At 75.6% G+C, this 56,628-nt stretch carries 53 protein-coding genes and 1 riboswitch (2 of these 54 only partly in view); of the genes, 19 read left to right on the forward strand and 34 right to left on the reverse strand.

Annotated features, from left to right (window positions below; all coding sequences use genetic code 11):
* The 3 genes from BM414_RS18925 to BM414_RS18935 all read left to right on the forward strand — a co-directional run.
* On the forward strand, positions 1-1,559 hold the 3' portion of the coding sequence (locus tag BM414_RS18925) for a SpoIIE family protein phosphatase (RefSeq protein WP_093581868.1). 3,502 nt of this gene lie to the left of the window's left edge; 1,559 of the gene's 5,061 nt are visible here — the last part of the coding sequence; its start codon lies off the left edge, out of view; the stop codon is at positions 1,557-1,559.
* A 101-nt stretch (positions 1,560-1,660) separates the two neighbouring features.
* On the forward strand, positions 1,661-2,701 hold the full coding sequence (locus tag BM414_RS29535) for a sensor histidine kinase (protein ID WP_175551687.1): 1,041 nt from the start codon (positions 1,661-1,663) through the stop codon (positions 2,699-2,701).
* A gap of 44 nt (positions 2,702-2,745) precedes the next feature.
* On the forward strand, positions 2,746-3,237 hold the full coding sequence (locus tag BM414_RS18935; protein WP_245784828.1) for a MarR family winged helix-turn-helix transcriptional regulator: 492 nt from the start codon (positions 2,746-2,748) through the stop codon (positions 3,235-3,237).
* Between the two features lie 17 nt (positions 3,238-3,254).
* Here the strand turns inward: BM414_RS18935 and BM414_RS18940 are convergent, their stop codons facing one another.
* Entirely contained in the window at positions 3,255-4,268 is a 1,014-nt protein-coding gene (locus tag BM414_RS18940; protein ID WP_093581981.1) for an ATP-dependent DNA ligase, read from the reverse strand.
* A 236-nt stretch (positions 4,269-4,504) separates the two neighbouring features.
* Here BM414_RS18940 and BM414_RS18945 point away from each other — a divergent pair, with 236 nt between their 5' ends.
* The gene (locus BM414_RS18945; RefSeq protein WP_093581874.1) at positions 4,505-5,077 is read left to right on the forward strand and encodes an NADPH-dependent FMN reductase; all 573 of its coding nucleotides are present in this window, start codon (positions 4,505-4,507) and stop codon (positions 5,075-5,077) included.
* 9 nt (positions 5,078-5,086) lie between these two features.
* On the opposite strand, the gene BM414_RS18950 is transcribed toward BM414_RS18945, so the two are convergent.
* The gene (locus BM414_RS18950) at positions 5,087-5,641 is read right to left on the reverse strand and encodes an NUDIX domain-containing protein (RefSeq protein WP_093581876.1); all 555 of its coding nucleotides are present in this window, start codon (positions 5,639-5,641) and stop codon (positions 5,087-5,089) included.
* A 47-nt stretch (positions 5,642-5,688) separates the two neighbouring features.
* Between BM414_RS18950 and BM414_RS18955 the strand changes: the two genes are divergently transcribed.
* Positions 5,689-6,189: a DnaJ family domain-containing protein gene (locus BM414_RS18955; protein ID WP_217644811.1), complete on the forward strand. Its 501-nt coding sequence runs from the start codon at positions 5,689-5,691 to the stop codon at positions 6,187-6,189.
* Here BM414_RS18955 and BM414_RS18960 read toward each other — a convergent pair.
* The 3 genes from BM414_RS18960 to BM414_RS18970 all read right to left on the reverse strand — a co-directional run bounded on the left by BM414_RS18960 (position 6,186) and on the right by BM414_RS18970 (position 7,458).
* Positions 6,186-6,545 (reverse strand): nuclear transport factor 2 family protein, encoded by a 360-nt coding sequence (locus tag BM414_RS18960; RefSeq protein ID WP_217644812.1) that lies wholly within the window; start codon positions 6,543-6,545, stop codon positions 6,186-6,188. The two genes, BM414_RS18955 and BM414_RS18960, sit on opposite strands and share 4 nt — an antisense overlap.
* 103 nt (positions 6,546-6,648) lie before the next feature.
* Complete coding sequence (locus BM414_RS18965; RefSeq protein ID WP_093581882.1) at positions 6,649-7,017, reverse strand: nuclear transport factor 2 family protein; 369 nt, start codon at positions 7,015-7,017, stop codon at positions 6,649-6,651.
* Between the two features lie 27 nt (positions 7,018-7,044).
* Positions 7,045-7,458, reverse strand: a complete 414-nt coding sequence (locus BM414_RS18970) for a hypothetical protein (protein WP_093581884.1) — start codon at positions 7,456-7,458, stop codon at positions 7,045-7,047.
* An 87-nt stretch (positions 7,459-7,545) separates the two neighbouring features.
* On the opposite strand from BM414_RS18970, the gene BM414_RS18975 reads away from it, so the two are divergent.
* Together BM414_RS18975 and BM414_RS29540 are read left to right on the forward strand one after the other, a co-directional pair.
* The gene (locus tag BM414_RS18975) at positions 7,546-8,397 is read left to right on the forward strand and encodes a helix-turn-helix domain-containing protein (RefSeq protein ID WP_093581886.1); all 852 of its coding nucleotides are present in this window, start codon (positions 7,546-7,548) and stop codon (positions 8,395-8,397) included.
* Positions 8,394-8,561 carry a hypothetical protein gene (locus tag BM414_RS29540; RefSeq protein WP_175551688.1) on the forward strand — a complete coding sequence of 56 codons (168 nt, stop codon included), beginning with the start codon at positions 8,394-8,396 and terminating at the stop codon, positions 8,559-8,561. The genes BM414_RS18975 and BM414_RS29540 overlap by 4 nt, the downstream gene beginning before the upstream one ends.
* 46 nt (positions 8,562-8,607) lie before the next feature.
* On the opposite strand, the gene BM414_RS18980 is transcribed toward BM414_RS29540, so the two are convergent.
* Positions 8,608-10,491, reverse strand: a complete 1,884-nt coding sequence (locus BM414_RS18980; protein WP_245784829.1) for a hydantoinase B/oxoprolinase family protein — start codon at positions 10,489-10,491, stop codon at positions 8,608-8,610.
* Positions 10,488-12,563, reverse strand: coding sequence for a hydantoinase/oxoprolinase family protein (locus BM414_RS18985; RefSeq protein ID WP_093581888.1), 2,076 nt, complete (start codon positions 12,561-12,563; stop codon positions 10,488-10,490). Before BM414_RS18985 ends, BM414_RS18980 begins: the two co-directional genes overlap by 4 nt.
* A 280-nt stretch (positions 12,564-12,843) precedes the next feature.
* Here BM414_RS18985 and BM414_RS18990 point away from each other — a divergent pair, with 280 nt between their 5' ends.
* Together BM414_RS18990 and BM414_RS18995 are read left to right on the forward strand one after the other, a co-directional pair.
* Positions 12,844-17,898, forward strand: a complete 5,055-nt coding sequence (locus BM414_RS18990) for a DUF11 domain-containing protein (RefSeq protein ID WP_093581890.1) — start codon at positions 12,844-12,846, stop codon at positions 17,896-17,898.
* A gap of 152 nt (positions 17,899-18,050) precedes the next feature.
* Positions 18,051-18,920 (forward strand): GGDEF domain-containing protein, encoded by an 870-nt coding sequence (locus BM414_RS18995; RefSeq protein ID WP_093581892.1) that lies wholly within the window; start codon positions 18,051-18,053, stop codon positions 18,918-18,920.
* On the opposite strand, the gene BM414_RS19000 is transcribed toward BM414_RS18995, so the two are convergent.
* Positions 18,917-19,345 (reverse strand): DUF1707 SHOCT-like domain-containing protein, encoded by a 429-nt coding sequence (locus BM414_RS19000; RefSeq protein WP_175551689.1) that lies wholly within the window; start codon positions 19,343-19,345, stop codon positions 18,917-18,919. The genes BM414_RS18995 and BM414_RS19000 overlap by 4 nt on opposite strands.
* A 56-nt stretch (positions 19,346-19,401) precedes the next feature.
* On the reverse strand, positions 19,402-19,818 hold the full coding sequence (locus tag BM414_RS19005) for a MarR family winged helix-turn-helix transcriptional regulator (protein ID WP_217644813.1): 417 nt from the start codon (positions 19,816-19,818) through the stop codon (positions 19,402-19,404).
* 64 nt (positions 19,819-19,882) lie between these two features.
* On the opposite strand from BM414_RS19005, the gene BM414_RS19010 reads away from it, so the two are divergent.
* The gene (locus BM414_RS19010) at positions 19,883-21,742 is read left to right on the forward strand and encodes an ABC transporter ATP-binding protein (RefSeq protein ID WP_281246761.1); all 1,860 of its coding nucleotides are present in this window, start codon (positions 19,883-19,885) and stop codon (positions 21,740-21,742) included.
* Between the two features lie 27 nt (positions 21,743-21,769).
* Here the strand turns inward: BM414_RS19010 and BM414_RS19015 are convergent, their stop codons facing one another.
* From BM414_RS19015 to BM414_RS19025, 3 genes are read right to left on the reverse strand one after another with little or no spacing between them, the layout of a single operon-like run.
* Positions 21,770-22,861: a winged helix DNA-binding domain-containing protein gene (locus tag BM414_RS19015; RefSeq protein ID WP_093581989.1), complete on the reverse strand. Its 1,092-nt coding sequence runs from the start codon at positions 22,859-22,861 to the stop codon at positions 21,770-21,772.
* A gap of 54 nt (positions 22,862-22,915) precedes the next feature.
* Positions 22,916-23,746: an SDR family oxidoreductase gene (locus BM414_RS19020; RefSeq protein ID WP_093581991.1), complete on the reverse strand. Its 831-nt coding sequence runs from the start codon at positions 23,744-23,746 to the stop codon at positions 22,916-22,918.
* 56 nt (positions 23,747-23,802) lie between these two features.
* Complete coding sequence (locus BM414_RS19025; RefSeq protein ID WP_245784830.1) at positions 23,803-24,693, reverse strand: sensor domain-containing diguanylate cyclase; 891 nt, start codon at positions 24,691-24,693, stop codon at positions 23,803-23,805.
* 201 nt (positions 24,694-24,894) lie between these two features.
* On the opposite strand from BM414_RS19025, the gene BM414_RS19030 reads away from it, so the two are divergent.
* Positions 24,895-25,449: a GNAT family N-acetyltransferase gene (locus tag BM414_RS19030; protein ID WP_093581898.1), complete on the forward strand. Its 555-nt coding sequence runs from the start codon at positions 24,895-24,897 to the stop codon at positions 25,447-25,449.
* Between the two features lie 3 nt (positions 25,450-25,452).
* On the opposite strand, the gene BM414_RS19035 is transcribed toward BM414_RS19030, so the two are convergent.
* Positions 25,453-26,658 carry an EAL domain-containing protein gene (locus tag BM414_RS19035; protein WP_093581900.1) on the reverse strand — a complete coding sequence of 402 codons (1,206 nt, stop codon included), beginning with the start codon at positions 26,656-26,658 and terminating at the stop codon, positions 25,453-25,455.
* Between the two features lie 165 nt (positions 26,659-26,823).
* Here BM414_RS19035 and BM414_RS19040 point away from each other — a divergent pair, with 165 nt between their 5' ends.
* Both BM414_RS19040 and BM414_RS19045 read left to right on the forward strand, forming a co-directional pair.
* Entirely contained in the window at positions 26,824-27,459 is a 636-nt protein-coding gene (locus tag BM414_RS19040) for a dihydrofolate reductase family protein (RefSeq protein WP_093581902.1), read from the forward strand.
* A 73-nt stretch (positions 27,460-27,532) separates the two neighbouring features.
* Positions 27,533-28,312: a thioesterase family protein gene (locus tag BM414_RS19045; RefSeq protein ID WP_175551690.1), complete on the forward strand. Its 780-nt coding sequence runs from the start codon at positions 27,533-27,535 to the stop codon at positions 28,310-28,312.
* Positions 28,313-28,321: 9 nt separating this feature from the next.
* Here BM414_RS19045 and BM414_RS19050 read toward each other — a convergent pair whose 3' ends face one another.
* Together BM414_RS19050 and BM414_RS19055 are read right to left on the reverse strand one after the other, a co-directional pair.
* Positions 28,322-29,002, reverse strand: a complete 681-nt coding sequence (locus BM414_RS19050; protein WP_093581906.1) for a response regulator transcription factor — start codon at positions 29,000-29,002, stop codon at positions 28,322-28,324.
* On the reverse strand, positions 28,999-30,144 hold the full coding sequence (locus BM414_RS19055; protein WP_093581908.1) for a sensor histidine kinase: 1,146 nt from the start codon (positions 30,142-30,144) through the stop codon (positions 28,999-29,001). Before BM414_RS19055 ends, BM414_RS19050 begins: the two co-directional genes overlap by 4 nt.
* Positions 30,145-30,340: 196 nt before the next feature.
* On the opposite strand from BM414_RS19055, the gene BM414_RS19060 reads away from it, so the two are divergent.
* Both BM414_RS19060 and BM414_RS19065 read left to right on the forward strand, forming a co-directional pair.
* A complete protein-coding gene (locus BM414_RS19060; protein WP_093581910.1) occupies positions 30,341-31,210 on the forward strand; it encodes an ABC transporter ATP-binding protein in 870 nt (289 codons plus the stop codon).
* Between the two features lie 44 nt (positions 31,211-31,254).
* Positions 31,255-32,025, forward strand: coding sequence for a hypothetical protein (locus BM414_RS19065; RefSeq protein WP_093581912.1), 771 nt, complete (start codon positions 31,255-31,257; stop codon positions 32,023-32,025).
* A 247-nt stretch (positions 32,026-32,272) separates the two neighbouring features.
* On the opposite strand, the gene BM414_RS19070 is transcribed toward BM414_RS19065, so the two are convergent.
* Both BM414_RS19070 and BM414_RS19075 read right to left on the reverse strand, forming a co-directional pair.
* The gene (locus BM414_RS19070; RefSeq protein ID WP_093581993.1) at positions 32,273-33,427 is read right to left on the reverse strand and encodes an acyl-CoA dehydrogenase family protein; all 1,155 of its coding nucleotides are present in this window, start codon (positions 33,425-33,427) and stop codon (positions 32,273-32,275) included.
* Positions 33,424-34,290, reverse strand: coding sequence for an HTD2 family dehydratase (locus BM414_RS19075; RefSeq protein ID WP_093581914.1), 867 nt, complete (start codon positions 34,288-34,290; stop codon positions 33,424-33,426). Before BM414_RS19075 ends, BM414_RS19070 begins: the two co-directional genes overlap by 4 nt.
* Before the next feature lie 86 nt (positions 34,291-34,376).
* On the opposite strand from BM414_RS19075, the gene BM414_RS19080 reads away from it, so the two are divergent.
* Positions 34,377-35,453: an alkene reductase gene (locus tag BM414_RS19080; protein ID WP_093581916.1), complete on the forward strand. Its 1,077-nt coding sequence runs from the start codon at positions 34,377-34,379 to the stop codon at positions 35,451-35,453.
* Between the two features lie 54 nt (positions 35,454-35,507).
* On the opposite strand, the gene BM414_RS28570 is transcribed toward BM414_RS19080, so the two are convergent.
* The 15 genes from BM414_RS28570 to BM414_RS19155 form a co-directional block, all read right to left on the reverse strand.
* Positions 35,508-36,155, reverse strand: coding sequence for an aggregation-promoting factor C-terminal-like domain-containing protein (locus BM414_RS28570; protein ID WP_139245952.1), 648 nt, complete (start codon positions 36,153-36,155; stop codon positions 35,508-35,510).
* A gap of 251 nt (positions 36,156-36,406) precedes the next feature.
* A riboswitch (cyclic di-AMP (ydaO/yuaA leader) is annotated at positions 36,407-36,563 on the reverse strand.
* Positions 36,564-36,796: 233 nt separating this feature from the next.
* Positions 36,797-37,228, reverse strand: coding sequence for a VOC family protein (locus BM414_RS19090; protein ID WP_217644814.1), 432 nt, complete (start codon positions 37,226-37,228; stop codon positions 36,797-36,799).
* Positions 37,219-38,091: a TcmI family type II polyketide cyclase gene (locus BM414_RS19095; protein WP_093581918.1), complete on the reverse strand. Its 873-nt coding sequence runs from the start codon at positions 38,089-38,091 to the stop codon at positions 37,219-37,221. Before BM414_RS19095 ends, BM414_RS19090 begins: the two co-directional genes overlap by 10 nt.
* Entirely contained in the window at positions 38,088-39,368 is a 1,281-nt protein-coding gene (locus tag BM414_RS19100; protein ID WP_093581920.1) for a cytochrome P450 family protein, read from the reverse strand. The genes BM414_RS19095 and BM414_RS19100 overlap by 4 nt, the downstream gene beginning before the upstream one ends.
* 43 nt (positions 39,369-39,411) lie before the next feature.
* Positions 39,412-42,234: an FAD-dependent monooxygenase gene (locus BM414_RS19105; RefSeq protein WP_093581922.1), complete on the reverse strand. Its 2,823-nt coding sequence runs from the start codon at positions 42,232-42,234 to the stop codon at positions 39,412-39,414.
* The gene (locus BM414_RS19110) at positions 42,231-42,566 is read right to left on the reverse strand and encodes an antibiotic biosynthesis monooxygenase family protein (RefSeq protein ID WP_245784831.1); all 336 of its coding nucleotides are present in this window, start codon (positions 42,564-42,566) and stop codon (positions 42,231-42,233) included. The genes BM414_RS19105 and BM414_RS19110 overlap by 4 nt, the downstream gene beginning before the upstream one ends.
* Entirely contained in the window at positions 42,563-43,810 is a 1,248-nt protein-coding gene (locus BM414_RS19115) for a beta-ketoacyl synthase N-terminal-like domain-containing protein (RefSeq protein WP_093582001.1), read from the reverse strand. Before BM414_RS19115 ends, BM414_RS19110 begins: the two co-directional genes overlap by 4 nt.
* Before the next feature lie 65 nt (positions 43,811-43,875).
* Positions 43,876-45,168 (reverse strand): beta-ketoacyl-[acyl-carrier-protein] synthase family protein, encoded by a 1,293-nt coding sequence (locus tag BM414_RS19120; protein WP_093581999.1) that lies wholly within the window; start codon positions 45,166-45,168, stop codon positions 43,876-43,878.
* Positions 45,168-45,593 (reverse strand): cupin domain-containing protein, encoded by a 426-nt coding sequence (locus tag BM414_RS19125; RefSeq protein WP_093581924.1) that lies wholly within the window; start codon positions 45,591-45,593, stop codon positions 45,168-45,170. Before BM414_RS19125 ends, BM414_RS19120 begins: the two co-directional genes overlap by 1 nt.
* Before the next feature lie 8 nt (positions 45,594-45,601).
* A complete protein-coding gene (locus BM414_RS19130) occupies positions 45,602-46,558 on the reverse strand; it encodes an ACP S-malonyltransferase (RefSeq protein ID WP_245784832.1) in 957 nt (318 codons plus the stop codon).
* On the reverse strand, positions 46,555-47,055 hold the full coding sequence (locus BM414_RS19135; protein WP_093581926.1) for an SRPBCC family protein: 501 nt from the start codon (positions 47,053-47,055) through the stop codon (positions 46,555-46,557). The genes BM414_RS19130 and BM414_RS19135 overlap by 4 nt, the downstream gene beginning before the upstream one ends.
* Positions 47,056-47,078: 23 nt before the next feature.
* A complete protein-coding gene (locus BM414_RS19140; protein WP_093581928.1) occupies positions 47,079-48,827 on the reverse strand; it encodes an acetyl-CoA carboxylase biotin carboxylase subunit in 1,749 nt (582 codons plus the stop codon).
* Positions 48,824-49,363 (reverse strand): acetyl-CoA carboxylase biotin carboxyl carrier protein, encoded by a 540-nt coding sequence (locus BM414_RS19145; RefSeq protein ID WP_093581930.1) that lies wholly within the window; start codon positions 49,361-49,363, stop codon positions 48,824-48,826. The genes BM414_RS19140 and BM414_RS19145 overlap by 4 nt, the downstream gene beginning before the upstream one ends.
* Positions 49,350-51,098 carry an acetyl-CoA carboxylase carboxyltransferase subunit alpha gene (locus BM414_RS19150; protein ID WP_093582005.1) on the reverse strand — a complete coding sequence of 583 codons (1,749 nt, stop codon included), beginning with the start codon at positions 51,096-51,098 and terminating at the stop codon, positions 49,350-49,352. Before BM414_RS19150 ends, BM414_RS19145 begins: the two co-directional genes overlap by 14 nt.
* On the reverse strand, positions 51,095-51,421 hold the full coding sequence (locus BM414_RS19155) for a TcmI family type II polyketide cyclase (RefSeq protein ID WP_093581932.1): 327 nt from the start codon (positions 51,419-51,421) through the stop codon (positions 51,095-51,097). The genes BM414_RS19150 and BM414_RS19155 overlap by 4 nt, the downstream gene beginning before the upstream one ends.
* Before the next feature lie 403 nt (positions 51,422-51,824).
* Here BM414_RS19155 and BM414_RS19160 point away from each other — a divergent pair, with 403 nt between their 5' ends.
* From BM414_RS19160 to BM414_RS19170, 3 genes are all read left to right on the forward strand, one after another.
* Positions 51,825-52,562, forward strand: a complete 738-nt coding sequence (locus tag BM414_RS19160; RefSeq protein WP_093581934.1) for a LuxR C-terminal-related transcriptional regulator — start codon at positions 51,825-51,827, stop codon at positions 52,560-52,562.
* A gap of 400 nt (positions 52,563-52,962) precedes the next feature.
* Positions 52,963-53,604, forward strand: a complete 642-nt coding sequence (locus BM414_RS19165) for a response regulator transcription factor (RefSeq protein WP_245784833.1) — start codon at positions 52,963-52,965, stop codon at positions 53,602-53,604.
* 561 nt (positions 53,605-54,165) lie between these two features.
* A complete protein-coding gene (locus tag BM414_RS19170) occupies positions 54,166-55,509 on the forward strand; it encodes a right-handed parallel beta-helix repeat-containing protein (RefSeq protein ID WP_093581937.1) in 1,344 nt (447 codons plus the stop codon).
* A gap of 119 nt (positions 55,510-55,628) precedes the next feature.
* Here the strand turns inward: BM414_RS19170 and BM414_RS19175 are convergent, their stop codons facing one another.
* Both BM414_RS19175 and cutA read right to left on the reverse strand, forming a co-directional pair.
* Positions 55,629-56,309, reverse strand: a complete 681-nt coding sequence (locus BM414_RS19175) for an SRPBCC family protein (protein WP_093581939.1) — start codon at positions 56,307-56,309, stop codon at positions 55,629-55,631.
* Positions 56,306-56,628, reverse strand: partial view of an aerobic carbon-monoxide dehydrogenase large subunit gene (gene cutA / locus BM414_RS19180; protein ID WP_093581941.1) — the 3' end only. Its footprint extends 2,104 nt past the window's final position; only the last 323 of its 2,427 coding nucleotides appear in the window; its start codon lies off the right edge, out of view; the stop codon is at positions 56,306-56,308. Before cutA ends, BM414_RS19175 begins: the two co-directional genes overlap by 4 nt.

Genomic DNA, 56,628 nt, shown 5'->3' on the forward strand with positions numbered 1-56,628 from the left:
CGGCGCTGGACCGGGCCCGCCTCTACCGCGCCGAGCAGGACATCGCCTCGACCCTGCAGCTGAGCCTGCTGCCCGCCGCGGTGCCCCGGCTGGAGCGGCTCGCGCTGGCCGCCGAGTACCTGCCCGGCGCCGCGGGCACCTCGGCCGGCGGCGACTGGTACGACGTCGTCGAGCTGGGCGGGAGCCGGGTGGCCATCGCCGTCGGCGACGTCGTCGGCCAGGGCCCGGCGGCCGCCGCCGTGATGGGCCAGCTGCGCAGCGCGCTGTCGGCGGCGCTGCTGCAGGGTGACTCCCCGGCGGAGGCCCTGGAGCTGCTCGACCGGTTCGCCGCCCGGCTGCCCGGCGCGCTGGCCTCGACCGCGGCCTGCCTGGTGCTCGACTGGGCGGCCGGCACCGTGCGGTGGGCCCGCGCCGGCCACCCCCCGCCGCTGCTGGTGACCGACGGCGCGGCGACCTTCCTCGAGGAGGGCGGAGGTGCGGTCCTCGGCGCGCCGGGCCGCCGGCCGTACGCCGAGGGCGGCACCACGGTCAAGCCGGGGACGACGCTGCTGCTCTACACCGACGGCCTGGTCGAGCGCCGCGGCGAGTCCCTCGACACCGGCCTGCGCCGCGTCGCCGAGGCCGCCGCACGGCTGGGCGGCGCCGAGCCGCGCCGGCTGACCCGCGCGCTGCTGGCCGAGGTGCTCGACGACTCGGCACTGCCCGACGACGTCGCGGTCATCGCCGCCCGCCTCACCCCCGAGCCGCTGCACGAGGTGCTGCGCGCCGAGCCGGCCCGGCTGCGCGGGGTGCGGCGCCGGGTGACCGCCTGGGCGCTGGCCGCCGGGCTCACCGGCGACTCCCTCGACGACCTGCAGCTGGCCCTCGGCGAGGCGCTGGCCAACGCCGTCGAGCACGCCTACGCCGCCACCGCCGGGGAGGGGCGCTGCGAGTACCGGCTCGAGCGGACCGCCGACGGCGGCGTCGACGTCTGCGTGCGCGACGAGGGCGTGTGGCGCCCGGCGCCGGCCGACAAGGGGTACCGCGGCCGCGGACTGGAGCTGATCTCCGCGCTGGCCACCGACGTCGAGGTCGGCCGCACTATCGACGAGGGCGGCGGCGAGGGGGCCGGCACCACGGTGCACTTCCGCTTCGTCCCGGCCGGACCGGGGCCGGACGAGCCGGTGGTCCGGGGCGACGGCGCGCGGCCCGACGCCGGGGCGGCCCGGTTGACGGTGGACCGCGGGCCCGGGAGCGTGCGGCTGGCGCTCTCCGGCGAGCTCGACCTGGTCGCCGCCCCGGGCCTGCGCGCCGAGGCCCTGCGCGCCCTCGACGAGATCCCCGGCGGCACGCGGGTGCTGGTCGACCTGGAGGCGGTCACCTACCTGGCCAGCGCCGGCGTGGGGTTGCTGCTCGAGCTGCTCCGGGTGGCGAGCGCGCGCTCGGTGGTCGTCCGGGTGCGCACCCGCGAGGGGTCCGCGCCGGCCCGCGTGCTCGCGCTGGCCGGGGTGGACCCCGGCGCCGGGCCGGGCCGGGCGGACGGCCCGCGGGGGAGCCGGTACACCCCCCGGGGGACCTGAGGAGCACCCGGGGGGCGCCGTCCCGGGGACGTGTTCCACAATCGAGGCGACCGGGCCGGGGCAGTCCCGGCCCACAGTCGGTCGAGGGGCCAGTGGATCCAGTGGCTGAGGCCTCCGCCTCGCAGGCGGAGCAAGGGAGCGGCGCGGCCGCGCGGGGCACCCGCGCGCCGTCGTCGGGCTCGGCCTTCGTGCACGGCGCCGCGCTCGTCCACTCCCCCGGCGAGGCGGTCGGGGTGGCCGCCGCCTACGTCGACGAGGGCCTGCGGGCCGGGGACCTGGCGGTCCTCGCCTGCGCGCCGGAGACCGCGGCGGCCGTCCGCCGGGCGCTGGGCATGCGGGCCCGCGAGGTCGAGGAGGACGCCCGCATCTGCCTCGTCGGCGCCCGCGCCCCCGACGCCATGGCCGTCATCCGGCAGCGGGTCGAGCAGGCCGCCACGAGGGGGTCCGGCCGGCTGCGGATCCTCGCCGAGCCCCTGTTCGGGTCCGACCCCCGGCGCTGGCGGGAGGTCCGGCGGTACGAGGCGGCGGCGAACGCGCTGGTGGACGGCGCGCCGGTGACGTGCCTGTGCGTCTACGACCGCGAGCACCTGCCGGCCGAGGTCCTCGGGACCGCGCGGCACACCCACCCGGAGCTGTGGATGGGCGGCGTGCGGGTCGCGAACTCCGAGTACCGGGACCAGACGGCCGTGCTGCGCGACCTGGGCGCGGCCCGCGAGCCGGTGGAGGCGGGGGAGCCGGTCCTCGTCCTCGACGGCGTGCCGGCGCTGGCCGTCCTGCGCGGGGAGCTGCGGCACACCTTCCACGCCGTCGTCCCCGACGCCGACCAGCGCGCCGACCTCCACCTGGGCGTGAGCGAGGTGGCGGCCAACGCCTTCCGGCACGGACGGCGGCCGATCTCCGCGCGCGTGTGGGCCGACGGCTCCACCGTCGTCTGCACGATCTCCGACTCCGGCACCACCTTCAGCGACCCCCTCGCGGGCTTCGTGCCGGCGCACGGCGACGACCTCGCCGCCGGCGGCATGGGCCTGTGGCTGGCCCGCAAGCTCTGGGACTCCGTCGACCTGGTGGCCGGTCCGCAGGGGCTCACCGTCCGGCTGGCCACCGGTCTGGTGCGCCCCGACGAGGGGCGCGGCGCGGCTTGACGCTCGCGTTCTCTCACTGCTGAGGTACCGGCGTGGAGGATGCCGTGGACCTCATCCTCGAGCAGTGGTCCCGGGAGCGCCCGGACCTCGACTGCTCGCCCATGGGGATCATCGGCCGGATCACGCAGCTGCAGCGGGAGGTCCACCTCGCCCAGCGTGCGACGTTCGCGCGGCACGGCCTCGACGCGCCGTCCTTCGACGTCCTCGCCGCCCTCCGCCGGGCCGGGCAGCCCTACCAGCTGACGCCCACCGCGCTCATGCGGACGGCGCTGGTCACCTCGGGGGCGATCACCCAGCGGCTGGACCGGTTGGAGGAGAAGGGGCTGATCACCCGGACGCGCAGCGAGGCCGACGGGCGGGCCGTCGTCGTCACCCTGACCGCGGCCGGCCGGGAGGCCCTCGACGCCGCGCTGCCCGACCACCTGGAGACCGAGCGCGGCCTGCTCGCCGGCCTGTCGGAGGACGAGCTGGCCCAGCTCGCCTGCCTGCTGCGGCGGTTCCTCGTGACGCTGGGCCGCGTTCCGCAACGTCCCTGAGCCGGCGCCCCGGAGCCTCAGCCGGCGGGCGGGACGTCCCCGGGCGCGAGGTCGGGGCGGACCCGGACGAAGCGCAGCGGGTGCCGGAACACCCCGGCGGTCAGGGCGGCGTCCGCGCTGACCTCGACGACGGCGGCCGGCTCCACCCGGGTGAGCGCCACCGACAGCCGCCCGCCGCCGAAGCGGCCGGTGCCGATCCGCTCGGGCCAGGGGTGGTCCGGACCTGCCGGGGTGAGGACGGCGGCCAGCTCGGCCGACTGGGCGGGCGACAGCGGGCTGGTGCGCCCGACGACGACCAGCTCGCCGTCGCGGTAGCGGCCGGCCACCAGCTGGCTCGGCCGGTCCAGGGTGCCGATGACGCCGCCGGCCAGGACCTCCGTCGTCTCCCAGGACTTGACCTTGAGCCACTCGCGGCGGCCGCCGGCGTACCGGGTGGACGCGCCCTTGGCGACCAGCCCCTCGATGCCGAGGGGGCGCAGGTCCTCGGCCCAGCCGCGGGCCTCCTCGGGATCGGCGGTGACCGGGGACAGCTGCATGGGGGGAGCCCACCGCCGGGCGAGGTCCTCGAGCGCGGACCGGCGGCTGCGCAACGGCCGGCGGCGCTGGTCCTCACCGCCGGCGGCGAGCAGGTCGAAGGCCACGTAGGACGCGGGGTGCGCGGCGGCCAGCGCGGCCACCCGGGAGGGCGCGGTGACCATGCGGCGCTGCAGCAGGCCGAAGTCGAGCCGCTCGCCGTTCCAGGCGACGACCTCGCCGTCGAGCACCGTGCCGGCCGGGACCTGGGCGAGCGCGGCCGCGGCGACGTCGGGGAAGCGGTCGGTGAGGTCGCGGCCCTGCTTGGACCACAGCCGGGTCCCGCTGCGGCCGCGGACGACGACCAGCCGGTAGCCGTCCCACTTGGGCTCGTAACGGCAGCCGCCGGGCAGTGCGGACGCCGTCGGCAGGTCGCGCACCGGCTTGGCCAGCTGCACCGCCACCGGACCGGCGAGGTCCGGCGGCAGGTCCGGCAACCCGGGGACGCTGAGCGGCACGCGGACAGCCTCGGGGCTCACGTCGCCGTGCGCAGGCTCCTGAGCTGCGGGATCACCCGTTCAGGGCAGGTCGCCACGCTCCGCGACGTCTCCGCCCGGCGGCACGTCCGGGGCGCCGCTGTCCAGGCACGATCGGGTCACGGCGCTGCGGCGGGGATCACCCGCGGTGCGGGAAGCGGCCGGGCGGAGGGACGTTGAGCACTCCACGAGTCGTCCCCGCGTCCTCGGAGGTCCCGGTGTCCCGTCCCGTCCTGCAGGTCGTCGCCGCCAGCACCCGTCCCGGCCGCCGCGGCCTCGCCGTCGCCCGCTGGGTCCAGCGCCTGGCCGGGGAGCACGCCGGCTTCGACGTCGAGCTCGTCGACCTCGCCGAGGTGGGCCTGCCGGTGTTCGACGAGCCGAACCACCCCCGGCTGCAGCAGTACACCCACCAGCACACGCGGGACTGGAGCGCGACGGTCTCCCGCGCCGACGCGTTCGTCTTCGTGACGCCGGAGTACAACCACTCCTTCCCGGCGTCGCTGAAGAACGCGCTGGACTACCTGTCGGCCGAGTGGGCGGACAAGGCGGCCGGGCTGGTCACCTACGGCGGCGTCTCGGCCGGGCTGCGCGCCTCGTCGGCGGTCAAGCCGGTGCTCGGCGCGCTGCGGGTGCACGTCGTCCCCGAGGCGGTGTCGGTCCCGTTCTTCGCGCAGTTCCTCGACGAGGAGGACGAGTTCGTGCCCAACGCCGAGCTCGAGGCCGGCGGCAAGGCGATGCTCGACGAGCTGGCCCGGGTCACCACCGCGCTGAGCACCCTCCGCGCCGCCTGAGGGGCGCCCCTAGCGCTGATGCCTCCCCCGGGACAGCAGGAGCAGGGCGTAGGCGGCCAGCGAGGGACCGTCGGTGAGGCGGCCGTCGCGGACCATCGCCCGCAGCTCGGCCTCGGTCACGAAGGCCGCCACCATGTCCGCCTCGGTGACCTCCCGGGCCGTCGGGCCGGGCGTGAGGCCGGTGGCCAGCCAGACGTCGAACTCCTGGGTGGACAGTCCGGGCGCGAGGTCGAGGTGGCCGAGGTGCTCGACCCGGGCCGCCCGCAGGCCGGTCTCCTCGGCGAGCTCGGCGCGGGCGAGCTCCTCGGGCGTCCCGCCGCTGCCGGCCGTCAGCACCTCGGCGGACCAGGTGCCCTGGGGGAACTCCCAGGCCCGGCGGGTCACCGGGTGGCGGAACTGCTCGACCAGCCAGAAGCCGTCCCGTTCGGCGGCGATCACCAGGGCGAAGTCGGGCTTCTCGACGACGGAGTAGACGCCGGTGGAGCCGTCGGCGCGCTCGACGGTGTCCTCCCGCAGCCGGATCCACGGGTTGCGGTAGACCTCCCGGCTGCCCGTCGTCCGCATGCGGCCGAGCCTCCCAGAGGCGGAGCATGGGAGCAGGAGGTGGTCGGGTGACCGAGCGCAAGCCGCCGGGGGTGTCGTTCGAGACCTGGGTCGAGCGGCAGATCGGCCAGGCCCAGGAGCGTGGCGACTTCACCGGCCTGCGGGGTGCGGGCAAGCCGCTGCCGGCCTGGGACCCCGACGAGACCGCCTACGACTGGGCGATCGCCAAGGCCCGCCGCGAGGGGATCAAGCCGGCGGAGATGCTGCCGCCGGGGCTGGCGCTGCGCCGGGAGCGCGACGAGCTGCCCGAGCGGGTGGCCGGGCTGCCGTCGGAGGGCGCCGTCCGCGCCGTCGCCGAGGACTACAACGCCCGGGTGGAGGCCTTCTGGCGCCAGCCGCAGCCGAGCCGGTGGTCGCCGGTGCCGGGCCTGGCCGACGTCGAGGCGCTGGTGGAGGGCTGGCGCCGCGACCGCCCGCCGCCGCCACCGCCGCCCGCCGCCGAGGCGGACGTGCCGGACACGCCGCCGCGCCGCCGCTGGTGGCAGCGGCGGCGCGGGCCGGGGCGCTAGCGCCCGGTCAGGTGCTCCCGCCCGGCCGGCGGCTCGTACGGCTCGGGCCAGTAGTCGACGACCTCGGCCACCCGGCCCCCGGCGAAGCGCAGCACGGTGACCCCGACCTGGGACTCCCCGACGCCGTAGTCGCCGTGCAGCACCCCGCCGCGCTCGTCCCCGTAGGCGTCCAGCACGGTCAGCTCCCAGGCCCCCGGGAACTCGCGGTTGTAGCGCAGGAAGGCCTCGCGTCCGCGGACGACCTCCCCGGTCTGCGGCAGCCGGTAGACGACGTCGTCGGCCAGCAACGTGGCGAACGCGTCCCAGTCCCGGGCGCCCAGCGCCGCCGCGTACCGCTGCACGAGCGCGCTGCCCACTGCGGACCCTCCCCTCGACGAACACGGACCTGCGGGAGCGACGCGCCGGCCGGGCCGGGGGTGTTGCTCCCGCAGGTCCATGATCGCGGGGAGTACGACGCTTTCACGCGGGCGAGGGCACCCGGTCGAGGAAGCCGAGCACGGTGCGGATGCGCCCGTCCGCGTCGGTCACCGCGACGTCGGAGCCGATCACCGGCGCCTCCGCGCCCTCGGGTCCGAGGTGCCACGTGAAACGCAGCTGGTCGTGGTGGGCGTCGGCCGGGCCGGCCAGCCGGAAGACGAAGCCCGGGAACATCTCGTGCACGGCGGCGATGGTGGCGTCCAGCGCGGCCCGGCCGGCGACGTCGGCCATCGGGTCGGTGTAGGTGACGTCCTCGGCGAACACCTCCTCGACCAGCGCCCGCCGCGCGGCGGGGTCGGTCTCGTTCCAGGCGGCGAGGTAGCGGTCGGCGAGCTGGGGCGTGGCGGTCATGGCGGGTCTCCTCTTCGGGTGGGTGGATCAGCGGTTGCGCAGGGCGGTGAGCTGGAGGACGGCGAAGCCGGCGACGACGGCGGCCTGCAGCAGCACCCAGGTGCTGCCGACGGCGGTGAGGTCGAACCGGCCGGTGACGACGGCGGCGACGCTGGCGGCCGCCCACAGCAGGTTGGCGCCGATGACGACCTCGGTGGCGCCGGCCGAGATCACGGGGCGGGCCGCGACCAGGGCGACGCCGGCCGCGTAGACCAGCAGGAAGGTGCCGAGGCCGCGCAGCACCCCGGACGGGACGCCGAGCAGCTCGGTCAGCAGCGGGGCGGCGGCCAGGTAGGCCGCGCCGTTGGCGCCGGTGACGACCGCGTCGAGGCGAAGGGCGGTGCGCAGCGGGTCGGAGCCGAGTCGACCGAGGGTGCGGGGGCGGGTGGCTGTCGTTGTCATGCCGCAGACCGTGGCGCCGCGAGGGAGGCGGGTCGATTACCTCGCAGGTAGGCGACGCCGGCCGCCGTCGTCACTAGCGTCGCCGTCGTGACCACCCTGACGCGCCCGCCGGTCGGGGAGCTGCTGCGCGTCTGGCGGCAGCGCCGCCGGCTGTCCCAGCTCGACCTCGCCAACGACGCCGAGGTGTCGGCGCGGCACCTGAGCTTCCTCGAGACCGGCCGGGCGCGGCCGAGCCGGGAGATGCTGCTGCGGCTGGCCGAGCGGCTGGAGGTGCCGCTGCGCGAGCGCAACGAGCTGCTGCTGGCCGCCGGCTTCGCCCCCGCCTACGGCCGCCGCGCCCTCGACTCGCCCGACATGGCCGCCGTCACCCGTGCCCTGGACCTGGTGCTCACCGCCTACGAGCCCTACCCGGCCGTCGTGGTCGACCGGTCGTGGGAGCTGGTGACGGCGAACGCGAGCGTGGCGCTGTTCCTCGACGGCGTGCCGGCGCACCTGCTCGAGCCGCCGGCCAACGTGCTGCGGCTGAGCCTGCACCCCGAGGGGCTCGCGCCGCGGATCGCCAACCTGCCCCAGTGGCGGGCGCACCTGCTGCACCGGCTCGGCCGCGAGGCGCACCTGACCGGCGACCCGGGGCTGGCCTCGCTGCACCGGGAGCTCGCCGCCCTGCCCGGCGGCACCGACCGCTCGACGCCGGACGGCATCGCCGTCCCGCTGCGGCTGCGCACCGATGGCGGCGTGCTGTCCTTCCTGAGCACGGTGACCACCTTCGGCACCGCCGTGGACCTCACCGCCGCGGAGCTCTCGGTCGAGGCGTTCCTGCCGGCCGACGAGGTCACCGCCGAGGTGCTGCGCGCCGCCCGTTCACCCGTGGCGAACCCGCGCCTGCCCGCTCGGGACCCGGGTAGGGGAGCGGTACCCGATCCCGAGGAGGACCGATGACCGAGGTACCCGGCACCGACCGCGACCAGGCACGGGAGAACGTGCTCGAGGAGACGCCGCTCCGCCCGGAGGACATCGAGGAGGACACGTCCACCGAGGGCGACGAGGGCCAGACCGGCGACGACGTCAAGCCGACGCCCGGGAGCACCGACCCCGTCACCTGAGCGGTCCGGGTGGCAGAGATGGCCATCTCTGCCACCCGGAGCGCTGCTAGAGGACGTCGAACTCGTTGGACGTCGCGCCGCCCGACAGGAGTGCGTAGCCCGGGCCGCGGTCGAAGAACGGCTCGTCGCCGGTCCGGGCCGCGCGCAGCTCGTCCCGTAGCGCCGACGTCGCGTCGAGATCCGCGGTGCCGTCGTCGAGCACGACCACGCCGTAGTCCTCGCGGGCGCCGGCCACGGACACCTTGCGCCAGGCGACGTCGCGCAGCACCTCCTCCACAGGCCGCTCGAGCGGGTCGCCCCACCCGCCACCGCCGGTGGTGCGGATCCGCACGACCGTGCCGGCCGGCAGCGGCTCGGCGTCGGCCAGGGCGTCGACCTCGCGCTCGCCGGGGCCACCGGGGTCGACGGTGACCTGGAACGGCCGCCCGGCCTTCCCGCCGTTGACGCCCCAGCAGGACAGGATCGAGCGGTCGGCGATCGACATGAAGTGCGCGTCGCGCAGGACCCGGATGTGCTTCTCGTAGCCGCAGCCGCCGCGGTACCGGCCGGGCCCGCCGGAGTCCAGCGCCAGGCCCAGGCGCTCGACGCGCAGCGGGAAGCGGGACTCGGTGAACTCCGTCGGCAGGTTCCGCGAGTCGGGGACGACGTGGATCGTGTCCTCGCCGTCGGCGTAGTAGCGCCCGCCCGAGCCGCCGCCGAGCACCTCGCGCATGAGGTAGGGCTGGCCTTCGAGGTCCGTGCCGTACACGCCGGTGTAGCGGATCGTCTCCTGGTCGGCGGGCATCCGGCCGCCGGTGGCCTTGGCGAGCACGCCCGCCAGCACGCCGAGCAGCCGCAGGATGACGAACGTGCGGGCGTTGGTCGGGGCCGGGAAGACCGGGGTGAGCAGCGTGCCCTTCTCCGGGAAGCGCATCTCGATCAGCGGGACGACGCCCTCGTTGACGTCGAGCTCGGCCATCCGCTCGGGCGTCTCGGCGAGGTTCCGCAGGATCGGCGCCAGCCACTTCTTGAGGAAGTTGCCGTCGGCGTAGTCGCCGCAGTGGTTGATCGGTCCCCTGGCCTGCGGGCCGGTGCCGGTGAAGTCGATGACCAGCGGGGTCTCCGCCGAGGAGTCCATGGTCAGCGTGATCCGCTGGCGGTGCAGCTTCGGCGCCTCGACGCCGTCGTGCTCGGCGTAGTCCTCCCACACGTAGGTGCCGTCGGGGATCTGCGACAGGATCTCCCGCCGGTAGACCTCGGTGGAGTTGGCCAGGATCGCGTCGAAGCAGGCCTCGACCGCGGCCACGCCGTAGCGGTCGAACAGCTCACCGAGCCGCCGGGCGCCGGCCAGGCAGGCCGAGCACTCGGCGTCGAGGTCCGCGGCCAGCGAGTCGGGCATCCGCGAGTTGCGCGTCATGATCTTCAGCGCGCTCTCGTTGGGCACGCCGCGGTCCCACAGCCTGATCGGGGGGACCATCAGGCCCTCCTCGTACACGCTGGTGGCCGCGCTCGGCATCGAGCCCGGCACCGCGCCGCCGATGTCGTCGTGGTGGCCGAAGGCCTGGATGAACGCGACCACCCGCTGCTGCCCCGAGTCCGGGTCGGTGGCGAACACCGGCACGGTCACGCACAGGTCGGGCAGGTGGCCGATCCCGCCCTCGGAGAGGTAGACGTCGTTGTGGAAGAAGACGTCACCCGGGTGCATCGTCCCGATCGGGTAGTCGCGCACCACGGGGTGCACGAGCGCCGAGTACGAGCGGCCGGTGAGCTTGCGCAGCAGCCGGTCGTGGATGCCGGCCCGGAAGTCGTGCGCGTCGCGGATCATCGGCGAGCGCGAGGTGCGGCCGATGGAGGTCTCGACCTCCTTCTCGATCGCGGCCAGCGTGCCGGCGACGATCTCGACGAGGACGGGGTCGGCCTCGGTCTTGCCGTTCTGCAGGCTGGCGGTCACTGGCCCGACTCCTTCGTGAGCAGCAGGTTCCCGTAGGCGTCGACCGTGGCGGCGAAGCCGGGGTGGATCGGGACGGTGGAGCCGAACTCCTCGATGACGGCGGGGCCGCGGACGACGTCGCCGGGCGCCAGGGCGGTCCGGTCGAGGGTGGGGGTGTCCGCCCAGTCGTCGAAGAACACCCGGCGCGAGCCCGTGACGGCCCGGTCCGTCCCGCCGTCGCGCGGCTCGATCTCGACCATGTCGGGACGGCGGATCGGCCCGATCCCGCTGACCCGCAGGTTCACCCACTCGACGGCCTGGCGCGGGTCGTCGGCGAAGTCGTAGCCGTAGAGCTGCCGGTGCGCGGCGTGGAAGGCCTGCGCGACCTCCTCGGTGGTGGCCGCGTCGAGTGCGCCGTCGGCGACGGGCACGCGGACCTCGAAGGCCTGGCCCACGTAGCGCAGGTCCGCCGTCCGCTGCATGCGCTGGGCGTCCCGGCCGAAGCCCTCGCCGTCGAGCGCCTTGCGCGCCTGGTCCTCCAGCGCGTCGAAGACCGACCGCACGCGGTCGAGGTCGAGGTCGGTGTGCCGCGACACCACCGTCTGCACGTAGTCGTTGCGGACGTCGACGGTGAGCAGGCCGAACGCGCTGACGTTGCCGGGGTTGGGCGGTACGAGCGTGCGGGGCAGGCCGAGGACGTCCATGAGCCGGCAGGCCAGGAGCGACCCGGAGCCGCCGAACGTCGTCAGCGTGAAGTCGCGGACGTCGAGGCCGCGGGCCACGGTGACCTGGCGCAGGGCGTTGGCCTGGTTCCACGCCGAGATCTCGAGGATGCCGAGCGCCGTGCGCTCCAGCGACAGCCCGAGCCGCCCGCCGAGCGCCTCGAGCCCGCCGCGGGCGGCCTCGACCGACAGCGGGATCTCCCCGCCGAGCAGGTGCGGGGGGATCCGGCCGAGGACGACGTGCGCGTCGGTGACGGTCGGCTGGTCCCCGCCCCGCGGGTAGCACATCGGGCCGGGGTCGGCGCCGGCCGACTTGGGGCCCACCTTGAGCGTGCCCTCGGGCGAGAGCCAGGCGATCGAGCCGCCGCCCGCGCCGACGGTGACGACGTCGATCATCGGGATCTTCGACGGGTAGTCGCCGACCGAGCCCTCGGTGGTCAGCGCGGGCTCGCCGTCGATGACCACGGTGACGTCGGTGGACGTGCCGCCGCCGTCGCAGGTGAGCACCCGGTCGAAGCCCGCCGTCCCGGCGATCAGCGCGGCGCCCAGCGCCCCGGCCGCCGGGCCCGACAGCATCGTGGTGATCGGCTGGTGGACCACCTCGGCCGCCGACAGCACGCCGCCGTTGCTCTTCATCACGTAGAACGGCACGCCGGGCGCGATCTCGTCGAGCCGCGTGCGGATGTTGGTGACGTAGGCGCCGACCTTGGGCTTCACCGCGGCGTCGACCAGCGTGGTCACCGACCGCTCGTACTCGCGGTACTCGCGCAGCACCTGTGAGCTGATCGACACGACGGCGCCGGGGTGCTCCTCGCGCAGCACCTCGAGCATCGCCCGCTCGTGGGTGTCGTCGGCGTAGGCGTGCAGGAAGCAGACGCCGACGGTGGTGATGCCGGCGTCGCGGAAGAAGCGGGCGGCGGCGACGGCGTCGTCGCGGTCGAACGGGCGTACCTCGGCGCCGGTGTGGTCGAGCCGGCCGCGCACGGTGCGCACCAGGTCGGCGGGGACGATCCGCGGTGGCTTGACCCAGAAGTAGCTGTTGCCGTAGCCGTCGGGCACCGACTGCCGGGCGATCTCCAGCACCGACTCGTAGCCCTCGGTGGTGATGAACCCGATCCGGTCGAGCTTGCCCTCGAGCAGCTGGTTGGTGGCCACCGTCGTGCCGTGGCTGACCGCGGTGACCGCGTCGCCGGACAGGCCGAGCTGGCCGAGGACCTTGCGGACGCCGTTGAGGAAGCCCTCGGCGGGGTCGGCGGGGGTCGACGGCGTCTTGGTCGTCGCCGTCGCCCCGGTGTCCTCGTCGACGGCGACCACGTCGGTGAACGTGCCCCCGGTGTCGATCCCTATACGCACCCGGCGCGCCGCTGCCATGCCCGGATACCTTAGTGGTGAGAGACCCGCGCGGGAAGAGCCGCCACACCGCGTCGCCGCCCGCGCCGACCCCTGACAGGCCCGTGACCTGCGCAGTCGCCATGTCGATGCCCGAGGGGCGGTGACCGGACTTTCTGCCCGCGACACGCTCCGGCGTCCCCGTGCGTGCGTTCCGCCGCTGACAGGTTGCGCACTCCCGAGTGACCGGTGGGGTCACGGGGGACGGGCGCACGGGAGAGGTCGACGTGGCGGAGCGAGGAGTGCGCGGACGCTCGCTGGTGTGGGGGCCCTGGCCCTCGCCGCCGGGCTGTGCGCCGGCGCGGTCGTCGCCGTCCTGCCCGCGGCCGCACCGGTCACCGAGGTGGTGACCGCCGCCCAGGACCCGGTGTCCTGCTCGTCGTCCGTGGCGCTGGCGAACGGCGGCTTCGAGCTGCCGGCCATCCCGGCCAACGACCTGGCCTTCCTCCACCAGAACCAGGTCCCGGGCTGGTACACGACGGCCACCGACCGGCAGATCGAGCTCTGGCGCAACTACCAGAACGTGCCGGCGGGGTCGGGCGCCCAGTTCGCCGAGCTCAACGCCAACCAGGTGTCCACCCTCTACCAGGACGTGCCGACCACGCCCGGCCAGACGCTGCGCTGGGAACTGAAGCACCGCGGGCGCCTGGGCGTGGACACCATGGCCGTCCACATCGCCGTCCCGGGTGTGCTGCTGACCGCCGCCACCCGGCAGGGGGGCAACCTCAGCGACGGCAGGACCGCCTGGGGCACGCACAGCGGCGTCTACACCGTCCCCCTCGGCCAGACGACCACCCGCTTCGCGTTCCAGTCGGTCAGCGCGTCCGGGGGCAACACCTCGGTCGGCAACTTCCTCGACAGCATCTCCTTCGGCACCGGGCCGTGCCTGGCCACGACCGAGACGGTGACGACCCAGCGCGGTGGCACCACCGCGCAGGTGGGCGACGTGCTCACGTACACGGTCACCACGCGCAACGAGGGCGGGAACCCGGCGCGGGCCACCGTCGTGACCGACGAGCTGCCGGCCGGCGTCGAGTTCGTGCCGGGGTCGATCCGCACCACCGCCGGCGCGACGACCGCGACCCGCACCGACGCCGCCGGGGACGACGTCGCCGAGTACGACGCCGCGACGCGGACCGTGCGGCTGCGGATCGGCGCCGGTGCCACCGCCTCGGCCGGCGGCGCTGTCGCACCGGGGGAGGCGCACAGCGTCAGCTGGCAGGCGCGGGTCCAGCCGGCGGCCTCGGCGACCACCGTCAGCGACGACGCGACGGTCGGGTTCACCGACCCGCTGACCGGCACGGCCCGCACGTCCCGGTCGACGACGGTGAGCACCCCGGTGGGGGCGGCGGCCGACCTCGCCGTCTCGCTGGCGCAGAGCCCCGCCGCCCTCGTCGCCGGATCCTCCACGACCTGGACGGCGACCGTCCGCGGCAACGGCCCGAGCACCGAGCCCGCCCCGGTCGTCTCCGTCCGCGTCCCGGCACAGCTGTCCGGCGTGACCGCGAGCAGCACCGGCGGCCCGTGCACGGGCAACGACGGCGCGACGGCGACCGTGGCGGTCACCCCGGCCGACCGCGAGCTGCGCGTGCAGACCCGGGCCGCCGTCCCGGCCGGGGCGGACCCCGCCGCCCTGCGCGCCGGGGACACCGTGGACCTCACCTACGAGGTGACCAACGACGGAAACGTCGTCGTGTCCGGGATCCGGCTCCAGGAGTCGCTGACCGGCGGCGGCGTCACGTGCCCGAGCGACCGGCTGGCGCCCGGGGAGACGATGACCTGCCGCGCCAACTCCACCCACCGCGTGACCCAGGGCGAGTTCGACCTCGGCGCGCCCGTCGCCAGCGTGGTGACGGCGTCCGGGCGGACGCCGGACCGCACCGCGGACCTGGACTTCGACCCGGTCCGTACCGAGCTGCCGCTGGCAGCCGGCGCGCCCGCGGTCGGGGTGACGCTCGTGCCCGACTGGGACGACGCCGACGGCGACGGCGCCCTTGACGCCGGCGAGACGGTCGTGTGGACCGCGGTCGTGGTGAACCGCGGCGACGTCACGCTGGCGGACCCGGTCGTCGACGCTCCGGGCGCCCCGGCGCTGACCTGTGACGCGGCCGTACTGGCGCCCGGACGGGGCACGACCTGCGTCGCGTCGCCGTACACGGTGACCGCCGGCGACGTCCTCGCCGGGCAGCGGACCGTCACCGCCGGGGTGACGGCGACCGCCCGGCGGACCGGCTCCCCGGTGCAGGCCGCGCCGTCCTCGGCGGCCCTGCCCGACGACCCCCGCGCGGAACTGGGCCTCACGCTCACCGGAGAGGTCGCCCCGCCGGGCCGTCCGGACGCCGCCGACCTGGGCGACGTCGTCACCTGGCGGTACGTGGTGACCAACCTGGGCACCGTCACGGTGCGGGACGTCGCCGTCGACGACGCCGGTGCCGGCGCCGTGACCTGCCACGAGACCGTGCTCGCGCCGGGCGCCACGACCGGCTGCGCCGCCGTGCGCGGCCACGTCGTCGACGAGGACGACCTGCTGGCCGGGCGGCTGACCGGCCGCGCCACCGCCGCCGGCGTCCCGGCCGCGCTCGGCGGCACCGTCCGCTCCGCGCCCGCCGAGGACGTGGTCGGGCTGGCCGGCCTCGTCCGCTCCCTCGAGGTGACGGTGCGGGCCTCCGACGGCGACCCGAGCCCGGTGCGCACCGGCACCGAGCTGCGCTGGGCGCACGGCGTCGCCAACACCGGCAACGTGACGATGCGGCTGGTCACCGTCTCCGACGACCTGCTGGGGCCGGTCGGCTGCGTCCAGGACGTCCTCGCCCCGGGCGAGGCCACCACCTGCACCGCCGGCGCCGGCCACCGGGTCACCCAGGCCGAGTTCGACGCCGGCCGGCCCGTGGGCGGCACCGCGTGGGTCTCGGGTGTCCCCGCGGGGTCGGACGCCGCCCTGCCGTTCGGGCCCGCCTCCGACCCGGTCGCCCTGGCCGCGGCCGCGCCGGCCCTGAGGCTGGTCTCCGTGCCCGACTGGGACGACCGGGGCGCCGCCGGCGTGCTCGAGGCGGGCGAGACGGTCCAGTGGTCGCTGCTGGTCACCAACACCGGCGACGTCACCCTGTCCGGCGTCAGCGCGAGCGGGTCGCTCGCCGGCCCCGCGACGTGCACGCCGGCCGTCCTCGCCCCCGGTGCCACCGCGCGCTGCGGCACGGGCGCGCACACCGTCACCGCCGCGGAGGAGTCCGCCGGGACCCTGCACGACGACGCCGTCGCGTGGGCCGCCGACCCGCGGGGCGGACCGGGCGCGAGCGCCCAGGCGACGAGCAGCGTGCCGGCGTCTTCTCGGCCGGAGGTGGTCACCGTCGTCGCCGCCGAGGTGGTGAGCGGGACCGCTCCGGCCGACCTCGGGGACCGCGTGCGCTGGCACTACACCGTGACCAACGTCGGCACCGTGCCGCTCGACGCGGTCGCCGTGCAGGACGCCCGCGGCGGGACGGTCACGTGCGACACCGTCTCCCTGCGTCCCGGCGGCGCGGCGCTGTGCACCGGCGACGCCCTCCGCACGGTCACCGAGGCCGACCTGCGGGCGGGTGAGGTGGGCACCGACGCGACGGCCACCGCCACCTGGACCGCCGGCGCGGTGACCGTGACGTCCCCGTCGGCCGCTGTGGCGATGCCGACCGCCGCGCCGGTCGGCCGCCTGCAGCTCGCCGGGACCGCGACGGGGACGGCGACCGCCGTCGGCGACCGGATCGCCTACCGGTGGGTCGTGTCCAACGCCGGCACGGCGACGATGACCGGCGTCGAGGTGGCCGACTCCGCGGGCGGTACGGCGACCTGCGCGGCGACGGTCCTGGCGCCGTCGGAGTCCACCGACTGCACGGGCGGCGAGGCGTACACCCTCGTCCAGGACGACGTCGACGCCGGCCGGCCGGTCGGGCTCACCGCGACGGCCCTCGGCACACCGGGGAGCGGGTCCGTGGTCCGGTCCGGCCCGGCGTCCGCGCCCGTGGCCGTCCCGGCCGCCCGGCCGGCGCTGACCGCCGTCACGACGGCCGACTGGGCCGATGACGGCGACCGGGCACTGGAGGCGGGCGAGACCGTGACCTGGACCGTGGCGGTCACCAACACCGGCGACGTCACGCTCGAGGACCTCCGGGTGAGCGACCCGCAGGTGTACGTCGGCTGCCCGGTCAGCCGGCTGCCGGTGGGCCGGACGGAGCGTTGCGTCTCCGACCCCTCCGTGCTGACCGAGGGTGACGCCACGGCCGGCGAGCGCGCCACCACGGCCGAGGCCTCGGCGGCCTCCGTGCGCGACGGTGCGGTCGTCCACAGCGGTCCGGCCGGCGCACGCGTGTCCACCGCCCCGGCGCCGTCCCTCGCGCTCACCTCGGTCGCGCTCGTCGGCCCGCCGGCACGGCAGGCCGCCGCCGACCTCGGGGACACCGTGACGTGGCACCTGGTGGTCACCAACACCGGCAACGTCCCGGTCACCGGCATCACCGTCACCGGTGCGGCGGGCGCCCTCGCGGGTTGCGCGACGGCGGTGCTCGCGCCGGGTGGGTCGGCGGAGTGCGCCACCGACGGGCACGTCGTCACCGAGGCCGACCTCCTCGCCGGGCAGGTCGGGGCCGACGCCGTCGCCGTCGGCACGGCCGCGCTGACCGGGGCCGAGGTGCGCTCGCCGTCGGCGACGGGCGCCGTCCCGACCGCCGCCCCGCGTGCGGCCGTGGACCTCGCCCTGGAGCACCAGCGGGTGTCCGGCGACGGGACGGCGACCCTCCGGCCCGGCGCCCTCGTGCGGACCCGCTACCAGGTGAGCAACACCGGCACCCTCACGCTGACCGGCGTCGCCGTGACCGACACCGTGGCCGGGCCGGTCACCTGCGGGCAGACCGTGCTGGCGCCGGCGCAGTCGACCACGTGTGCCGCCGACCGGCCGCGCGAGGTGACGGCCGACGACGTGGCCGCCGGGCACCTCACGAGCTGGGCGACGGTGGCCGCGGTCTCCGGCCTGGGGACCGTCGCGGACGACGCCATGACGACCGAGGCCGTGCCGCCGGGGCCGCAGACGCCGGGGCCGGGGCCGGGGCCGGGGACGGCCGGCGGGCCGGCTGACGTCCCCACGACCACGACCACGACCACGACCACGGCGCCGGCCGGGCACCCCGCTGCCCCGGGCACCGCCGCCCCGGGGACCGGCGCCCCGCACACCGCCGCGCTGGCGAGGACCGGTGTCGAGGTCGCGGCGCACGTGGGGACGGCCGGGGCCCTGGTCCTCGCCGGCGCCGTCCTGCTGCTGGCGACCCGCCGCCGGCGGGGGGACACATGAGACCGGTCGGGATCCGGCACCGCGCTGCACCGCATCGACGCTGTCATGTGCGCGTGGTCTCATGCCAGCGGTGCGCCGTGGGACGGCGCCGGTCCGAGGAGGGCGGCATGGCCGAGGGGTGCGGCAGCGACGACGACGGCGTGCTGGGCTAGGTGGACGGCCGGCTGGCGGTCGAGTTCGTCGAGGGCACCGACGCCCTCGTCTGCGTCGTCGACGGGGACGGCCGCATCCTGCTGGCCAACCCGGCACTGCAGCGGTTCACCGGCCGCACGCACGACCAGCTCCGCGAGCACTTGTTCGTCGACGTCTACGTCGTCCCCGAGCACCGGGAGCTGGCGCTGGACGCCGTCTCGCGGGCCGTCACGACCGGGCGGGCCCATCCGCAGGAGGGGGACTGGCTGACCGCGGACGGCAGCCGGCGCCTGATCTCGATGCAGAACAACGTGCTGACCGATCCCGGCGGGCGGCCCTACGCGGTCGCCTGCGTGGGCATCGACGTCACCGACCAGCGGCGGCACGAGGCGCAGCTGTCGGAGCGGGCGCGCACCGACCGGCTCACCGGGATCCCCAACCGGGGCACGTTCTTCGAGGAGCTGGCGCGCCACCTCGACCCCGCGGCCGACCGGGTCTGCGGGGTGCTCTTCTGCGACCTCGACGGGTTCAAGGTCGTCAACGACGTGCACGGGCACGCCGTCGGTGACGCGGTCCTGGTCGAGGTCGCGACCCGGCTGCGGGCGATGGCCGGACCGGGTCACGTGGTCGCCCGCCTCGGCGGCGACGAGTTCGTCGTGCTCTGCCCCGGCTGCGACGAGCCCGTCCTCGCCGCGCTCGCCGCCGCGGCGCGCGAGCGGGTCGGCGCGCCGGTGCCGACCGCGGCCGGGCCGGTGGCCGTCGGCGTGAGCATCGGCAGCGCCGTCGGCCGGCCCGGCGAGTCGCCGGACGAGGTGATCACCCGGGCCGACCGCGCGATGTACGGGGTCAAGACCCGCCAGCACCGCACCTCGGAGCGACCGCCGGACTAACGGTGGGGGCGGCCGATCCCGGTGGCGTAGAGCACGGCGAGGACCGCACCCGACGGCGCGAACCAGATGAACCACGGGTAGGCCGGGTCGCCGCTGCCCAGCGAGACCAGCAGCCAGACGACGACGTTCACCGCCACGGCGGCGGCCCACACCGTGGCGAGCACCCGCATCGCCGTGCCGCCGCCGGTGTCGGAGAAGACGCGGTGCCGCGGCGCGGGCGGCGGCGGGGGTGGCGGCTCGGGCAGGTCGCGGGTGACGCGGTCGAGCTCGCCGCGGGTGCGCGCGGCCCAGATGGCCTGCACGCGCTCGTCGAACTCGTGCAGGTCGAGCTGGCCGGCGCCGACCGCGCGGTGCAGGCGGTCCTGGACGACCTTCCGCTCGACGTCGGAGACACGGAGCTCCTCGGTGCGCACCGGCTCGTTCATGCGCAGCATCGTGGCACCGCGACCCACCCCGTGGGGTCCGTCGTCCGGTGGACTCCTCAGTCCAGGAGCGCCTGCAGCAGTCGGGCGAGCTCGGCGCGGTCGGTGGCCGGCAGCCGGGCGAACAGGTCGCGGGTGTCGGCGCGGCGCGCGGCGTCGACCTCGGCCTGCACCCGCCGCCCCTCGTCGGTGGCCCGCAGCAGCACCGCCCGGCGGTCGGTCGGGTCGGGGCTGCGCTCCACCAGCCCCCGCTCCTGCAGCGCGTCGGCCACCTCGGTCGCCGAGCGCGGCGCGATGTGCAGCGCCTCGGCGAGGTCGGACAGGCGCGCGCCCTCCCGGGCGACGACGACCCGCAGCGCGCGGGCCTGGTGCGGCGACAGCGCCCACGGCGCGAGGACGTCCCCCCACCGCCGGCGCTGGGTCCGGGCGACGCGCATGACCAGCTCGGCGATCTCCGCGCCGTCGTCGTCCGCCACGGGGGAATGGTAGCGAGGACACTGTGGTTGCCACACCGTGAGGTGACCTCAGCAACGTCAGGAGGTGGTCGCCATCAGCGAGATGGCCCACGGCCGCGGGAGCGGCTCCCCCCGGGGCGGGTCCGGGCGGACCGTCGACCCCGCCGACCGGGCGCAGCTGGAGCGCGCCCCGGTCTCCCTGCGCCGGGTCACGGCGCTGTTCCGCCCGTACCGCTGGCAGGTCGCGACCGTGGTGGCGCTCATCGTCGCCTCCTCGACCGTCGCGCTGGCGACGCCGTTCCTCGTCCGGCTGGTCATCGACGAGGCGCTGCCCCGCCAGGACGTGCGGCTGCTGGTCTGGGCGGTCGCGGCGATGGTCGCCGTCACCGGTGTGACCGCCGTCCTCGGCGTGCTGCAGACGTGGCTGTCCACCACGGTCGGCCAGCGGGTGATGCACGGCCTGCGGACGGCGGTGTTCACGCACCTGCAGCGCCAGTCGCTGGGCTTCTTCACCCGCACCCGCGGCGGCGAGGTCCAGTCGCGGCTCACCCACGACATCGGCGGCATGCAGTCGGTGGTCACCTCGACGGCGACGTCGCTGGCGTCCAACGCCACCACCGTCGTCGGCACGGTGGCCGCGATGGTGGCGCTGTCCTGGCGGCTGTCCCTGCTCTCGCTCATCGTGCTGCCGCCGGCGATCGCGCTGACCCGCAAGGTCGCGCGGATGCGCCGCGCGGTCACCGCCCAGCGGCAGCGGCACCTCGCCGACCTGCACGGCCAGGTCGAGGAGGGGCTCTCGGTCAGCGGCGTGCTGCTCGGCAAGACCCTCGGCGCCGGCCCGGCGACGTCCCGGCGGTTCGCCGCGACGTCGGAGGACCTGGTGGGCCTGGAGGTCCGCTCGCAGCTGGCCGGCCGCTGGCGGATGGCCTCGATGAGCGTCGTCTTCGCCGGAATCCCCGCGCTGATCTACCTGTTCGCCGGGCTGCCGGCGACCTCCGGCGGCATGACGATCGGCACGCTGGTCGCGTTCACCACGCTGCAGGCCACGCTGTTCCGCCCGCTCATGGGCCTGCTCGACGTCGGCGTCTCGGTGACCAGCTCGATGGCGCTGTTCAGCCGGGTGTTCGAGTACCTCGACCTGCCGGTGGAGGTCGACGACCCGGCCGAGCCGGTGGAGCTCGACCCGGCGTCGGTGCGCGGCGAGGTCCGCTGGGAGCACGTCGACTTCTCCTATCCCGACGGCGCCCGCCCGGCGCTGACCGGCGTCGACGTGACCGTCCCCGCCGGCACGACGCTGGCGCTGGTGGGGCAGACCGGGTCGGGCAAGTCGACGATGGCCTCGCTGGTCGCCCGCCTGGCCGACCCCACCGCCGGCCGGGTGACGATCGACGGCGTCGACCTGCGCGACCTGCGGCTGGCCACGCTGGCGCAGGTGGTGGGCGTCGTCTCCCAGGAGACCTACCTGCTGCACGCCACCGTGCGCGAGAACCTGCGGCACGCCCGCCCGGACGCCACCGACGCCGAGATCGAGGCCGCGGCGCGCCGGGCGCAGGTGCACGACGTGATCGCCGCGCTGCCCGACGGCTACGACACCGTCGTCGGCGCCCGCGGGCACCGGTTCTCCGGCGGGGAGAAGCAGCGGCTGGCCATCGCCCGCACGCTGCTGCGCGACCCGCGGGTGCTGGTGCTCGACGAGGCCACCAGCGCGCTGGACACCGCCACCGAGCGGGCCGTGCAGACGGCGCTGGACGAGGCCCGCCGCGGACGGACGACGATCACCATCGCCCACCGGCTGTCCACCGTCCGGCACGCCGACCGGATCGCCGTCCTCGACGCCGGCCGGCTGGTCGAGTCCGGCACGCACGCCGAACTCGTCGCCCGCGGCGGCCGCTACGCCGAGCTGGTCGCCGCCGGCGACGCCGCCGAGGACCTCCTCGCGGCCTGAGGGGCCGACAGCGCCACGAGGGCTCCCTCAGGCGAAGTCGACGGCCTTGAGCCGGACGCCGCGGAAGGCGGCCAGCCGCTGGGCCTGCTCCTCGACGGCGGCGCGGACGGCGGGGGAGAACGGCTGCCACGGCTCGACGGCGACCGTCAGCGACGACCCCGCCTTGCGCGGCCGCCACACCCCGGCGACCGCGCCGTCGGCGAGGACGGCGCCGGGCCGCCCGAGCACCGGCCACAGTTCCGTGCGGCGCGCGGGGTCGGCGATCGTCTCGCGGTCGCGGCCCTGCAGGAACAGGTCGAACGGGCCGAGCAGCCGGGTCACCGCTGCGGGCGCCGCACCCAGCCGGTCGGCGTCCTCGGCCAGCAGCCAGCGCCGCTGCCCGTCCACGGTCACCTCGACGGCGTCCTCGGGCCAGTGCGCCTTCACGTCCTTCACCGGTGCGTCGAGGTAGCCGGCGACGTGCTGGTGCGTGGCCGGGCCGAGCAGGTGCAGGTACGCGCGGACGACGTCGAGCCGGTCGGGGACGGTGCCGGCCGGCGCGAACCCCGGCACCGGCTGCAGGACCGGCGGCGAGGTGCCCGGCTGCAGCTCCAGGCCGGCGCGCAGCGCGGCCAGCCGGAAGGTCTGCTCGTGGGAGTGGACGGCGTCGCAGGGCCGGCAGTACCGGTTGTAGGGCTCCTCCACGGCCTGGGACAGCCGTCGCGACATCTCGCCCTTGACCATCGGCGCGGTGACGATCCCGCGCATGGTCGCCGCCAGCGTGTCCAGTGCGGTCAGCACCGGGATGCCCGCGGCCTTCAGCGGCTTGGCCGCGTCGAAGACCCGCTTGGCGGCGTCGGCCTCGGAGAAGGGGGCGGTGGCGGTGGCGACGGCGGGCAGGTCGGCGCGGCGGTAGAGGTGCGGGGCGCCGCGCAGCGTCCAGACCGTGGCCAGCTCGCCCGGGTCGAGCGCCGTGACGTCGACCCCGCGGACCGCCAGCGCCCAGAGCCCGCCGTCGGGGCCCGTGTCCTGCACGCCGAGGTCGAGGACGGCGGTGTCGTCGACCGTCCCGGCGTCGCGGTCCAGCTGCTGGGCGGTGATCCGGGCGGCCAGGACGTCGCGGGCGGACGCGGTGAGCACGCCCGGCACCCTAGGCCCGGCCGGGGACGGGCGGGCCGTCCCCGGCCGGGGGCGTCAGTCGCGCCGGCCGTGCGCGGCCACCGACAGCGGCTCCCACTCCCGCCAGGTGGCCAGCCGGGACTCGTAGTCGCGGGTGGCGATGGCCAGCGGTCCGTCGCCGAGGAAGACGCGCAGCGGCGGCTCCTCGGCGTCGACGAGCTGCAGCAGGGCGTCGCGGGTGGCCGTCGGGTCGCCGGGGCTGGCCATCCGCCGGGCCCGCTGCTCGGCGGCCCGGACGCGGAAGTCGTCGTAGGCCGGGTGCTCCGCCGCGTGCTTGGCCGAGGCGCCGCCCCAGTCGGTGGAGTAGCCGGCCGGCTCGACGATGGTGACCCGGATGCTGAAGCCGGCGACCTCCTGCGCGAGCGCCTGGCTCATGCCCTCCAGCGCCCACTTGGAGGCGTTGTAGATCCCGATGTTCGGGAAGGCGCTGATGCCGCCGATCGAGGAGATCTGCAGGACGTGGCCCGAGCCCTGCGCCCGCATGACCGGCAGCGCGGCCTGGGTGATCCACAGCGCGCCGAAGAGGTTGGTCTCGAACTGCGCGCGGGCCTCGTCCTCGGAGATCTCCTCGATCATCCCGAACTGGCCGTAGCCGGCGTTGTTGACGACGACGTCGAGCCGGCCGAACCGCTCGGCGGCCCGCTGGACCGCGGCGACGTCGGCCGCGCGGTCGGTGACGTCGAGCTGCAGCGGCAGGACGGCGTCCCCGAAGCGCTGCACGAGGTCGTCGAGGGTGGCGGTGTCACGGGCGGTGGCGGCGACGGAGTCCCCGCGCTCGAGGGCGGCGATCGCCCACTCGCGGCCGAAGCCGCGAGAGGCGCCGGTGATGAACCAGGTCTTCGGCATGTCCGCGGACAGCACCGTCGCGGGCCGGGCTGTTCCCGGACCGGTCAGGACGGCGCTCAGGACGGCGGCGTTACTCCCCGGCTGACGCGGCGGAGGCTCTTCACGCCGTACATGGCCATGTCGGCCCGGGTCATCACGGTGTCGGGGTCCTCCCCGGGGCCACCGGTGGCCGTCCCGGTGCTCGCGCCGATCCGCACCTCGTCGCCGGCGCCGGCGACGTCGAACGGTGCGGCCATGACCGCCTCGAGCCGCCGTGCCCGTGCGACGAGGGCGTCGTGGTCGGTCCCGCGCGCGACGAGCACGAACTCGTCACCGCCGAGGCGGGCCACGACGTCGTCCGGTGCGGCGATCTCCCGCAGCCGTCCGGCGACGGCCACGAGCAGCCGGTCGCCGGCGGCGTGCCCGTAGCGGTCGTTGACCTCCTTGAACCCGTCGAGGTCGCAGAACAGCAGCCCGCAGCCGTCGCCGGTCTCCACGTGCAGGCGGGCGGCGAGGACGGCGAAGAGGGCGCTGCGGTTGGCCAGGCCGGTGAGCGGGTCGGTGACCGCCTGCCGGCGCACCCGGGCCTCCCGCTCGCGGTGCGCGGTGACGTCGATGCCGATGAAGGCGACCGCGTAGGGGCGGCCGTCGTCGTGGGTCAGGACGCTGGTCTGCAGCTCGATCCGCCGCCGGTCGCCGTCGCCGGTGAGCCAGTCGACCTCCCCGGGGATGGCCGGGCGGCCGGACAGGACCATCGCCACCGCGGCCCGGGCGAGCTCGACCTCCTCGGGGATGGTCACGATCTCCCAGAAGGAGGCGCCGACCAGCTCCTCGCGGGTGCGGCCGGTGAACCGCTGCAGCGCGGGGTTGGCCAGCAGGACCCGCCCGCCGCCGTCGCAGACGAGCACGAGGGCGGCCGTCGCCTCGACGGTGGCCCGGGACAGGGCGTCGAGCGCGGGGGCCGTCACGGACACGGTGGCCCGGCGCTGGGGGAGTCCGGACGGGGACGTCCGTCGTGATGCGTGCACCGCTGTCTCCTCGGGAGGACTGCTGTCCCTCTCCCATCGGCACCGGACGGTCCCGTCCCGAGGGTCCCACCCTCCGACGGGGGAGTCCCGGGTGGGCGGGATCGGCCGCCCCCGGCGTACGGGGAGGGCTAGCGTGGCCGGGTGCTCGAGGGGCCGGTCACCTTCCGCCCGTTGACCCGCGCGGACCTGCCGCTCCTCGGCCGCTGGCTCGAGGAGCCGCTGGTCGCGCGCTGGTGGGCGCACGAGACCACGCCCGGGGCGCTGGAGGCCGACTTCGGCCCCGCCGTCGACGGTACCGATCCCGCCGAGGTCCTGCTGGCGCTGGCCGGGGACCGGCCGTTCGGGCTGGTGCAGCGCTACCGGATCGCCGACTTCCCCGAGTACGTCGAGGAGCTCGCGCCGGTGGTCGACGTCCCGCCGCGGGCGCTGTCGATCGACTACCTGATCGGCGAGCCCGACGTCCGCGGCGGCGGGGCGGGCACGGCGATGCTGGCCGCGTTCGTGGCGGAGAGCTGGGCGGCGTACCCGGAGGCCGACGCCGTCCTGGTGCCGGTGGCGACCGGCAACGTCGCGTCCTGGCGGGCGCTGGAGAAGGCCGGGTTCACGCGGGTCGCGGAGGGCCCGCTGACGCCGGACAACCCGGTCGACCCGCCCGACCACGTCCTCTACGTGCTCGGGCGGCCGGCCGGGGTGTGACGGTCAGGCCGGCTGGCGCTCCGGGGCCCGGACCGGCAGGACGGGGGTGAGCGCCTCCGGCGGTCCGGGACGGCCGAAGTACCAGCCCTGGCCGAGGTCGACGCCGAGGTCGCGCAGGTGGGCCGCCTCGTCGGCGGTCTCGATGCCCTCGGCGACGACCGTCACGCCGCAGCCGTGGCCGAAGACCACCAGCGACTCCACGAGCTTGGACAGCACCGGGTCCACGTGCAGGCCGCTGACGATGCTGCGGTCCATCTTGATGACGTCGGGGTCGGTCACCACGATGTGCCGCAGCGAGGAGAAGCCGGCACCGACGTCGTCGATGGCCAGCCGCATCCCCGCCGCACGGAACGGCAGGAGCGTGGTGGTGAGCGCGTCGTAGTCCTCGACCGGGTCGTGCTCGGAGAGCTCGAGCAGGACGCGGTCCAGCGGCAGGTCGGCGAGCAGGGCGGAGAAGGCCGGCGTGAGGAGGGTCTGCGGGGAGACGTTCATCGCGACGTAGCCGCCGACCCGGTCCAGGAGCGCGGCCGCGCCGCGGAGGGCCAGCAGTTCCATCTCGTCCCCGCGGCCGACGCTGTGCGCCTCCTCGAAGACGACGTCGGGGCCCTTGCCCCACTCGAGCGGGAAGCGGCTGAGCGCCTCGGCTCCCACGCGGACGCCGGTGGCCAGGTCGACGATCGGCTGCAGGACGACGCTCGGGCCGCCGGAGGCCACCAGCGGGTCGAGGCGGCCGTCGATGTCGTCGCGGCGCTGCTGCTCGCGGACCTCGGGCTCGATGATCACCGAGGCGGCCGAGGCGAGGACCTTCATCAGCGCCTCGTCGCGGCCGGTCAGCTCCTTGTCGGAGGTGAACCCGAACGCGCACAAGGTGCCGTAGAGGCTGCCGTCGGAGAGCGTGACCGGCGTCGAGACGTAGCTGCGGATGCGCGGGATGCGGGCCGAGGGCAGGGACATCGCCACCGGGTAGCGCGTCACGTCGTCGATGACCGCGGGCAGCCGCCCGTCGAGGACCGCCTGGCAGAACGAGGTCTCCTGGACCTGCCTCTTCTTCTCCTGGACCAGCAGCGGCACCCGGGTGTCGACCACCTCGAGGTGCTGCGTGGTGCCGTCCATCCGGCTGAGGAACGCCACGCTCATGTGCAGCGACTTCCGGGCCGTCCGCAGCAGCTCGGCGATCTGCTGCTCGGCTTCCGTGCGCTGTCGGGCCATCGGTGCTCCTCGTCCGTGAGGGGTGTCGGTCCTCCATCGACACCGGACGTGCGGGACTGGAGCGGGCCCACCGGCGGCTCACCCGGACCGATGAGTCGGGGCCCCGTCCGCCGTCTGCACCCCGACAGCCGCACCCCGACAGCCGCACCCCGACAGGAGAGACCGATGCGCCCGCTCACCGTCACCACGTTCCTGACCCTCGACGGCGTCGCCCAGGCCCCGGGCGGTCCGCAGGAGGACCCCTCCGGGGGCTTCCCGTACGGCGGCTGGCTGGTGCCCTTCGCCGACGAGGCGTTCGGGCAGCAGATGGACGCCTGGTTCGGCGGCGCCGAGGACTTCCTGCTCGGCCGTACGACCTACGAGATCTTCGCCGCGCACTGGCCGCACGTGGACGCCACCGGCGACCCGGTCGCGCAGGCGCTGCAGACGAAGACCAAGCACGTGGCCTCGCGGACGCTGTCCTCCCTGGAGTGGAGCTCCGCCCGCCTGCTCGGCGGGGAGGTGCCGGCGGCCGTCCGCGAGCTCAAGGCCGCCGACGGCGGCGAGCTGCAGGTGCACGGCTCGATCGGGCTGGCGCAGACCCTGCTCGCCGAGGACCTCGTCGACGAGCTGCGCACCATCGTCTCCCCCGTCGTGCTCGGCCGGGGCAAGCGGCTGTTCGAGGGCGGCGCCGCACCGCGGACCTGGGAACTGGTCTCCTCGGTCCAGACCTCGACGGGTGCGGTGATGACCGCGCACCGGCGGGCCGGTGAGGTGCAGACCGGCTCCTACGCCCTGGAGGACGCCGACTCGACGGTTTGAGTTCCGTACCGACGTCGGTGTACGGTCCTCCCGGCCCAGTTGGACAGTCCAACCGAGCCGGGAGGAGGACCTCGTGGACGTCGCCACTACCACCGCCCCGGTCACCGGGGCCGGCGCCGCCGCCGCGACCGCGGTGGTCATCGACCCGAGCTGGCGGTCCTTCACGCACGTGCAGGGCGGGCTGGTGGTCGGGCACCTGATGGCCGCCGCCGCGGACCTGGCCGGCGCCGCCCCGCGCTCGGTCACCGCGCACCTGCTCGCCGGCGTCGAGCCGGGGGTGGAGACGGCGGTCGACGCCGTCGCCGACCGCACCGGGACCACCGGCAGCGTCCGCGCGACGATGGCCCAGGGCGGCCGGGTGCTCGCCGTCGCCCAGGTGCTCACGCTGGCCCGCCCGGCGTCCCCGGTCACCGAGGCGGTGCCCCCGCCGCCCGGGCCGAGGGTGCGCGACGGCGTGCCGTTCGAGCTCCCGCGGGAGCTGGTGCCCATCGCCGACCACACTCAGATCCGCGCGCTGGGCCCCTCGCGCCCGCTGGCCGGAGGCCCCGAGCCGCGGCTGTCGGCGTGGGTGCGCATCGACGGCGACCTCGCGCCGCTCGTGCAGCTCGGCGTCCTGCTCGACGCCCTGCCGCCCTCCCTGTTCGCCGTCCGCACCACGCCGGCGGCGATGCCGACCGTCGAGCTGACCGCGCACCTGGCCGGCCCGCCGCCGGAGACCGGGGCCTGGGTGCGGATCGACCAGGTGACCACCTGGGCCGACGGCGACGTCGCGGTCGACGACGCCGAGCTGCGCGCCGTCGACGGCTCGCTGGTCGCCCGCGTCCGCCAGACCCGCCGGCTGCTCTCCCGCTGACGCCCGTGCTCAGCCGTCGAGCAGACCGGCCTCGTGGGCGAGGATCGCCGCCTGGGTGCGGTTGGCGAGGTCGAGCTTGGTGAGCAGCCGGGAGACGTAGGTCTTCACCGTGGCCTCGCTGACGAACAGCCGGCCGGCGAGCTCGGCGTTGGACCCGCCGCTGCCGAGCAGCGTGAGCACCTCGCGCTCGCGCTCGGAGAGCGTGGCCACCCGCTGCAGCGCCTCGGCCCGGCGCGGGGTCGCGCGGCTGTCGACGTAGGAGGCGATCAGCCCGGCGGTGACGGCGGGGGAGAGGGTCGCGGTCCCGTCGGCCACGGCGCGCACGGCGGCGGCGATCTGCCGGGGCGGGGTGTCCTTGAGCAGGAAGCCGGCGGCTCCGGCGGCCAGCGCCGCGTAGACGTACTCGTCGACGTGGAAGGTGGTGAGGACGGCGACCTGCGGCGGGTCGGGCAGCGCGAGGATCTCGCGGGTGGCGGTCAGGCCGTCCGTGCCGGGCATGCGGATGTCGGTGAGGACGACGTCGGGCCGCAGCTCCCGCGCCGCGGCCACCCCTGCGGCGCCGTCGCCGGCCTCCCCGACGACGTCCATGTCGCCGGCCGCCTCGAGCACGGTGCGCAGGCCGAAGCGGACCAGTTCCTCGTCGTCGACGAGCAGCACCCGGATCCGCCGCGTGCCGTCCTGCCCGCTCATGCCGGCAGCACCGCCTCGACGCCGAAGCCGCCGTCGAGCCGCGGTCCGGCCGTGAGCCGCCCGCCGAGGGTGCGCACCCGCTCGCCCAGCCCCACGAGGCCGAAGCCGCCGCCGGGGACGGCGGTGGGTGTGCGCGCCGGCGGCCCGTTCACCACCCGCACGCACAGCTCGCCGGGCCGCCGCTCGACGCACACGCGGACCGGCGCGTCGGGAGCGTGCCGGCCGGCGTTGGTCAGCGCCTCCTGCACGATGCGGTACGCCGCCCGGCCGACGACGGGGTCGACCGGCGCGGTCCCCTCCGCGGGCCCGGTCCAGGCGACGGCCATCCCGGCCTCGCGCGCGGACCCGACCAGCCGGGGCAGGTCGGCCAGCCCCGGCTGGGGGCCCAGCGGCGCGGCCTCGTCGACCTCCTCCGCGCGCAGCACGCCGACCATCTGCCGCAGCTCCTCGAGCGCCTGCCGCCCCGCCGTCTGCACCTGGCCGGCCAACTGCTCCACCCGCTCCGGGTCGCCGGCGGCCACCTCGATGGCGCCGGCCTGCAGCACCATGAGGCTCACCCGGTGCCCGACGGCGTCGTGCATCTCGCGGGCGATCCGGGTGCGCTCGGAGACGACGGCCTCGCGCGCCAGCAGCTCCCGCTCGGTCTCCGCGCGCACGGCCCGGTCGCGCAGCGCCTCGAGCAGCAGCGCGCGGGTCCGCTGCCAGATCCCGACCGCCGCGGGCAGGACGAGGGCGATGGCCACCCCGCCGAGGGCGCCCACCGCCTCGTTCGCGGTGCCGATGGTCCAGGGCTGGACGAGCGCGACCGTCCCGAGCACGCCCGCGACGATGCGCACCGGCCACCGGCGCTCGTAGCGGCCGACCGCGTAGGCGGTGAGCAGCAGGCCGACGGTGAGCGCCGGGACCAGCGCCCCGAGGGCGGCACTGACGACGAACGGCACCATCGGCGCCGACCGCCGGAAGAGGAGCAGGGTCAGGACCAGCAGGAGGCCACCGACGACGAGGACGGCGTCCGGCGCCAGGCGGGCCTCCGGGGTCACGACACCGACGACGACGGTCGCGGTGCTCAGCAACGCGATCAGGGCCTCGAACCCGACGCTGCGCGCGCGGAGGCCGGGCCAGACGCGCTCCCGGAGCCCCATGGCCCGGCAGCGTAGGACGGGCGCGGGCCGCCGCGGGTCGCCCGTCGGTCGCGGTCCGACGTCCTCTTCCGGATGACACGGGATCGCCCGCCCGTCGCCGCAGGTCGAGCCCCGCGGCCGACGCGGGCGCGGTGCCGGTGCGGCCACGCTCGTCGCCGTGACCGGATCGGCCGGTCGAGACCCGCAGGAGGTCCCCGTGATCGAGGTCAGCGGACTGACCAAGCAGTACGGCTCCCGGACCGTCGTCGACGACGTGTCCTTCGTCCTCGAGCCCGGCACCGTGACCGGTTTCCTCGGGCCCAACGGCGCCGGCAAGAGCACCACGCTGCGGATGATGACCGGGCTCGTCCCGGCCACCGCGGGCAGCACCCGCATCGACGGGCGGCCCTACGACGCGCTGGCCAACCCGGCCGCCGTCGTCGGCACCCTGCTCGACGCCTCCGCCGTCCACCCGGGCCGGACCGGTCGGACCCACCTGCGGCTGATGGCCGCGACGGTCGGGGTGCCCGCCACGCGGGCCGACGAGGTGCTCGAGCTGGTCGGGCTCACCGACGCCGCCGGCCGCCGGATCGGCGGTTACTCCCTCGGCATGCGGCAGCGGCTCGGCATCGCCGGCGCGCTGCTGGCCGACCCGCCGGTGCTGGTGTTCGACGAGCCGGCCAACGGCCTGGACCCCGAGGGCATCCGCTGGATGCGCGACCTGCTGCGCGGTCACGCGGCCCGCGGCGGCACCGTGCTGCTGTCCTCGCACCTGCTGGGCGAGGTCGAGTCGACCGTCGACCGGCTGCTGGTCATCGGCGCCGGCCGCATCGTGGCCGACGGGCCGGTCAGCGACCTGCTCGGCAGCGAGGGCACCGCCGTGCACGCCGCCGACCCGGCCGCCCTGACCCGGGCGCTGGAGACGGCGGGGTTCCACGTGCAACACGGAGCCGACGGCGCGCTGGTCGTGCCCGGCGCCGAGCCCGGCGAGGTCGGCGCGGTCGCCGCGGCCGGCGCTCACGTGCTCACCGACCTGCGCCCGGTCCGCCGCGGCATCGAGGACCTCTTCTTCCAGCTCACCGCCTGACCTCCCTCCCCGCCTGATCCCTCCTCCCCGCCTGGAGAACCGTCATGACCACCACCACCACCACACCCGCTGCCGTCCCCGCCGTCGTCCGTCCTCCGGTGCGCGCCGGCGGGCCGTCGCCGGTCGCTCTCGTGGGCATCGAGGTGCGCAAGTCCCTGTCCACCCGCTCGGGCCGCTCGCTGGCGGCCGCCTCGGCGCTGCTGGCGCCCGCGGTCACCGCATTCGTGGCGGCCGCGAGCGACGAGACCCTCGACTCGGTCACCGGGCCGCTCGGCTTCATGGGCATGCTCACCGGCCTGGTGCTGCTGTCGCTGGGCGTCCTGGCCACTGCGGGCGAGTGGAGCCACGGCACGGTGCAGACGACCTACCTGCTCGTCCCCCGCCGCGGCCGGGTGCTGGCCGCCAAGGCCGTGGCCGTCGCGCTGCTCGGGGCCACGGCCGCCGCCGTCGCCCTGGCGCTGAGCGCGGCCGTCCTGGCCGGCATGGTCGACGGCGCCTCCTGGGACGGTGCCGGGCGCGCCGCCGCGGTCCTGGTGGCCGCCGGAGCGGCGCTCGCGCTGACCGGTGCCGGCGTCGGGGCCGCACTGGCCAACACGCCGGCCGCCATGACCACGCTGTACATGGTGATCCTCGGCGTCCTGCCGTTGGCCCGGACCTTCAAGCCCGAGGTCGGCTCGAAGCTGGACCCGGCCGAGGCGGTGCTCAACCTCTCGCAGGGGCACGCGGAGACACAGTCGGTCCTGGTCCTGACCGGGTGGGTCGTCGTCAGCCTGGTCGCCGGGGCCGTCGTCACCCGCCGCCGCGCGGTGGCCTGACCCCGCACGACCCCGTCGAGATCCCGCCCAGGGCGGTCCCGGCTCCGGCCGGGACCGCCTTCGGCGGGTGCTAGTCGCGGGGGCGGCCGGTCGGTCGCCGACCGGGACGACGTCGCCGCGGCCCTCGCCGCGCCGCTGGTCGACCTCGTCGTGACGCCCACCGCGCACGACGTCCACCTCGAGCGTCCCGACCTGCTGGTCTCGCTGGTCGACCGGTACCTGCGCGGTCCCGCGTCAGCGCCCGGCCTCAGTCCAGGCCGCCCCGGGCGACCAGCTGGCGGGCGATGACGTCGCGCTGGATCTCGTTGGTGCCCTCGCCGACGATCATCAGCGGGGCGTCGCGGAAGTAGCGCTCGACGTCGAACTCGGTGGAGTAGCCGTGCCCGCCGTGCACCCGGATGGCGTCGAGGGCCACCTTCATCGCCGTCTCCGAGGCGAACAGCTTCGCCATCCCGGCCTCCATGTCGCACCGCTGGCCGGTCTCGTACCGCTCGGCGGCGTACAGGACGAGCTGCCGTGCGGCGGTGAGCGAGGTGGCCATGTCGGCGAGCAGGTTGCCGACCGCCTGGTGCTGCCAGATCGGCCTGCCGAAGCTCTCGCGGTCCTGGGCGTAGCGCAGCGCGTCGTCGAAGGCGGCCTGCCCGACCCCGAGCGCGCGGGCGGCCACCTGGATCCGGCCGGTCTCCAGCCCGGTCATCATCTGCGCGAACCCGCGGCCCTCGATCCCGCCGAGGACGGCGTCGGCCGGCGCCCGGTACCCGTCGAAGGCCAGCTCGCAGCTCTCCACGCCCTTGTAGCCGAGCTTGGGCAGGTCACGGGAGACGGTGAGCCCCGGCCCGTGCTCCACCAGCAGCACCGACACCCCGCGGTGCCGCGGCTGCGCCTCCGGGTCGGTCTTGCACAGCAGCGCGATCAGCTGCGACCGGCGCGCGTTGGTGATCCACGTCTTCGCGCCGTCGACGACGTACCCCTCGCCGTCCCGCCGGGCCACCGTCCGCATGGCCTGCAGGTCCGACCCGCCGCCGGGCTCGGTCAGCGCCATCGTCGCCCGCACCTCACCGGTCGCCATCCGCGGCAGCCAGCGGTCCTGCTGCTCGCGGGTGCCGAACGCCACCAGCAGCTTGGTGACGACGGTGTGCCCGCCCATCGCCCCGGCCAGCGACATCCAGCCGCGCGCGAGCTCCGCGGTGACCATCGCGTAGCAGGGCATCGACACCGGCGCCTCCCCCCACGGTTCCGGCACTGCCAGGCCGAAGACGCCGAGCTCCTTCATCCGCCCGATCAGCGCCTCGGGATAGGTGTCGGCGTGCTCCAGCTCGCGCACCACCGGCCGCACCTCACGCCCGACGAAGGTGCGCACCGTGCCGACGACGTCGCGCTCCTCGGCGCTCAGCGCGGTCATCGGGCGGCCCCCAGCACTGCCGTGCCGGTGACGGACGCCGGCTGTCCGGCCACGGCGGCGGCCAGGTCGACGCGGTCGCCGTCGAACCGGCCGGTCGCGCGCACCGGCGTGCCCGCGTAGGCCGGCCGGGTCAGCCGGTGGGTGAACGAGGTGACGGACCGGTCCGGTGCGCGCCGGCGCGGCACCTCGAGCAGCAGCAGCGCGAGCAGCGGCCCGTGCACCACCAGCCCGGGATGGCCCTCGACCCCCGTCGCGTACGGCTGGTCGTAGTGGATGCGGTGCGCGTTGTAGGTCAGCGCGCTGAAGCGGAACAGCAGCGCCGGGTCGGGGAGCACCTCCACCGCCGGGCCCCCGTCCGGGGAGGCCGCCGGTGCCCCCGCCCCGGCGGGCGCCGGCGAGGACCCGGCCTCCTGGGAGCGGTAGACGACGTCCTGCTCCTCGATGACCAGCAGCGCGCCGTCCGCCCGGTACGCGCTTCGCACCGTCACCAGCAGCATCCCGCCGCTGCGGCCGACCTTGAGTTGGCAGCGGGCCAGCGACGACGTCCGCTCGACGAGCGCCCCGACCCGCAGCGGCGCGGTGACCTCCAGCCGCCCGCCGGCGATCATCCGGCGCCGGTGCCGCAGCGGCGGGAGGAAGTGCCCGTCGCGCGGGTGGCCGTCCTCGCCGAGGTCCGCGGTGGCGGGGGAGTCGAGGAAGGCGAAGACGTGCCAGCCCGGCGGCAGCGGGTCGCCGTCGGCGAGGGGCGGCGCGGGCCGGTCGAGGAGCGCGGCGAACGCGGCCGCGGGCCCGGGCAGGACGATCGCCGCGTCGGTCACCGGGCCGGGGGACCAGCCCTCCACGGCGGCGCTCAGGGAGGTCACCGGGCCATGGTGCAGGGTCGCGGTGCCGCCTGTGACGCCGCCCGCACCGCGGAATGCACCGGGCTCCCGCGGTGTCGCAACCAGGCGTGGACCTGTTCTCCCCCGTGACCCTCGGCGACCTCGAGCTCGCCAACCGCGTGGCCATGGCGCCACTGACCCGCATGCGCTCCGGCGACTCCGGTGTCCCCGGTGACATCGTCGTCGAGCACTACGCGCAGCGCGCCTCGATCGGCCTGATCGTCACCGAGGGCACCTACCCCAACGCCGAGTCGCAGGCCTTCGTCGGCCAGCCCGGCATCGTCACCGACGAGCAGGTGGCCGGCTGGCGCCGCGTCGCCGAGGCGGTGCACGCCCGGGGCGGCCGGATCGTCGTGCAGGTCATGCACGGCGGGCGGGTCACCCACCCCGACACCAACGGCGGCCGCCGCGTCGTCGCCCCCAGCGCGATCGCCATCGACGGCGTGGCGCGCACGTCGACGGGCAAGCACCCCTACCCGGTGCCGCACGCGCTGACCGCCGGGGAGGTCCGCGACGTCGTCGCCGACTTCCGCCGGGCCGCCGAGCGCGCCGTCGAGGCGGGGCTGGACGGCGTGGAGATCCACGGCGCCAACGGCTACCTGCTGCACGAGTTCCTCGCGCCGTCGTCCAACGTCCGCGACGACGAGTACGGCGGCTCGCCGGAGAACCGCGCGCGGCTCGCCGCCGAGGTCGTCACCGCCGTCGCCGACGCGATCGGCGCCGGCCGCGTGGGCCTGCGCATCTCGCCCGAGCACGGCATCCAGGACGCCCTCGAGCCCGACCGCGACGACGTGCTGGCCACCTACGGCGCGCTGCTCGACCGGCTGCGCCCGCTGGGGCTGGCCTACCTGTCCGTGCTGCACCGCGAGCCGGCCGGTGACCTCGTGCAGGAGCTGCGCCGCCGCTCCGGCACGCACCTCATGGCCAACAGCGGCTTCTCCACGGTGACCACGCGGGACGAGGCGGTGGCGCTCATCGAGGCCGCGCACGCCGACGTCGTCGCCGTCGGCCGGCCGGTGATCGCCAACCCCGACCTGGTCGAGCGCTGGGCCGGTGAGCACCCGGAGAACGAGCCCCGGACGTCCCTGTTCTACGCGCCCGGCGCCGAGGGCTACACCGACTACCCGGCGCTGCGCGCCGGCTGACCGCCGCCCTCGGGAGCCCCTCCGGCTGCTGGAGGGGCTCCCGAGGTCAGGGGATCAGTACCAGTTGTTGGCCTGGAAGTGGGCCCAGGCCGCGCAGGCACTGCCGTAGCGGTTCTCGATGTAGATCAGCCCGGCGTCGATCTGCCGGTACGGGTCCGACGTCTTGGCGATGCCGGTACTCGCCCAGGTGGAGTCGAGGAACTGGGCGATGCCGTACGCGGTGCTGGTCGGGTTCTGCGCGTTGGGGTTCCACGAGCTCTCCCGCTCCCAGAGCTGCTCCAGGCAGCCGAACTGGGTGGTGTCGCCGCCGAGCGCGGCCAGGGCGTAGTCCTTGTACGCCTGCTCGCCCGTGGCGGCGGGAGCCGGGGCGGGCGCCGGAGCAGGAGCCGGGGCGGGAGCAGGAGCCGGGGCGGGAGCAGGAGCCGGGGCGGGAGCAGGAGCCGGGGCGGGAGCAGGAGCCGGGGCCGGGGCGGGTGCCGCCTCGGGCGCCGGCTGGGCGTCGCCGCGGTTCCCGTCCCAGCCGCCGCCCCACTGCCCGGTGGAGCCGCGGTCGCCGGGGTTCCACTCGTCGGCCTGGGCGACTGCCTGCCCGCCGAAGGCGAGCGCGAGGGTCATGGCCCCCGTGGCGGTCAGCAGGTGCAGGGCGCGGCGGCGCGGGCGCGCGTCGCCGGGGGTGTGCTCGATGTCGGTGCGTGCGTGCATGGGAGTCGTCCTCCTGGAGGGCACGGTCGCCGGGAGCCGTCAGCGGACGGCGCCACGGTGCTCGGAGATGGGCTGCGGCACGGGGCCTGGGTGGGCAGGGATCAGCAGCCGGGCGCGCGGCACCGGCCGGACCAGCGATCCGGCTGCAGGCGCGTGCGACGGCTGGGTGTGCAGGTGGGTGGGCAGGTGGGAGCGCGACGGTCCCGGACCTGGGCGCGCGGGGGCACTCGGGCCCCAGGCGCGGCTGTTCTCCGTTCTCCCCGGGCCGCCTACCAGGTGAGCTGACGGGTTCGGGCTGGGAGTGCCCTACCCGCTCCCGGAGGGCCGGGAGCGGGACTCACCCCGGTGGTGCAGGTGGGTCCCCGGCTCGCACCCACGGTGTGGAGTGCGACTCGGCGGCATCCGGCACGGGTCCCCGGGACGGGGACGAGACGACCGGCCGGATGCCGAAACCGTAAGGACGGAACCGGTCCGTGACAATCTCGTGACCTGATACAGGTCGCCGCTCGCCGCGACAGGCCGACGCCACGCCGGGAGCCGCGCTCGGAGGGTCACTCGCCGCTACCGCCGACGTCCCCGGCGCACGGCGACGACCGCCGGGACCCGGGTCCCGGCGGTCGCCGCGTGTCACTCCCCGGACGTCATCCGGTCCGGGAGGGTGGGCCGCCCCGGAAGTCGGCGTCCGGGTGTGTGGTGGAGATGAGGCCGACGACGTTGCCGAACGGGTCGACGACGGCCACGCTGACCACCGGCCCGTGGGGCGTGGGCGGGATCCACTCCTTGGCCCCCATGGACGTCAGCTTCGCCAGGACGGCGTCGAGGTCGTCGACGGTCCAGTGACCGACCGCTCCGCCCGGCTCCGTCGCCGCGCCGGGCGGGGCGGTGGCGCTGGTGGCGATCGCCAGCCGGGTCCCCTCGTCGATGGCGAACGCGGCGTAGCCCAGCCGCCCACCGGGACCGGGCCGGGTGAAGACCGGCCCGGTGCCCAGGACCTCCGTGTACCAGTCCGCGGCCGCGGCCACGTCGTCGGCCCAGTAGGTGATCGACGCGATGCCGCGCAGGGTCACGTCCACGACGAGGGCTCCTCCTCCGCCAGCACCGGCTCGGGGTCCCCCGGCTTCCAGTCCGGAGCCGTCCAGCGGTGGAACACCCGGGCCACCGAGTCGCGCGGGCTCTGCCACGTCTCCGGGTTGTACGGGCTGACGTAGGGGGCGAGGGCCGCCATGACCTTGCCGAAGGCCGGCCGCATCGACTCGTGGTTCTCCCGGACCGCCGCGGCCTTGACCCGGTCCTGCTCCAGGAGGTGGACGAAGACGTCCTCCATCGAGTACAGCCAGCGGCCGGTGACCCCGGTCTCCCTCGGCAGGTCGCCGGCATCGGACTCGGCGAACACCCGGGCGATGTCGGCCTCGCTGCCCGGCTTCATCCGCTGGACGATCACGGTCATCTCCCGGTCGGGGGAGACCTCGCCCTCGGGCACCCAGGAGTAGAACTGCTTGGCCACGGAGTGCGACGGGTTCTGCCAGTAGCTCGGGTAGGGCGTCACGTACGGGGCGATGGCCTCCGCGATCGCCTGGAACGCCGGCAGGCCGCGGCGCTGCCCCGAGACCTCCGGGTCCTCCTTGCGCTCGATGACGTGCAGGTACAGGCCCTCGTACGACAGCAGGATGCGTCCGACGACGCCGAGGTCCTGCGGCCGGGTGGTCCGGTCGTAGTAGGCGAAGACCGGTCCCACCTCGTCCTCGCTGCCGGGGACCATCCGGCAGACGATGACGTTGCGGAACGGGCGCCACGTGCTCGCGGACCAGCTCGCGGGCGACGAGGACGTGTTCGTGAACTCGACCGTGTCGTTCGCCCAGGGCGCTTCCGTGGGCGTGGTCGAGGCGTCGGCCGCGGGGTCGGCCGAGGGGGTGGCCGAAGGCGTGGTCTGGGTCATCGGGTACCTCCTGGGATGGGAGTGGGGGTGAAGCGGAGCGGGAGTTCGAGCAGCCCGCGGAAGGCCGAGGCCGCCGGCAGCCACTGCAGCTCCTCGACGGGGACGTCGAGCTGCAGGTCGGGCAGGCGGACGAGGATCCGCCGCAGCGCCGTCGTCGCCTCGAGCCGCGCCAGGGCGGTGCCGAGGCAGTAGTGGATGCCGTGCCCGAAGGCCATGTGCGCGGTGTCCCCGCGCCGGAGCCGGAGGTCGTCGGGGTCCGCGGTGAGCTCCGGGTCGTGGTTGGCCGAGCTGAGCACGACCGTGACGATGGAGCCCGCCGGGACCGGGACGCCGCCGATCTCGAGGTCCTCGGTGGCGAACCGGAAGCTCGACACCGGGACCGAGCCGTCGAAGCGCAGCAGCTCCTCGACGGCGTCGGGCAGCAGGTCGGGGTCGGCGCGCAGCTCGGCCAGCTGCTCGGGATGGGTCAGCAGCGCCACCACGGCGTTGCCGAGGAAGTCGGAGGTCGTCTGGTAGCCGGCGAACAGCAGGAGGAAGCAGGTGGAGACCAGCTCGGCCTCCGACAGGCGGCCGTCCCCGTCGCGCGCGGTGATCAGCGCACTCACCAGGTCCTCACCGGGCTCGCGGCGCTTGGCCGCGACCAGGCCGGTGAAGTAGGCGTGCAGGCGCTCCTGGGCCTGGCCGATCGCGGCCCGGTCCTCCTGGGGACTGCGCCCGCCGGTGCCGACCGTCCTGATGACCTGGGTGCCGGCCAGGATCTCCTCGTGGTCCTCGTCGGGGATCCCGAGGAGGCTCCCGATCACCGAGAGGGGCAGCCGCAGCGCGAACTCGTCGACGAACTCGGTCCGGCCGTGCGGCGCCATCCGGTCCAGCAGCCGTTCGACGATCTCCTCGACCCGGGGGCGCATCGCCTCGATCCGCCGGGGGGTGAAGGCCTGCGTCACCAGCCGGCGCAGCCGGGTGTGCTCCGGGGGATCGGAGTTCAGCATGTTGGTGTTGATCTGGCGGGCCTTCTCCCCGAACACCTGCAGGTAGGTGTCGCCGGCCCGGTACAGGTCCTTGGACAGCCGCGGGTCGGACAGGGCCTGCCGGGCGTCCGCGTACCGGGTGACGAGGTAGGAGTCGAAGCGCGGCGTCCGCACCCGCACGACCGGCCGCTCGGCACGGAGCATCGCGTAGACCGGATAGGGGTCGGCACGGAACTCCGGCGTGTAGATCTCGGCGCCCGGGACGATGTCCTCACTCGTCCCGGAGCCTGCTGGTGCGGTCTGCGTCATGTCGTCTCCCGGTGGTGGGGCGGTCGGAGGTGTGCCGTCGGCGTCACTGCGCGAAGACCCCGGCCAGGTGGTCGAGGAGCGCGTCCTCGGTGACCGGGCGGGCGCGGAAGCCGACGTGGCCGTCGGGACGGACCAGGTAGGCCGCCGTCCCGGCGCCGGCGACGCCGTAGGCGGCCGCGAAGGTGCGGTCGGCGTCACGGACGACCGGCAGGTCGACCAGCAGGGGGACCCGGACGTCCGGGGCGGCGACGAGGTAGGCGTCCACCTCGCCGCGGCTCTGCTGACGTACGGCCACGGCCAACTTCTCCAGGTCGAGCAACTGCTCCTCGGAGGCGCCGGCGCCGGCGGAGAGCAGCAGCGTCGAGCGCGGGCCGCGGGTGAGGTCGAACAGGCGCAGCGGGTGGGCGACGCCGAAGCGCCGCAGACCGTGCACGTCCGGCGCCCGGTACCCGGGCTCCGGGCCGGCCGGGAAGGCCGTCCCGTCCTCCTCGCCGACGAGCGGGCTGCCCGCGTAGTTCATGGTCATCTGCATCTCGAGCAGGAACTGGGCCTTCTCGTCCTCCATGTCCATCTCGTCGGTGAACGCGATGGACACGGCCCGGTCGACGATCATCTTCCCGGCGGGGCGGCGTTCGGCCTCGTAGCTGTCCAGCAGCCCGGGAGCGGCCAGTCCGCGGACGGCGAGGGCGAGTTTCCAGCCCAGGTTCCAGGCGTCCTGGATCCCGGTGTTCATGCCCTGCCCGCCCGCCGGCGGGTGCAGGTGCGCGGCGTCCCCGGCGACGAACACCCGCCCCCCGCGGTAGCGGTCGACGATGCCGTGCTTGATGCGGAAGATCGACGACCACCGCAGGTCGCTCGCCGTCGTCCCGGGCGGGCCCAGGTCGTCGATGGCGGCCTGCATGTCGGCCAGGGTCGGCGGCTCGTACTCCTGCCAGAACCCGGCCGGCACCACGCCGGTGCCGACGGCCTCCTGCCACCGCTGCGGGGCCAGGGTCGCGATCCGGTAGCGGTTGCGGCCCTTGAGCGGGACGCAGACGAGCATCCCGGTGAACTCGTCGTCCTCGATGCGCACGAAGCGCACGAGGTGACCGGCAGGCAGGTCCCAGTCGACGTCGACGTCCCCGAGCATGAACAGCTGCGGGAACATCGACAGCCCGCCCTCGAAGGTCAGCCCGAGCCCGGAGCGGACGGCGCTGTGCGCCCCGTCGCAGCCGACCAGGTACTGCGCACGGGTGGTCTCCACCTCTCCGGAGGCGTGCCGCAGCTGCGCGGTGACGCCCTCGTCGTCCTGGGTGAACCCGACCAGCTCGACCCCGCGCTCGACGGCCACGCCCTGGGAGGCCAGCCGGGCCCCGAGGATCCGCTCGGTGTCGTACTGCGGCAGGCCCAGGTGGGCGTAGGGCAGCTCGTCGAGGCCGGCCCAGTCGACCTGGTGGGTCTGCTCGCCGTTGACGAACACCGTCTGGCCGTACAGCCAGATCCCGGCGTCCATCGCCTCCTTGACGACGCCCTGCTCCTCCCAGATCTCCATGGTCCGGCAGTGGATGCCGATGGCCTTGTCGGCCTGGGTCGATGCCTGCGGTCGCTTGTCCACGACGCGGACGGCGATGCCGCGGCGGGCCAGCTCGATGGCGTGCGTCAGACCGGCCGGACCCGCGCCGACGACCAGCACCTCCGTCCCGCGACCGGCGACGGGCGGAGCGCCGCCGAGGTCGGCGGCGGCCGGCAGCGGCACCGGCGCGGCGACGTGCCCGTCGTCGGGCTTCTCCACGAACTCCTGCACGCTGGCGCTGGGCACCGTGCTCACGGGGAGCGGGACGGCGGGGACGGCGTCGGGGGGGACCGGCTGCTGCGCGGTCCCGGGCACCGTGCCCGCCCCGGCGGCCACCGACGGCGGCACCGGCCGGACACGCAGCGCGAAGACCCTGCGGTCCTCGCCGCGCGCCAGCCACCGGCCCAGCGGCCCGCCGGCCCAGTTCGCCGGCTCCGCCGCCCAGTCGGTGAAGCGCTGCTCGGAGTCCCACTCGGCGACGACGTGGTACCGCCGCCCGTCGGGCTCGCGCAGCAGCTCCTCGCGGGCATGGCCGGGAGCGCTGCGGGCCAGCTGCGCGGCGGCGAGGTAGGCGAGCTCGAAGGCCTCCTGCTCCCACGGCTCGACGACGACGGCGGAGTCGACGCGCACCCGCTCGACCTCGACGTCCCCGCCCGGGGAGACCAGCTCCGGGAACTCCGCGCCGGTGTCGGGCCGCTGGCGGATCTCGAGCACCTCACGGCGGAACTCGACCGAGTGCCACCGGGCCAGCGGTGCGCCGGCCACCATGTGCACCGGGTCCTCGACCCACTGCACGAAGTCGTCCTCGGACTCCCACTCCGCGAAGATGTGGTACCGCAGGCCGGCGGCGTCGCGCAGCAGCTCCTCGCGCACGTACCCGCGCGAGTCGCCGATCCGCTCGGCGACCGTCGTGTACGCGCGCTCGAAGGCCACCTGCTCGCCCGGCTTGACGCTGGTGGAGAAGTCGATGCGCACCGGCCGGGGCCGCTCGGCCTCCACCGTCGCGAGCACGGTGAACGTCGAGCGGGTGGCGTCGTCCCGCAGGTCGCGCAGCGCCTCGGTGAGCGTCTCCCGGGCGGCACTGCGCCCGAAGGCGTCCACCGACGCCCGGTCGGTCCAGTCGCTGACGATGGCGAACCAGCGCGGGTCGCCCTCGTCGCGCATCAGCTCCTGGCGCAGGTTGCCGGGCACCCGGCTGATCTCGGCGGCGGCCCGGCGCCAGGCCGCCTCGAACTCCGCCTCGCAGCCCTCCCGCGCCTGCATCCGCAGCAGCGTCCGCACCGCCGGCCGCCCGCCGTCCCCGAACGCCGTCATGCCGGCCCCTGCTCGCCCGGGACGGTCGCCAGCACCTCGTAGGTGTTCCGGGCCGCGTCCTCGCGCAGGTCGCGCAGCGCCGCGGTGAGCGAGTCGCGGGCGCTGCTGCGGCCGAACGCGTCGACGGCGGCCCGGTCGGTCCAGTCGCTGGTGATGAGGAAGGTGCGCGGGTCGTCGGCGTCCCGGATCAGCTCCTGCTGCCGGTTGCCCGGGACCCGGCTGATCTCGGCGGCGGCCCGGCGCCAGGCCGCCTCGAACTCCGCCTCGCAGCCCTCGCGGGTCCGCATGCGCAGGATGGTCCGCACCGTCGTCCCGGTCCCCGGCGTCGTCACGACGTCTCCTCCGGCCGGTGCCGGCGGAGCACGAGGCTGCTGTTGAAGCCACCGGCGCCGCGGGCGAGGACGACCACGGTGGCCAGGTCCTGCACGCGGCTGGACGCGACGAGGTCGACCCCGGGCGGGACGTCGACCGGGTCGTCGAGGTGGGCGGTGCCGGGGACGATCCCGTCCCGCATCGCCAGCAGCGCCGTCGCCACGTTGAGCGCCGACCCGCCGGCCATGAGCCGCCCGGTCCACGACGACGGCGCGGTCACCGGCACCGGCGTGCTGCGCTGCCCGAAGACCGCGGACAGCGCGTCGAGCTCGAGCCGGTCGAGCTCCGGGACGCCGGCGCCGTCGGCCACCACGAGGTCGACCTCGTCGGGGGAGACCCCGGCGTCGGCCAGCGAGAGCCGGATGGCGCGGGCGTACTGCGTCGCGTCGGGTGCGGGGTCCTCGTGGTGGTGGGCGTCGTGCGTGGCGCCGTAGCCGGCGACCTCGCCCCACACCTTCTGGGCGCCGCGGGCACGGGCCGCGCCGGGCTCCTCGAGCAGCAGGATCGCCCCGCCCTCGCCGACGACGTGGCCGTTGGCCCGCCGGTCGAAGGGCTTGTAGGCGTCCTCCGGGCGCTCGGCGGTCGACAGCCGGCCGCCGGTGACCTGGCACAGCAGCGCGTACGGGCACAGCCCGGCCTCCGTGCCGCCGACCAGCACCGCCGGGGTGCCGCGGCGGACCACCCGCCGGGCCCAGCCGATGCTGTCCAGCCCGCCGGCGCCCTCGCTGACGACGACGCCCGAGGGCCCCTTGTAGCCGTCGCGGATGGAGACCTGGCCGGTGGAGGCCGCGTAGAACCAGGCGATCGACTGGTAGGCGCCCACCGACTTCGGCCCCTTGGCCCACAGCCCCTGGATCTCGTGCTGGCTGAACTCGTTGCCGCCCGACCCGGAGGCCAGGAACACCGAGGTGGCGTAGACGTCGTCCTCGGGCGGGGTGTAGCCGGCGTCCTCGGCCGCCAGCGTCGCCGCAGCCAACGACATCCACGTCCACCGGTCGGTCTGCACCATGAGCTGCGGCGCCACGTGGTCGGCCGGCACGAAGTCGCGCACCTGGCCGGCCAGCGTGATGCCGTAGCGCTGCGCGTCGAAGCCCTCCACCGGCCGGATGGCCGGCTCGCCGCGCACCAGCGAGGCCCAGTGCTCCTCGACGCCGACGCCGGTGGGGGCGACGACCCCGAGCCCGGTGACCAGCAACTCGGTCACGACTCCTCCTCGCTGGCGCTCGTCGCCGTCGTGACCGACGGTGCTGTGCTCACGCGCGAGCTCGCTCACGACTCCCTCCGCGTGGGGCTGGCCAGCACGATCGCCGACTGGAAGCCGCCGAAGCCGCTGCCCACCGAGATGGCGACGTCGACCTTCTGCTCCCGCGCCACCTTCGGCACGTAGTCGAGGTCGCACTCGGGGTCGGGCACCTCGTAGTTGGCCGTGGGCGGCAGGACGCCGCGCTGCACCGCCAGGGCGGTCGCGGCGATCTCGATCGACCCGATGGCGCCCAGGGAGTGGCCGACCATCGACTTGATCGAGCTCATCGCCACGCTGCCGGCGGCCGGGCCGAGGCTGCGCTTGACCGCTGCCGTCTCGTGCCGGTCGTTCTGCTTGGTGCCCGAGCCGTGCGCGTTCACGTAGCCGACCTCGTCCGGGGACGTGCGGCCCTGCGCCAGCGCCCGGTCGATCGCCTCGGCCATCTCCACGCCGTCGGGCCGCAGCCCGGTCATGTGGAAGGCGTTGCAGCGGTTGGCGTAGCCGGTGACCTCGCAGTAGACCGTCGCGCCGCGCCGCCGGGCGTGCCCGAGCTCCTCGAGCACCAGCACCGCCGCGCCCTCGCCCATGACGAAGCCGTTGCGGCGGGCGTCGAAGGGCTTGGAGGCGTGCTCCGGGTCGTCGTTGCTGTCGGTGGTGGCCCGGATGGTGTCGAAGCAGGCCATCGAGATCGGCGAGATCGGGGCGTCGCTGGCTCCCGCGACGACGACGTCGGCGTCCCCGTCCTCCACCAGCTGCGCGCCGTAGCCGATCGCGTCGATGCCCGACGTGCAGCCGGTGGACACCACGGTGGCCGGGCCGTGCGCGCCGAACCGGACGGCGAGCTCGGTCGCCCCGCAGCTGGGCACCAGCGCGGAGGCGAGGAACCGCGAGGCGTACCGCGGGTCCACCTCCCACAGCCGGCCGCCGTCGCTGACCGACACGTACTCCTGCTCCAGGCGCATGGTGGCGCCCACCGCGCTGCCCAGGGTGACGCCGACCCGGTCGGGGTCGGGGGCGTCGTCGGCGTCGCCCACCCCGAAGCGCAGCCCGCTGTCGGCGACCGCCTCGTCCGCGGCGACCATCGCCATCTGGACGAACCGGTCGTTGCGGAACACCTCCTGGGCGGACAGGCCCAGCTTGACGCCGTCGAAGTCGACCTCGGCGGCCACCTGGGAGCGGAACCGGGCGGGGTCGAAGAAGCTGATCCGCCGGGTCGCCGTCCGCCCCTCGGTGATCATGTCCCAGAAGCCCTCGCGGCCCATCGAGCCGGGAGCGACGACCCCGATCCCCGTGACGACGACCCGCCTCCGCTCGCGCATCACCGCTGGCCCGGGGGCAGCTCGGTGTCCACGTGGCCGAGCTCGGGACGCGGCGCGAGCGGGCCGCACAGGAAGACGAACGTCGCCGTCGTCCCCGTGTCGTTGACGATGCGGTGGCGGACGCCGATCGGGATGTGCACGGCGGACTCGGCGACCAGCCGCCGCTCCTCGCCGTCGAGGGTGACGAGGACGTCGCCCTCCTGGCAGTAGAGGAACTCCTCGGAGTACGGGTGCCAGTGCTCGGTCACGATCTCGCCGGGCTCGAGGGTCAGCGTGCCCATGAAGCCGGCGGTCGAGCCGACGCTGGCCGGGGAGAGCAGGACCCGGATGTCACCGCCCCGGCGGCGGTTGGGCGCGGTGTCGGCCCGGTGGACGGTGGGGCCGCAGCGCGTCGGCGTGGCCGGCGCGTGCTGGATCGTCGTCATGTCTCTCCTCAGGTGGGGACGGAGCCCGCGAGGGCGGGCCCCGGGACGTCGGTGGGGACGAGCGCGCCCGGCCCGGAGGCCAGGCAGACGGGCAGGTGCGGGTGGACCTGGGCGACCAGCGGCCCGAGCACCGGGACGGCGCCGATCTCGACGACCGACGTCGCGCCGGCGTCGGCCAGCGACCGGGAGGTGGCCTCCCAGAGCACCGGCGCGGTGAGGTGCCGGCGCAGCGCCGCGCGCAGCCGGCCGGGGTCCCGGGTCGCCTCGCCGTCGGCGTTGGGGACGACGGGGACCAGCGGCGCCGACCAGTCGAGGTCGGCCAGCGCCGTGGCCAGGTGCTCGGCCACCGATGTCATCAGCGGCCCGTGGCAGGGCGCCCGGCCGGGCAGCCGGACCAGCTCCAGCCCGGCGGCGTGCACGACCTCGGCCGCGCGGGCCAGCTCGGTGCGGCCACCGGCCAGCACGGTGCGCTGCGGGGCGTCGACGGCGGCCACGCACAGCTGGCCGTCGCTGTCGGCCTGCGCCACGGCCGCCCGTGCGACCCCCTCCGCCCCCGGGCCCAGGACGGCGGCCAGGCCCGCGCAGGACGGCCGCGGGGCCAGGCAGAGCAGCTCGGCGCGCCAGTGCACCAGCTCCACGACCTGGTCGAGCTCCAGCGCGCCGGCGGCGACGAGGGCGGCGAACTCGCCCACGCCGTGCCCGGCGACGACCACCGGGTGCAGGCCGCGGGCGGTCAGGCTGCGGAAGCCGGCCACCCCGGTCACGACGACCTCGAGGTGCGCCGCGACGGGGTCGGGAGCGGTCGCGGGGTCCCGCCACCAGGCGGCGACGTCGCGGCCGACGACGGCGTCGACCTCGGTCACGGTGGCCGCAGCCACCGGGTCGGCCAGCCAGGGGTCGACCATCCCGGGGCGGGAGCCGTCCTCCCCGGGCAGGACGACCGCGGGACCCCGCGCCGCGGTCACCCGACCGCTCCCGGATCCGTGTCGGCCGCGGCGGCCTCGACCTTCTCCTTGATGATCCCCATCTGGACCTTGCTGTTGGCGTCGATCCGCCGGGTCATCGTCTCGGTGTCCACGGGCGCCTCGGGCCGCATGCGGAAGTCCTGCACCCACCGCATCCGGGTGCCGCCGTCCTCGGCCGCGTAGCTCCAGTGGATGTCCATGAACTCGAACGGCCCGGGCTCCACGCGGCGGGCGCGGACCTCGTGCTTCGCCGGGTCGAGCGTCCGCTCGGACACCCAGCTCCAGGTCCGTCCCGACTCGTCGGGGTGCATGGTCAGCCGGAAGCGGAACCAGGTGTCGGTCGACTCGAGCACCTCGACGGTGCGGTACTCGGTGAACAGGTCCGGCCACGACCGCAGGTCGTTGGTCATGCGCCAGACGTGGTCGATGTCGGCCTGGATGAGGATCGAGTTCTCGGTGTGTCCGACGGTCAGGCCGGGCTCGAGGGTGCTGCTCATGGTCGTCTCCTCCGGGGGTGGGATCAGGCCGGCTGGGCGGCCTGGGCGGCGCTGACGGTCTCGACGATCTGGCCGAACGTGTAGGCGTCGGGGTTGTCGTCGGGCATCGCGACGCCGTAGCGGTCCTGCAGCTCGGTCTGCATGGACAGGAAGGCCAGGGAGTCCAGGCCGACGTCGGCGAAGTGCGCCTCGGGGTCGCTGGTGTGCTGCGCGGGCGGCAGGCCCGTCTTCTCGGTGAGCAGCTGCATGAGGTCGGTCAGGGTGAACGCGGGAGCGGTCATGGTGTGGTCCTCCTCGGGACAGGGGTGCGGGACGGACGCCGGGTCGGCGGGTTCGCCGGCCCGGACGAGGTGCAGCGGGCCGCGCCGGGCGGCGGGCAGGGCCGGCTCCCGGGACGCGGCGATGGCCGCGGCGTGGGTCACCAGGTCGGGCAGCCGGCGGTCGAGGAACTGGACGTCGTGCCGGTCGGCGCGGACGTCGGGGTCGCGCAGCAGCGCGCGGTGCAGGGCTGCCGTGGTGTGCACGCCGGGGCCCTCGACGCGCAGCTCGGCCAGCGCCCGGTCCATCCGCCGCACCGCCTGCTCGCGGTCGGGCGCCCAGACGACGAGCTTGCCCAGCAGCGAGTCGTAGTGCGGGCTGACGTCGTCGCCCTGGCGGTAGCCGGTGTCGAAGCGGGTCCAGGGCCCGTCGGGGACGCGCAGGACGTCGAGGTGGCCGGGGGCCGGGGCGAACCCGCGGGCGGGGTCCTCGGCGTTGATCCGGCACTCGATCGCCGCTCCCCGCACCACGACGTCCTCCTGCCGCAACCGCAGGCGCTCGCCGCCGGCCACCAGCAGCTGCTCGCGGACCAGGTCGATCCCGGTGAGCAGCTCGGTGACCGGGTGCTCGACCTGGATGCGGGCGTTCATCTCCATGAAGTACGCCCGCCCGGCGTCGTCGACGAGGAACTCCACGGTGCCCGCGCCGGTGTAGCCCACCGACAGCGCGCCGCGGACCGCGAGCTCGCCAATCTCGGCCCGCTGCCGCGGCGAGAGGTGTCCGGCCGGACCCTCCTCGAGCAGCTTCTGGTGCCGCCGCTGCAGCGAGCAGTCCCGCTCGCCCAGGTACAGGCCGGTGCCGTGGGCGTCGCAGAGGACCTGCACCTCGACGTGCCGCGCGCCGGACAGGTACCGCTCGACGTAGACGGTCGGGTCGCGGAACACCGCGCGGGCGACGGAGCGGGTGGTGGCGAAGGCCTCGGGGAAGTCGGCGGGGTCGTGCACCACGGTCATGCCGCGCCCGCCACCGCCCGCCGCGGCCTTGATGATCACCGGGTACCCGATCTCGGCGGCGACGGCGAGACCCTCCTCGGCGGTGCGCACCGGGTCCACCACGCCGGGCAGCAGCGGCAGCCCGGCGGCGGCCATGAGCCGCCGCGCGGTGGCCTTGTTGCCCATCTGCTGCATGACCTGCGGCGGCGGGCCGACGAAGGTGAGCCCCTCGGCCTCGCAGATCTCGGCGAAGTCGGGGTCCTCGGAGAGGAAGCCGTAGCCGGGGTGCACCGCGTCGGCGCCGCTGCGCAGTGCCGCCTCGACGACGTTGGGCACGTGCAGGTAGCTCGACCGCGGTGCCGGTGGCCCGATGTGCACCGCCTCGTCGGCCATCTCCACGACGGCGGAGTGCCGGTCGGCCGTGGAGTAGACCGCGACCACCTCGATGCCGAGCTCTCGGCAGGCCCGCGCCACCCGGACGGCGATCTCACCGCGGTTGGCGATCAGCAGCCGGCCGATCACCGCGCACCACCGGGTGGGCGGAGGAGCAGCAGGACCTGGTCGTACTCCACCGACTCGGCGTCGCCGGCGCGGATCTCGGCGACCACACCCGCGGAGTCGGCCACGATCGGGTTCATCAGCTTCATCGCCTCGACGATCCCGAGGGTCTGACCGGCCTCCACCTCGTCGCCGACCCGCACGAACGGCTCGGCACCGGGCGAGGGCGCGGCGTAGAAGGTGCCCACCAGCGGCGCGCGGACGGCGACCGTGCCCTCCGGGACCTCGGGCTCCTCCTCCGGCTCAGGGACCTCGGCAGGCGGGGAGGCCACCGCCTGCAGCCCGCCGGACACCGGCACCGGGGGGGCGGCCGCCGGCGGGGTGCCGGTCGCCCACTCGACCTCGACCGCGCGGTCCCCGCTGCGGACGGTCAGCCGGCGCAGCGGGCCGGGAAGCGCCCGGGCGAGGTCCACGACCTCGTCCCGCAGGCTGCGGTCCTCCTCCCCCGGCACGTCGTCCTCCGCCGATCCCGACCGCGACGACAGCTCAGCGGGCCGCATCTCCGGCACCTCCCCCGGGGACGGGCGCGACGACGCGCAGTGGCCGGTCCCCGTCGCCGCCGATGCGTGCCAGTCGCGCGCTCCGGGAGTCGAGCAGGGCGGTGACGTCGAGCCGGCCCAGCTCGTCCAGCTCGCGCACCACGGCGGCGCGCAGCAGGTCGGCGGCCGCGGCCGGGTCGGCGTCCGCACCGCCGGGCGGCTCGGGTACCACCGAGGTGGCGATGCCGCTGGCCTGCAGGTGGGCCGCCCCCAGCCGCATCGCGCGGGCGGCGGTGGGTGCCGCGGTCGCCGTCCGCCAGAGGATCGCCGCGCAGCCCTCCGGGCTGATCACCGACAGGTAGGCGTTCTGCAGGACCAGCAGCCGGTCGGAGGTGCACAGCGCCAGCGCGCCGCCGCTGCCGCCCTCACCGGTGAGCACCGCGACGACGGGCACCCGCAGCCGGCTGCTGCGCATGATGATCTCGGCGATCGCGTGCGCCTGGCCGCGCTCCTCCGCCGCCGGGCCGGGGTGCGCGCCGGGTGTGTCGACGAGGGTGACCACCGGCAGGCCGAAGGTCTCTGCGTGGGCCATCAGCCGCAGCGCCTTGCGATAGCCCTCCGGGTGCGGCATCCCGAAGTTGCGGGCCACCCGCTCGCGGACGGTGTGGCCCTTCTCCTGGCCGATCACCACGACCCGGCGACCGTCGAGCACGGCCACCCCGCCCACGACGGCGGGATCGTCGGCGAACGCGCGGTCACCGTGCAGCTCGACGAAGTCGTCGAAGGCGGTGTGCAGGTAGTCCAGCGTCGTCGGCCGGCCGGTGACCCGCGCCCGCTGCACGACGTCCCAGGCGTCGAGCTCCGGCTCGGCGGTGTCCGGCTCGGCCGCCGGGGGCTCCTCCGGCGCCGGGGGTGCGGTCGCGGCCTGCTCCGCGCAGCCGTGCAGCTGGAGCAGCCGCACGAGCAGCGGGCGCAGCTCCGCGCGGCTCTCGACCCGGTCGACCAGGCCGTGGGCCAGGAGGAACTCCGCCGTCTGGAAGTCGCTGGGCAGCTCGGCCCGGATCGTCTCCTGCACCACCCGCGGGCCGGCGAAGCCGACGTGCGCGCCCCGCTCGCCGACGAGGACGGCGGCGAGGGTGGCGAAGGACGCCGACACCCCGCCGTAGGTGGGGTCGGTGAGCACGCAGACCGAGAGCAGGCCCGCCTCGTGCAGCCGGGCGAAGGCGTGGCTGACCCGCGCCATCTGGAACAGCGAGAACACGCCCTCCTGCATGCGGGCGCCCCCGCTGGCACAGATGGTCACCAGGGGCAGGCCGCGCTGCAACGCCAGGTCGGCGGCCGCGGTGACGCGGCGGCCCACCTCGATGCCCATGCTGCCGCCGAGGAAGGCGAAGTCCATCGCGGCGAGGACCACCGGTGTTCCGCCGATGCGGGCGGTGCCCAGGATCACGGCCTCGGTCTCGCCCGACCGTGCGGCGGCCTCGTGCAGCCGTTCGCGGTAGTCGCGCAGGTCGGTGAAGGCCAGCGGGTCGGGCGGCCCCGGCGGGCAGGCGTGCTCGGTGAAGCTGCCGTCGTCGGCCAGGAGCGCGATCCGGGCACGGGCACCCAGACGCAGGTGGTGGTCGCACTCGGGGCAGACCGAGAGGTTGCGGTCCAGACGCTTGCGGTAGAGCAGCCAGCCGCAGCTGGGACAGCTCACCCAGTCCACCGGCCCGGCCGCCGTCGCAGCGGGGCGGGCCGGGGTCGTGGCGGTCACGACCGCTCCGCCGACCACTCGTAGAAGCGGCGGGCCATGGCGTCGCGCGGGGACTTCCAGTTCGGGTCGTAGGCGACGATGTAGGGCCGCAGTTCCTCGCTGACGGCACGGAACGCCGGCAGCGTCTGCGCGACCGCCATGGCCTCCTGCTCGGGACGGTCGAACTCGATCAGGTGCACGTAGAGGTCGTGGAACGTGAACAGCGACCGGCGCTGCACGCCGATGTCGTACGGCATGGACGTCGCGTCGGAACGGGCGAAGACCTCGGCGACCTTGCTGGCGTCGGAGGGCGTCATCTTCGCGATGATCATGGTCTGGTGCACGGGCACTCCAGCGTCGCTGTGGGCCGGCGGGGGCCGGCGGGCCGATGGACGGCGGGACCGGTGCGGCCGGCCGGCCGGCCGGGGACCGATGCCTGGCGACGCTATGGCGGCGACGGTGCCTTCGGACACCGCCACGGGTCGGATTAGCCGGGCCCACCTGGGGGAGGGGTCGCCTGGTCACCGGGACGGGCACCCGCCGGAGGGGGTGGCGCGTCCTCCGGTCCAGCACCCGGAGGCGGGGCCACCCCGTCCTTCCGGACCGGCGGACCACGACTCGGGTATGAATCCGACGGCCGATCGCGCTCACCGCGTCGCGGACCGGTGGCGGCGGGTGACCGGCCGTCGCTAACTTCCGGGTCCTGGATCAAGGGCGCAGGGCGCCGGACCTGAGCGGAGCTGACGCATGGGTGGCGAGCCGGAGGGAACCGTCCCGCGACCGCGGGACGCGCCCCGGCGAGCCGGCCCCCCGGCCCAGGTGCTCATCTGCGACGACCACGAGGTGCTGCGGCACGGCCTGCGCGCGGTCCTCCGCTGGGCGCCCGACCTCGCCGTGGTGGCCGAGGCGGCCGACGCGGACCGGGCGCTGGAGCTGGCGACAGAGCTGCGCCCCGACGTCACCCTGCTCGGTCTGGGCACCCGGGGATCGGCGATGGTCGAGCTGGTGCGGGCGCTGACCGCGACCGGGACGCGGGTCGTCCTGCTGGGCGAGGCCGGGCACGGGGGCGACCTGGTGGAGGCCCTCCGCGCGGGCGCGCGCGGCTACGTCTACACGACCGTCAGCTCCGACCGACTGGTCGAGGGAGTGCGGGCCGTGCTGCGCGGGGAGACGCTCCTCGACGCCGCCGTCACCGGCGAGCTGCTGCACCACCTCGACGGCGCGCGGTCTGCGGCCGCGGCCGACGACGGACCCGGGCGCAACCCACTGACCGCGCGGCAGCAGGCCGTGTCGGCCCTGGTCGCCGAGGGGCTGACCAACGCGGAGATCGCTGCCCGGCTGGAGGTCAGCCGCGCCACCGTCAAGGGCCACATCACCGTCGCCCTCCGGCGGCTCGGGCTGCGCGACCGGACGCAGCTGGCCATCCACGTGAACCGCCGGGCCCGCCCCGGTTCCGGCTGGGAGGCCGGCCCCGCCAGAGGCTGAACTCCGTGCACGAGCCGTGACCCTCCGTACTGGCCCGTCGGCAGCGCCGGGTGAGTCGTGCGCGCGGCGCGCACGAACCTGGACGTCAGCTGTGAGGAGGGTGCAGATTACCTGTCAGCACCGGACGGTTGTGCGCTACGGTTCGGCACGTCCGCTGAGACGGACGGGTTCTGTACAGCCGGAGACCCGGCGACGACCCGTCAGCCACCCGGACAGGGGGAACGTGATGGGTTCCGACGACGTGCAGAGGGGCTACGGCCCGATGGCGCCGCGTCCACGGGGGCCGGTGGGGCCCGCACAGGGCGGGCCGGCCCCGGGACGCTGGCCGCCGCCCCGGCCGAGGTCGTTGCCGCGCCCGACGCGCCCGCTCGCCATCCGGCCGCCGTGCAGCCTCGTGCGCGTGCTGCTCTGCGAGGACCGGGAGGTCTTCCGGCTCGGGCTCCGGGAGGTCCTCGAGACCGAACCGGACATCGCCGTCGTCGCCGAGAGGGACACGCTGCCCGCAGCCCTGGCGGCCGTCGAGGAGGCGACGACGCAGGTCGTCGTCGCCCGTCAGGGCCTCGTCCAGGGACCCATGCTGCCCGTGCTGCGCGAGCTCTGCGGCCGCGGGACCGCGGTCCTCGTGCTCGCCGAGCCGCGCGAGGAGGGCGGCTCCGAGCTCGTGCAGGTCCTGCGTGCCGGGGTGCGGGGCTACCTGCCCCGGTGCTCGGCCGCGTCCCGGCTGGTGGAGGCCGTGCGCGCGTTGGCCCGTCACGAGCCGGCCATCGACTCGTCGACCACGAGCCAGCTGGTGCGCTACCTGACCGACCCCGCGACGGCGGCCGAGGTCCCCGACCGGGTGCTCGACCGGCTCACCGACCGGCAGCGGGAGGTCGCCGAGCTGGTGGCGCAGGGGCTGAGCAACGAGGAGATCGCCCGGCGGCTGTTCCTGAGCCTCGCGACCGTGAAGAGCCACCTCACCGCTTCGATGCGGCGGCTGGGCGTCCGCAGCCGGACCCAGGTCGCCATCCTCGTCAACCGCGATCGCTCGCCGGCGGCCTGAGCGAGGACCGCGCAGCCCCCACCGCTCGCAGGCGCGCGGGGGAACCCTGCAGCGAGGCCACACGGAACGGGGGCTCCGCGCTGCCCTGAGGTGAGGTCGCGGTGGGCGCGCGACAGCCGGTGAGGGCGATGGAGCCGGCGAGGAACGCGCCGAGCCTGGGCGGACCGGCCACCGCGACGACGCCCGGCCTCCGCACCGACCCGCCGGTGGGCGGGACCGGGCCGAGCGGCATGCGCAAGCGTCGGGGTCGTGCCGGCGCCGTCGAGCAGACCCCGTCCGCCGGTCGTGGCGCTGGTGCCGCATCCGACCCAGGGCGCGCGACCCGGGGCGTGACGTGCACGCCCCGGGGATGAAGCACCGCTCGCTCCGTGGTCGTGAGTGGTACCGCCCCGAGCTGGTCGTACGACCTCCGGCGGGCCCACGTTCACACCTCTGGCCCTCTGGACGCTATGGGGCTCCCGCAGGGATCGTCTGCCGCGTCGCCATGCACCTCACAGGTTCCCCGTGCTGCTGTCCCCAGCTCGAGCGTCTGCCGGGAAGCCGAGCAGAGAGAAGCCACCCATGGACCCATCCACGACGACGAGGACGAGGGCTCCTGCCCGGCACCGCGTCCTGGCAGCGGCCGGCGCAGGGGTCCTGCTCTTCGGTGCTCTCCCGGCCGGCGTCGCCTCCGCGCACGGCGGCGGGCACGTCCTCCGCGTCGGGCCCGGCGAGCAGTTCACGACGATCCAGGCCGCCGTCGACCGTGCCGTCTCCGGCGACACCATCAGGATCGCGCCCGGCAACTACCGAGAGGCCGTCTGCGTCGAGCACGAGGGCCTGACCATCCGCGGCGCCGGCACGGGCCTCACGAACATCGTCTGGCCCGACTGGGAGACCCCGGCCGACCTGCCCGCGCTCACGCCTGACCAGCAGCGGAGACCGTGCTGGGCGGAGCAGGAGCGCGTCGACGGCGAGGACGACCCCGGGACGCTCGCCGACGACGTCTCGGCGCTGTTCTTCCTGGACCCGGACAGCGAGGTTCGGGTCAGCGGCCTGACGACCCGCAACCACCCCGCCAGCGGGATCGTCGCCTGGGGCGCCCGCGGGTTCTCCGTGACCGGCACCTCGGGCTACTGGCACGACCGCTACGGCATCATCGCGCTCGACTCGACGGGCGTCCGGATCACGGGCAACCACGAGATCGGCCTCGACCGGGGCACCGACACGACGCCGAACGCGGGCACCGCCGGCATCTCCGTCGGGGACTCCGACCACGCCGACGCCCGGATCTCCGGCAACCACGTCGAGGCCTACAACCTCGGGATCTTCCTCCGGGAGGCTCGCGGTGGCCGTGTCACCGGGAACGCCCTGTCGGGCAACTGCATCGGCCTGCTGCTCTTCGACGACGTCGCCACCGAGGTGCCCGACCAGACCCGGGACGTCCCGAGCGGCGCCTTCCGGATCACCGGGAACCTGTCGACGGACAACGACCGGTACTGCCTCCAGGGCAGGATGGGCGACCAGCACGTCTCCGGCGTCGGCATGCAGGTGGTCAACGCCGACGACGTGACGATCGCGGGCAACGTCATCGCCGGCAACACGGCCGAGCTGCCGGCGAGCGTGCCGTTCCTCACCAACCCGGCCGGTGGACTGACACTGATCAGCCTGCCCGCCTTCAACGCCCCGCCCGGCGCGAGTGCCGGACCGGTCGAGGACGTCCGGGTGAGCGGCAACTACTTCCGGGACAACGTCGCGCTCGTGCCGGTCGGCGGACCTCCGCCGACCCGCTCCGTGCAGGCACCGGTGGACGTCTTCGTCGGGAGTCCGATGGTCCCACCGCTGCTCGACGCGGGCGAGGGGCTCGAGTTCCGGGGCAACCACTGCGACGTCAGCATCCCGGCGACGATCTGCGACCCGGTATGACCCGCACGTCCACCACCCGAGGGGGGTCCCGGCACCTGTCGGGCCGCCCTCGGCGCGTGTGCCGAGGACACGCCGAGGGCCCTCTCGATCCGGTCGAGACGGCCCTCAGCGCGTGGTCGTCAGCGGCGGCGGCCGAGGAGCCAGCCGACGAGGACGCCGAGCAGGGTGAGGCCCGCGCCGCCCAGCGCACCGACGGCGAGGGTCTGCACGTCCGACGTCGTCGCGGCAGCGGCCGGCGCCCTGCGGGTGAAGACCTGCGGCTCCGCGGCGGCGGCGGCCGGCGCCGAGGCGGCCGCGGCGTCGGTCGCGCTCACCGCGGCCGACGAGGCGCGGGCGGCGGCCGGCGCGGCCTCCACCGGCGCACCCGAGGTCAGCTCCTTGTCCACGGCGGCGAAGAACTGCCCGGCCATCCGCTTGGCGACGCCGGTCATCATCCGCTGCCCGACCCCGGCGACCGGCCCGCCCACGACGGCGTCGGCCGAGTAGGTGAGCGTCGTGCCCTCGTCGGTGGGCTCCAGGTTGATCGTCACCTTGGCCCGGACGTTGCCGGGCGCGCCCGCGCCCGTCGCGTGCATGACGTAGGACGTCGGCCGCTGCTGGTCGGTCAGCTTGACCTCACCGGCGTAGGTGCCGCGGATGGCGCCCACGCCCACCGCGACGTCCATCCGGTACTCGTCCTCCCCGGTCCGCTGCAGCGTCTCGCAGCCGGGGATCGTCCGCGCCAGCACGGCCGGGTCGGTGATGACCGTCCACACCTGCTCGGGCGACCCGTGCAGCACTGCCGAGCCGTCGAGGTTCACGCGGGCACTCCCGTCTGGAGGGACGTCTGCTGGGACGCAGCCGTCCGCTCCGCCGTCTCGTCTCTCATCAGGTCGTAGAGCTCGGTCGGCGAGATCGGCATCGACGCGATCCGCCGTCCGGTGGCGTCCTCGATCGCCGAGGCGATCGCCGCCGTCCCGGGGATGACCCCCGCCTCGCCGGCGCCCTTGATCCCCAGCGGGTTCAGCGGCGACGGCGTCTCCTGGTGGTCGATGACCACGTCGGGGACCTCGGAGGCGTAGGGCATGAGGAAGTCCATGAACGACGCGTTCTGCAGCTGCCCGTCGGCGTCGTAGGCCA

It is taken from the genome of Geodermatophilus amargosae (assembly GCF_900116515.1).
Taxonomy (GTDB): Bacteria; Actinomycetota; Actinomycetes; order Mycobacteriales; family Geodermatophilaceae; genus Geodermatophilus; species Geodermatophilus amargosae.

Excerpts from the sequence above, each read along its gene's own strand:
- BM414_RS19070 (WP_093581993.1), bottom strand. The coding sequence starts at position 33,427 with ATGACCGCGCTGAGCGCCGAGGAGCGCGACGTCGTCGGCACGGTGCGC.
- BM414_RS18965 (WP_093581882.1), bottom strand. The coding sequence starts at position 7,017 with ATGACCGCCACGCCCCAGCTCGCCGACCGCTACCTCGCCGCCTGGAAC.
- BM414_RS19105 (WP_093581922.1), bottom strand. The coding sequence starts at position 42,234 with ATGACGGCGTTCGGGGACGGCGGGCGGCCGGCGGTGCGGACGCTGCTG.
- BM414_RS19020 (WP_093581991.1), bottom strand. The coding sequence starts at position 23,746 with ATGCCGAAGACCTGGTTCATCACCGGCGCCTCTCGCGGCTTCGGCCGC.
- BM414_RS19100 (WP_093581920.1), bottom strand. The coding sequence starts at position 39,368 with ATGACGCAGACCGCACCAGCAGGCTCCGGGACGAGTGAGGACATCGTC.
- BM414_RS18970 (WP_093581884.1), bottom strand. The coding sequence starts at position 7,458 with ATGACAACGACAGCCACCCGCCCCCGCACCCTCGGTCGACTCGGCTCC.
- BM414_RS19035 (WP_093581900.1), bottom strand. The coding sequence starts at position 26,658 with ATGGCCCGACAGCGCACGGAAGCCGAGCAGCAGATCGCCGAGCTGCTG.
- BM414_RS19170 (WP_093581937.1), top strand. The coding sequence starts at position 54,166 with ATGGACCCATCCACGACGACGAGGACGAGGGCTCCTGCCCGGCACCGC.
- BM414_RS19040 (WP_093581902.1), top strand. The coding sequence starts at position 26,824 with ATGCGCCCGCTCACCGTCACCACGTTCCTGACCCTCGACGGCGTCGCC.
- BM414_RS19055 (WP_093581908.1), bottom strand. The coding sequence starts at position 30,144 with ATGGGGCTCCGGGAGCGCGTCTGGCCCGGCCTCCGCGCGCGCAGCGTC.
- BM414_RS19160 (WP_093581934.1), top strand. The coding sequence starts at position 51,825 with ATGGGTGGCGAGCCGGAGGGAACCGTCCCGCGACCGCGGGACGCGCCC.
- BM414_RS18985 (WP_093581888.1), bottom strand. The coding sequence starts at position 12,563 with ATGGCAGCGGCGCGCCGGGTGCGTATAGGGATCGACACCGGGGGCACG.
- BM414_RS29540 (WP_175551688.1), top strand. The coding sequence starts at position 8,394 with ATGACCGAGGTACCCGGCACCGACCGCGACCAGGCACGGGAGAACGTG.
- BM414_RS19000 (WP_175551689.1), bottom strand. The coding sequence starts at position 19,345 with ATGAACGAGCCGGTGCGCACCGAGGAGCTCCGTGTCTCCGACGTCGAG.
- BM414_RS19125 (WP_093581924.1), bottom strand. The coding sequence starts at position 45,593 with ATGACGACGATCCAGCACGCGCCGGCCACGCCGACGCGCTGCGGCCCC.
- BM414_RS28570 (WP_139245952.1), bottom strand. The coding sequence starts at position 36,155 with ATGCACGCACGCACCGACATCGAGCACACCCCCGGCGACGCGCGCCCG.
- BM414_RS19095 (WP_093581918.1), bottom strand. The coding sequence starts at position 38,091 with ATGACCCAGACCACGCCTTCGGCCACCCCCTCGGCCGACCCCGCGGCC.
- BM414_RS19135 (WP_093581926.1), bottom strand. The coding sequence starts at position 47,055 with ATGAGCAGCACCCTCGAGCCCGGCCTGACCGTCGGACACACCGAGAAC.
- BM414_RS19050 (WP_093581906.1), bottom strand. The coding sequence starts at position 29,002 with ATGAGCGGGCAGGACGGCACGCGGCGGATCCGGGTGCTGCTCGTCGAC.
- BM414_RS19145 (WP_093581930.1), bottom strand. The coding sequence starts at position 49,363 with ATGCGGCCCGCTGAGCTGTCGTCGCGGTCGGGATCGGCGGAGGACGAC.
- BM414_RS19120 (WP_093581999.1), bottom strand. The coding sequence starts at position 45,168 with ATGCGCGAGCGGAGGCGGGTCGTCGTCACGGGGATCGGGGTCGTCGCT.
- BM414_RS19065 (WP_093581912.1), top strand. The coding sequence starts at position 31,255 with ATGACCACCACCACCACCACACCCGCTGCCGTCCCCGCCGTCGTCCGT.
- BM414_RS18950 (WP_093581876.1), bottom strand. The coding sequence starts at position 5,641 with ATGCGGACGACGGGCAGCCGGGAGGTCTACCGCAACCCGTGGATCCGG.